Below are 55,909 nucleotides of genomic sequence, written 5' to 3'. Positions count from 1 at the left end.
GCGCTGGCGCTCACCGCCGGACAGATGCTGCGGATTGCGCTCTAGCAGGTGCGCGATGCCCAGCAACTCAGTGGCGTGGGCCATCTCCACACGCCGCTGCAAACGCGGGATGCGCTTGAGGCCAAACGCCAGATTGGCCCGCACCGACAGATGAGGGAACAGGCTCGCCTCCTGGAAGACATAACCCAAGGCGCGTTTATGCGGCGCCACGAACTGCCCGCTACGGCTGTCTTGCCAGACCTCATCGTTGATCTGCACAAATCCGTCTTCGGCGCGCTCCAGGCCAGCGATACAGCGCAGGCAGGTGGTTTTGCCGGAGCCCGACGGGCCGTACAGGGCGGTGACGCCACGGCCGGGCAGTTGCAGCTCCACGTCCAGTGCGAAGCCGGAGTATTTCAAGTGCAGACGTACTTCAATCATCGCGCTCAACTCCAGCCCATGTTGGTTTTACGGCTGGAGTAGAGCGCCAGCAGCACGAGGAATGCGAACACCACCATCGCGCCGGCCAGCCAATGGGCCTGGGCATATTCCATGGCTTCGACGTGGTCGTAGATCTGCACCGAAACCACCCGGGTCTTGTCCGGAATATTGCCGCCGATCATCAGCACCACGCCGAACTCGCCGACGGTGTGGGCGAAGCCGAGAATCGACGCCGTAATGAAGCCCGGGCGTGCCAGCGGCAGGATGACTGTGAAAAAAGTGTCCCAAGGACCGGCGCGCAAGGTCGCGGCCACTTCCAGCGGGCGCGTGCCGATGGCTGAGAACGCGTTCTGCAACGGTTGCACGACGAAGGGCATGGAGTAGATCACCGACCCTATCACCAGCCCGGCAAAGCTGAAAGTCAGGGTGCCCAGGCCGAGCCACTGGGTGAACTGGCCGAAGTAGCCATGGGGCCCCATGGACAACAGCAGGTAAAAGCCGATGACCGTCGGCGGCAACACCAATGGCAACGCAACCACGGCCCCCACCGGGCCGCGCCACCAGGAACGGGTGCGCGACAGCCACAAGGCAATCGGCGTACCGATCACCAACAGGATCACAGTGGTCAGCGACGCCAGTTTGACCGTCAACCAGATCGCGGAAAAATCGGCGCTCGTCAGCGGCATTTACAGCTCGTAACCGTAGGACTTGATCACCGCAGCGGCCTTCGGCCCTTTCAGGTAGTCAACCAGTGCCTTGGCGGCAGCACTGTCCTTGCCTTTATTGAGGATTACGGCGTCTTGTTTGATCGGGTCATGCAAGGACGACGGTACGATCCACGCCGAGCCGCTGGACACCTTGCCGTCCTTATAGATCTGCGACAACGCCACAAAGCCCAACTCGGCGTTACCTGTGGAGACGAATTGATAGGCCTGGGTGATGTTCTGGCCTTCGACGAGCTTGTCCTTGACCTTGTCGGTCAAGCCTTCCCTGGCCAGCACCTGGGTGGCTGCCAGGCCGTAGGGCGCGGCTTTCGGGTTGGCGATGGACAGGTGCCTGAAGGCGTTCTGCTTGAGCACGTCACCGTTGGCATCCACATAGCCTTCCTTGGCCGACCACAAGGCCAAGGTCCCAACCGCGTAGGTAAAGCGCGAACCCTTGACGGTATCGCCTTCGGCCTCGAGTTTTTGCGGGGTGGTGTCGTCGGCACTGAGGAACACTTCGAACGGCGCGCCGTTCTTGATCTGGGTATAGAGCTGCCCGGTCGCCCCGTAGGCCGCGATCAGCGTGTGACCGGTGTCTTTTTCGAAGTCGGCGGCAATGGCCTGGATCGGCGCGGTAAAGTTCGCGGCCACGGCGACTTGGACCTCATCGGCATGCGCCGAACCCAAGGCAAAGGCGGCAAGCAGGGGGCCCAGGCGTGAGGCGCGGATCAACATTAAACAACTCCCTGAGGATGTACGGCTGGGTAGCGCTATGTAGGAGAATATATAGCGATTGCCTGCTGCCGGTACAGTGCCGCGTTGTTCCAAGCGCTAACGTTGCAGTTTGGCCAAGGTCTGCTCTGCCAGATGGCGGGTCAGGTCATAAGTTGAGTGTTCATTACACAGGCGCAAGGCCTGGCCTGCCCACAGGTTGCTGAAGCCGGCTTCGTCCTTGGCCTTGAGCGGCATCAACGCGCCACCGGCCCGTGGAAACGCCGGCGCAGCGGGGTTGATCGCGCCCAACTCACGCATCACCCGATTGACAATGCCCCGCGCCGGACGGCCGGTGAACAGATTGGTCAGGGCTGTTTCGCTGGCCTGGGCATGTCGCAACGCATGGTGATGGGCAGCGCTGACGCTGGCTTCTGGGGTGAACAGATACGCCGTGCCGACCTGCACCGCCGAGGCGCCCAAGGCAAAGGCCGCGACTATCCCGCGCGAGTCGGCGATACCACCGGCAGCGATCACCGGCACGCTGACGGCGTCGACGATTTGCGGCAGCAGCGCCATCAAGCCGATCTGGCTATTGAGGTCGTCGCCGAGAAACATCCCGCGATGCCCACCGGCTTCAATGCCCATTGCAATCACGGCGTCACAACCATTTGCTTCCAGCCAGACCGCTTCCTCCACCGTTGTAGCCGATGACAACACCTTGGCCCCGCTGGCTTTTACCCGGGCCAGCAAGGATTGTTCCGGCAGACCGAAGTGAAAACTGACGACTTCAGGGCGGAAGGTTTCAATCACTTCACATGCCGCTTCGTTGAAGGGCGCACGATTGGATACCGGAGTCGGCGCATCAAAATCGGCGCCCAGTTCGCGGTAGTAGGGTTCCAGCAATGCTTTCCAGCGTTGGTCGCGCGCCTCGTCCGCCTCGGGCGCCTGGTGGCAGAAAAAGTTGACATTGAGCGGGCGGGGGCCGGCCTGGCGAATGACGGTCAATGCTTCGCGCAGTTGCTCGATGCTCAGCGCCGCCGCAGGCATGGACCCCAGCGCACCGGCCTGACAGGCGGCGATCACCATGGCGGTAGTGGTCGCTCCCGCCATCGGGGCCTGGATGATGGGCAGGTCGATGCCCAGCAGATCGATAATGCGCGTGTCTGGCCAGGTGCTCATGGGGTGCGTCTCCAGCTTCAGTAAGGCGTTGCGCTGTTTTAGCAGGCCCCCTGGCGCCCGGCCAGTCTGTTTTATTCACTGGACGGGGGCGGTGCGTTGTGCAGCGGGTTAACGGGCGAAGCTTGCGGTCAAATCAGCCGGCGGTGCGAAAGGTCAGGTTGATGCGTTGCGGCCCCATGATCGGGTGAACGCCTTCTCGGACCGGCATCACCCCGTGGTAGCGCAGGCGATCCACGCCGCCCCAGACCACCACATCACCGTGGAACAGCGAAATCTTTTGCGCCTTGTCACTGCGCTGGTGACCACCGAACAGAAAAATCGCCGGCAGACCGAGGGACACCGAGACCACCGGTGCATCGTAGCGCCGCTCGTTCTTGTCTTGGTGCAGGGACATTTTTGCGCCGGGCACGTAGCGGTTGATCAGGCAGGCATCCGGTGAGAAATCGGGGAAGCCCGCCGCGTTTGCCGCCGATATCGCCAGTTCGCGCAACGCGTCGGGCATTGGCGGCCAAGGCTGCTGGCTACGCGGATCGAGTGGGCTGTAGCGATAGCCGGCCTTGTCGGTCGTCCAGCCCAACTCGCCGCAACTGCTCAGCGCGGCCGACATGGTAAAGCCGCCGGGCGTGACCATCTGCCGAAACGGCGATTGGGCCAGGATACGCCGCAACTCTGGCAGTAAACGCTCAACCCAGGGCAGGGCGTAGCCTCCCAGAACATAAGACTCTTCGCCAATCTTCTCGCGCCTTGCGGGCTGTTGCAGGGCGTCGTCGGCAAACAGGTCAGCAGGAGGGCCCAGCATGGCTTACAGCGCCTTGCTCACGTTGATGTCGGTAATTTCGTCGCTCGCATCGTGGATTTTCGCCAGGGCTTGCTTGGCTTCCTCAACGCTATTGCTGGTCAACTGGGCAAATTCGAAGCGACGTTCGCCGTTGAGCTTGTATTTGATGACGTATTTGGTCGTGGTGGTCACAGCTTTTTTCCTTGCGGTGTTCGGGGTCAGCTCAGCTTGGTGCCGGTGCGACGAACGATGCGAATCTTGTGGGACAGCGCTGGCTTGCGGGTAACGCTGATGGCGCGGCGCGTGACCACGTCAAGGGTGATGTTCCAGAAACCAGTGCTGGGGGCGGTGATTTTTGCCGGGAATGTGTCGAATGCGCCGCCGTGGTAGGTATGGCGGCCGCCGTTCTTGAAGCTGCGAAAATTCGCGTCGCTCATCAGGCGGATATTACAGGTCTGCGAGCATTCGATGACGACAATGTCTCCCTCGTTGAGGTGCTCACGCTGATGGATAAATTTCATGGGGTGTCTCCAGAAGGGCTTTTTCTGAAAAATCAGAACGATACGTAGGATAAGATGGAGTTTATCAGCCCCAGCGCGTTTATTATCGGGTCGTCGTCGACGACTTCGACAATTTAAAACAGTTATTTACCGAGTTTTCATAGATAAATCCTACATCTGCGGGAGAAATCTCCTGCGCCCGCTGTCGTAGGGTCTTTATCGGAGGTTTTAGTATGAAGTGGAGTGTGTTGGTGCTGGCCTTGGCGATAGGTGGGTGTGCTTCGGTTGCAGATATCAAGCAGACCCCACCTACGTTGGTGGTCATTTCCGGGAAAAAGCCGCAGGAATATGCTGCGTGTGTAGTGCGCAAATTGGAGGCGACACGTCGTCCACCGCAGATCGAACCCCATAAAGATGGTTTTCAAGTGATCGTGCCGCAGAAGTTCTCGGCCGATCCATCGGCGATCTTCGAAATCGAGGACCGCTCCAGCGGTAGCAGCATCAAGCTTTATGAAAGCATGTCCAATGTGCCGATCCGGCCGGGCGATGTGAAGAAAGCCGGGGAAGATTGCATTTCCGGTTAAGCCAAGGCGTATCCCACGCACTGAACCCGATAAAAGCCCCACCCTGTAGGCACGAGCACCTTCGCTCCTACAGGGTGGGGCTTTTTTTTGGCTGTTTCAGGGTGTTGTGACGCCGGATCAATTCCCATACCATCTGTATGGTTATGCAGTTTATGCCTAAGCTTATAACTATAAAGATGGAGCTGTGATGATGTCTCTGGAACGAGCACTGGTGGGAAGCGCGTTATGGCTGCTGTTGGGTAATGCCTACGCGCTCGACGGCAACACAATTTATACCGAGGGCGGTTCGCAGCCCGGCGCGATGCCCTGTGTGGCGTGTCATGGCGCCGATGGGCTGGGGCTTGCGGCGGCAGGTTTCCCCAGGTTGGCGGGATTGCCCGCACAATACGTGCGCAGGCAATTGTCGGACTTTGCCAGCGGGGCGCGAAGTAATCCGGTGATGCAGCCGTTGGCAAAGGCGCTCACTGACGCCGAAATCGCCGCGCTAAGCGAGGCTGTGGCCGCGATGCCAGCCCCTTTGACCGCCAGGATGCCCCGCAGCGAAATGCCTGCCAACCCGATACAGAAACTGGCCCTGCAAGGGGCATGGGAGCGGCAGATTCCCGCGTGCGTCAGTTGTCATGGCCCTTCCGGTGTCGGTGTGGGGGACGCATTCCCGCCGTTGGCCGGCCAGCCGGCGGCGTACCTGGCCGCGCAATTGAGCGCCTGGCAGAACGGTACACGGCGCGACGATCCCAATGACCTGATGGGGCACATCGCCAAATCCCTGACCCCGAATGAGGTGCAGGGCGTGGCCCAGTATTTCGCCTCATTACCGCTGGAGGCCAAGCCATGAAGGCACTCATGTTGATGGGGATGTTGATGGCGGTGCCCGCCCATGCCACGCCGATCGCCATGGAAGACCAATCCCAATTGCAGGCCGCTGCGCACTCCAATGCCCCTGCCTTTCAACCCCCTCAGGAAAGCGAACTGCCGGACAATGCCTACGGCAAGCTGGTCAGGCAGGGGTATGGTTTGTTCGTCGACACCAAGCGCCTGGCGCCGCAATTTGTCGGTAACGGGCTCAACTGCAGCAATTGCCACCTCGACCAAGGCCGCATGGCCAACTCGGCGCCATTGTGGGGTGCGTATCCGATGTACCCGGCTTATCGCAAGAAGAATGACAAGGTCAATACCTTTGCCGAACGCTTGCAGGGCTGCTTCCAGTTCAGCATGAACGGCGGTACTCCGCCGGCGGCGGACAGTCCCGAAATCACCGCGCTGTCGGTGTATGCCTACTGGCTCTCCAGCAAAGCGCCCTTGGGGGTTGAATTACCCGGGCGCGGCTATCCCGAGGTGGCGCAACCGGCTAAAGGCTACGACCTGGCCCAGGGCGCGCAGGTGTACAACGGGCAATGCGCGGTGTGCCATGGCGCTGAAGGGCAGGGGCAGAAGGTGGGCGAGGGTTATGTCATGCCGCCGTTATGGGGTAAGGATTCCTACAATTGGGGCGCCGGCATGCACCGGATCAACACGGCAGCGTCCTTCATCAAGCACAACATGCCGCTGGGCAAGATCGGCAGCTTGAGCGATCAGCAGGCATGGGATGTCGCGGCGTACATCAACAGCCACGAGCGGCCCCAGGATCCGAGGCTGGTCGAGGGATCGATAGAGAAGACCCGCATCAAGTTTCACGCCAATGATGGGGTCAATCTCTATGGCCAGACGGTAGACGGCGTGTTGATCGGGCAAGGCATCCGGTAAACTGTCGGTCACCGCCTAAAAAAATGCCGCTCAAACCCTGGGTCTGAGCGGCATGCCCTGCCTGGAACGCCCATTATGAAGCGAGAACACGTCAAAGCCCGCCATGCTGAAGGTCAGATCACGGCGACCCACGTCATCCAGAACCCCGCCGACCTGGGCGAGTGGATCGTCTTTTTCAAGAAGAGTGACGGCCGCAGTTACTTCCTGGTGGACGATCAGGATGAGGTCGAGTCATTTCCGCGCCTGGATGACTTGATCGAAATATTGCGCAGCCTGGGGATCAAGTTCGCCGAAGTTCATCTGTAGCGTTACGGCTTACTTGCACACCACCACTACGCTGCGGCTTTTGAAATTGCCCACGTCCTTGCCCAGGGTCTGTTCGCTTTCCTTGAGTGATGGGGTGCCGTCTGTGCCGACGATACGGTAGCCAGTCCCTGCGCACGAGGCGTCAGCTTTCTCATAGCAACTGGCCCATGAGTTGGCTTCGCCCGAGCAGTCGATGGTCAAGCCTTGTTCACCATTTTTCAGATAAGTGTCCGACGTGGTGGTGCAGCCGGCCAGCGCCAATACCGCGGTGAGTGCCAGGATTTTGTTCATAGAGAATCGTCTTCGAAGGTGTTGAAGGGAGCGCTGACACTAGTGTGGGGCGTTGGCGGAAGATTATAGCGAACTGCCATCTAGGTACAGCCAAACACAAAAAAGCCCCGCTTGGCGGGGCTTTTGATGCAAGGCAGCGCGGCTTATTTGCCTTTTGGCCGCTTGCTTGACGCATGACCTGCTTCATCGACGAACACTTCGGCAACCGCAATCGCCATGCTTTCGGTCTCGAAAACGCCTGCGACGCTGTCGCCATGAAAGTTGATCAGGTGCCAGCCGTCCGCACGTTGGGTGATCAGGTAGCCGTTTACGCCTTTTGGTTCTGACATCTAATTAGCAATCTCGTGAGCTGATTCAAGGGTGCAATGATAGCCGCAAATACACGGGGTTTGCCCAAGTAATTCAAGCCCGGTGCCCGGTGCCGAAAAGCGTGCTACAAAGGGTGCAGCCTCTGGAAACATCAACACCCAGGCGCCGGTCCGTCTGCCTGTTGAAAGATCAGCGGAACTTACGCCGACATATTTTCTCTATGATGACATCGCGGCGCCAGCAGGACCCATTGTAAGGTGACTGCGGCCTGATTAGACTGCGCCGAATTCCGTACGCACAGCCCTCTGTAAGGACTCATATGATCAAGAAATGCTTGTTCCCAGCAGCCGGTTACGGCACTCGCTTCCTGCCAGCGACCAAAGCCATGCCCAAAGAGATGCTGCCGGTGGTGAACAAGCCACTGATTCAGTACGGCGTCGAAGAGGCACTGGATGCCGGCTTGAATGAAATCTCCATCGTGACCGGCCGTGGCAAGCGCGCGCTGGAAGACCACTTCGACATCAGCTATGAGCTGGAAAACCAGATCAAGGGCACCGACAAGGAAAAATACCTGGTCGGTATCCGCAAGCTGCTCGACGAATGCTCGTTCTCCTACACCCGTCAGACCCAGATGAAAGGCCTCGGCCACGCCATCCTCACCGGTCGCCCGCTGATCGGTGATGAACCGTTCGCCGTGGTACTGGCCGATGACCTGTGCGTGAACCTGGAAGGCGACGGCGTGCTGACCCAGATGGTCAAGCTCTACCAGAAATACCGCTGCACCATCGTCGCGGTGATGGAAGTGGACCCATCGCAAACCAACAAGTACGGCGTCATCGCCGGTGACGACATTGGTGATGGCCTGATCCGCGTACGTGACATGGTCGAGAAGCCAGCCCCTGAAGATGCCCCATCGAACCTGGCCATTATCGGTCGCTACATCCTGACGCCGGACATCTTCAAGTTGATTGAAGAAACCGAGCCGGGCAAAGGCGGCGAGATTCAAATCACCGACGCCCTGATGAAGCAAGCCAAAGACGGTTGCGTCATCGCCTACAAATTCAAAGGCCAGCGTTTCGACTGCGGTGGTGCTGAAGGCTACATCGAAGCGACCAACTTCTGCTTCGAGCACTTCTACAAGACTGGCAAGGCTTACTGATTTTCGCGTTGCTCATCTGTTTCAAGTGAAAGCCACCTTCGGGTGGCTTTTTCGTTTTTCAGCCCCATGTAAGTCGGTATGCTGATGGCCTGCCGAGGAGAATGAAATGGCCTACGATTTTGATCTGTATGTAATTGGCGCCGGTTCCGGCGGTGTTCGCGCGGCGCGCTTTGCCGCCGGCTTTGGCGCCAAGGTGGCCGTGGCAGAAAGCCGCTACCTGGGCGGTACCTGTGTGAATGTGGGCTGCGTGCCGAAAAAGCTGTTGGTGTATGGCGCGCACTTTGCCGAAGACTTCGAACAGGCCAGCGGTTTTGGCTGGTCGTTGGGTGAAGCGAACTTTGACTGGGCGACCCTGATCGCCAACAAAGATCGCGAGATCAACCGTCTCAACGGCATCTACCGCAATTTACTCGTCAACAGCGGCGTGACCCTGCACGAAGGGCATGCGCGCCTGGTTGATCCCCATCAGGTGGAAATCAACGGCGAGCGCTTCAGCGCCAAGCATATCCTGATCGCCACCGGCGGCTGGCCGCAGATCCCTGAGATTCCAGGGCGTGAGCACGCCATCGGCTCGAACGAAGCATTCTTCCTGAAAGAGCTGCCAAAGCGCGTACTGGTGGTGGGTGGTGGTTATATCGCCGTTGAGTTCGCAGGCATTTTCCATGGTCTGGGCGCACGGACCTCGTTGCTGTACCGCGGCGACCTGTTCCTGCGCGGGTTCGATGGCGCGGTGCGCAAGCATTTGCAGGAAGAGTTGACCAAGCGCGGCCTCGACCTGCAATTCAATGCCGATATTGAGCGCATCGACAAGCAAGCCGATGGCAGTCTCAAGGCCACCTTGAAAGACGGTCGCGTGCTTGAAGCCGATTGCGTGTTCTACGCCACCGGCCGCCGGCCGATGCTGGACAACCTGGGCCTGGAGAACACCGGTGTCACACTCGATGAGCGTGGCTTTGTCAGTGTGGACGATCTGTATCAAACCGCCGAGCCGTCGATCCTGGCCATCGGTGATGTGATCGGCCGCGTGCAGTTGACCCCGGTCGCCCTGGCCGAAGGCATGGCGGTGGCGCGTCGCCTGTTCAAGCCCGAGCAATACCGCGCGGTGGATTACGCAATGATCCCGACGGCCGTGTTCAGCCTGCCGAACATCGGTACGGTGGGCCTCACGGAAGAAGAGGCGAAGAAGAACGGCCACAAGGTGCAGATCTTCGAAAGCCGTTTCCGGCCCATGAAGCTGACCTTGACGGACTGCCAGGAAAAGACCCTGATGAAGCTGGTGGTCGACGCCGACACCGACAAAGTGCTGGGCTGCCACATGGTCGGGCCCGATGCCGGCGAAATCGTCCAGGGCCTGGCGATCGCGCTTAAGGCCGGCGCGACCAAACAGCATTTCGACGAGACCATTGGCGTGCATCCGACGGCTGCGGAAGAGTTCGTCACCATGCGCACGCCTGTGGCAGGCTGATCAGGTCTCGGGCGTTGCCTCTGGCGTCGTTGCAACGACGGCGGCCAGGCGCAACGCTTCAATGCTGGCCTGGGCCTTGATCAGGTCCAGTTCCAGCGCCTTGTTGGCCTGTTGATGTACAGTCAGCGCGTCCTTTCGTGACTGACTTTCCAGCAGCGCAACCCGCAAGCGCTCCTGAAGCAGCGTGCGCTCGCTGTCGACCTGGCTGATCCTCTCGTTCAATTCGAGCCGCAACGCCTGGTCTTTGCGCACCTGCTCCTGCAGTGCGCTCAGCTCCTTGGCAGTCACCCGATGCTCGATCAACAAGCGCTCGTTGTCTCGATGCAACTGGGTGATTTCATCCTGACGCACCAGGGCACTCTGCTGGGCCTGGCGCAGTTCGGCCTGTACCTGCTGCAACTGGCCTTCATGGCGACGCTGCTCCTGCTCACGCTGCTCCTTGACGGCATTGCGGTAGTGCTCAAGCGCATCGCGGGCGTGGAGGTGCTTGTCTTCCAGGGAGCGAATCTGCTCGTCCTTGTCGTTGATCCTCAGTTCGTAATCGCTGCATGCCTGGCTTAGCCCGGCGTTACGCGTTTGCTCGGCTTGCAGGCTGGTGCTGGCGGTGTGCAGGGCGGCGCTTTCCTCGGCGAGGGCGGCGGCCTGGATATCAAACTGCTGTTGCAACTGGTGATGGGACTCCTGCAGCGCTTCAAGCTGAGTGAGCAGGGCGCTTTTCTGCTGTTCGAACTGCGCCAGGGCGAGGTCGATGGGTTCCTGAGCCTTCTCCTTCAGGCGCTGTGCGAGGCGTGCCACCAATTCACCCAGCTCATCGTCGATAGGCGCTTCGGTGATGATTTGCCGGGTTTCGCTTTCGTCCAGTTCCTTCAAGTAACGATGAATCGTGGTTTTCGAGCCGGTATTGCCCATCTCGATGCGTACAGCATCGATGCTGGGGTTTTCACCGCGGGCGAGGATTGCCAGGCGTGCCGTTTGAACTACTGCTTTGTTTATGCCACCGCGTGCCATGGGGTCTCCGTCGATTTCGTACTGTGGTACATGATATGTATATACATACTGTAACACGACTGAAAAACTCTTTGAATTCATTATTTAACAGATGGGATATTGGCGTATTATCCCGTGTCATTAGCGTTTCCAGCGTCGATCCAGGCGTTCGCAGTACGAATAGGCCCTGCCATGAGTGATCTCGACCGTTACCTCAATGCTGCTACCCGCGATAACACCCGCCGTAGCTACCGCGCGGCCATCGAGCATTTCGAAGTCAGTTGGGGTGGGTTCCTGCCGGCCACCAGCGACAGCGTGGCGCGCTATCTGGTGGCGCATGCGGGCGTGCTGGCCGTGAACACCTTGAAGTTGCGGCTCTCGGCCTTGGCGCAATGGCATACCAGCCAGGGGTTTGCCGACCCGACCAAAGCGCCGGTGGTGCGCAAGGTGCTCAAGGGCATCCGCGCCGTGCACCCGGCGCAGGAGCGGCAAGCGCAGCCATTGCAGCTCACGCATCTGGAGCAGGTGGTTGCATCGCTTGAAAATGAGGCCAGGCAATCCGCTGAAAACCAGGATCAGCCCGGATTACTGCGCGCCAAGCGCGACACGGCGCTGATCCTGTTGGGGTTCTGGCGCGGCTTTCGCAGCGATGAGTTGTGTCGCTTGAGCATCGAGCATGTCCAGGCAGTGCCTGGGGCCGGCATCAGCCTCTACTTGCCGCGCAGCAAAAGTGACCGCGATAACCTCGGCAAGACCTACCACACCCCCGCGCTGTTGCGCTTGTGCCCGGTGCAGGCCTATAGCGAATGGCTCAGTGCCTCGGCATTGGTACGTGGCCCGGTGTTTCGCGGGATCGATCGCTGGGGCAATCTGGGGGAGGAGGGGCTGCACCCCAACAGCGTGATCCCCTTATTGCGTCAAGCCATGGAGCGCGCAGGCATCCCCGCCGAGCAGTACACCAGTCACTCCCTGCGACGCGGCTTCGCTACCTGGGCCCATCGCAGCGGCTGGGATTTGAAGTCATTGATGAGTTACGTCGGCTGGAGCGACATGAAATCGGCCATGCGCTATGTTGAAGCGACGCCATTTCTCGGTATGACCCTGGCGACTCAACCGCTGCTGTGAGATTTCTTCTATTAATACAGCCGCCTGATAGGGAAAACCAATCGTCAGCATCAGGTTTGCCAATGAGCCATCGTCGGTCGGAGTGGGTAGGATTCACCTCATCAACTTCTTAACCCCTGACGGAGAGTCAACGATGCCTATCATCAACAGCCAAGTAAAACCGTTTAAAGCCACCGCTTTCAAAAACGGCAGCTTCGTCGATGTGACCGACGCTGACCTGAAAGGCAAGTGGTCCGTAGTGTTCTTCTACCCAGCCGACTTCACCTTCGTTTGCCCGACTGAACTGGAAGACCTGGCTGACAACTACGCCGAATTCCAGAAACTGGGCGTCGAAATCTACAGCGTGTCTACCGACACCCACTTTGCCCACGCTGCCTGGCACAACACCTCGCCAGCCATCGGCAAGATCCAGTACACCATGATCGGCGACCCAACCCTGACCATCTCCCGCAACTTCGACGTGCTGATCGAAGAAGCTGGCCTGGCAGACCGCGGTACCTTCGTGATCAACCCGGAAGGCCAGATCAAGATCGTTGAACTGAACGACGGCGGTGTTGGCCGTGACGCTTCCGAGCTGCTGCGCAAGATCAAGGCTGCTCAGTATGTCGCTGCCCACCCAGGCGAAGTGTGCCCAGCCAAGTGGAAAGAAGGCGAGGCCACCCTGGCTCCGTCCCTGGACCTGGTCGGCAAGATCTAAGTCTGTGAAGTCCCAAGGGCGGGTATCCGCACCTACCCAGTAAGCTGCAACCGCCCTCAAAAAACGCCCGGGCGAGATTCGTTCGGGCGTTTTTTTATACCTAGAATTAAAGGAAATCGCCCGTATGTTGGACGCCAATCTTAAAGCTCAGTTGAAATCTTACCTGGAGCGGGTCACCCAGCCGATCGAGATCGTCGCCTCCCTCGACGACGGTGCGAAATCCCAGGAAATGCTCGCTCTTTTGCAGGACGTAGCCAGCCTCACTACGCTGATTACCCTGAACACCGATGGCAACGATGCGCGCAAGCCGTCGTTTTCCATCAACCGCCCGGGTGCCGATATCAGCCTGCGTTTCGCCGGCATCCCCATGGGCCATGAATTTACTTCACTGGTGTTGGCCCTGCTGCAAGTCGGTGGCCACCCGTCGAAGGCCAGTGTCGAAGTGATCGAACAGATCCGCGCGCTGAAAGGCGAGTTCAGCTTCGAGACGTACTTCTCGCTGTCGTGCCAGAACTGCCCGGACGTGGTGCAGGCGCTGAACCTGATGGCCGTGCTTAACCCCAACATCCGCCATGTGGCCATCGACGGCGCGCTGTTCCAGGCTGAAGTGGATGAGCGTCAGATCATGGCAGTGCCCAGTGTCTACCTCAACGGTGTGAACTTCGGCCAGGGCCGCATGGGCCTGGAAGAAATTCTCGCCAAGCTCGACACCAGCGGCATCGAAAAAGCGGCTGAGAAAATCAGTGCCAAGGATGCTTTTGATGTACTGGTCGTCGGCGGTGGCCCGGCGGGCTCGTCGGCCGCGATCTACGCTGCACGCAAAGGCATCCGTACCGGCGTGGCCGCCGAGCGTTTTGGTGGCCAGGTGCTGGACACCATGTCCATCGAGAACTTTATCTCGGTCCAGGAAACCGAAGGCCCGAAGCTGGCCAGTGCCCTGGAAGCCCACGTGCGTCAGTACGACGTCGACATCATGAACCTGCAGCGTGCCAGCAGCCTGGTACCCGCGAAGAATGCCGGTGAGTTGCACGAAATTCGCTTCGAAAGCGGCGCGACGCTCAAGTCCAAGACTGTGATCCTGGCCACCGGTGCGCGCTGGCGTGAAATGGGTGTGCCGGGCGAGCAGGAATACAAGGCCAAAGGCGTCTGCTTCTGCCCGCACTGCGATGGCCCGTTGTTCAAGGGCAAGCGCGTGGCAGTGATCGGTGGCGGTAACTCCGGCGTCGAAGCGGCCATCGACCTGGCCGGCATTGTCAGCCACGTCACGCTGCTGGAGTTCGACAACAAGCTGCGCGCCGATGCGGTATTGCAACGCAAGCTGCACAGCCTGCCGAACGTAGATGTGATCACCAGCGCGCTGACCAGTGAAGTCAAGGGCGATGGCCAGAAAGTCACTGGTCTTGCCTACAAGGACCGCGACAGCGGCGAGTTCAAGACCATCGACCTGGAAGGCATTTTCGTGCAGATCGGTTTGCTGCCTAACACCGACTGGCTCAAAGGCACCGTGGAACTGACGCCACGCGGCGAGATCATCGTCGATGCGCGTGGCGAGACCTCATTGCCGGGTGTATTCGCCGCCGGTGATGTGACGACTGTGCCGTACAAGCAGATCGTCATCGCCGTGGGCGAGGGCGCCAAGGCTTCCCTGAGCGCGTTCGATCACCTGATCCGTACGTCTGCCCCAGCGTAAAGTCGGGCCTGAAAATGAAAAACCCCATGAGTGATCATGGGGTTTTTTGTTTTACAGCGGTGCTGGTTGAATGATTTCAACCCAGTACGCGTCCGGGTCCTTGATGAAGGCCAGGCTTTTCATGCGGCCATCGCTCAGGCGCTTCTGGAAATCGCAGCCCAGGGCCTCGAAGCGTTCGCAGGCCGCGACAATATCCGGCACCGAAATGCAGATATGGCCAAAGCCACGCGGGTCGGTGTTGCCGTTGTGGTAGGCGAAGTCGGCGTCGTTTTCGGTGCCGTGGTTGTGGGTCAGTTCCAGAATGCCTGGGATCGACTTCATCCACTGGGTGCGCTCGGCAGCGTCAGCCGGGATCTGTGCCTTGTCCACCAGGGCCAGGAAATACAGGCTGAATTCGGCCTCTGGGAAATCGCGTTTTTCAACCAGGGAAAACCCCAGGACGCGGGTGTAGAAATCCAGCGACTTGGTGATGTCCTTGACCCGCAACATGGTGTGGTTGAACACGAAGTTGGTGGTGGCGGTATCGGGTTGGGCGGTGACGCCGGGAAAGGTGTTCAGTTCGTGCAGGCTCATGGGCCCTCCAGAAAAAATGGGGCAAAGCGGTCCCTTGGCTTGCGGCAAGCGTCCGTGCAGCCGAGCCATGATACGCAAGGCCTGCCGATCGCGCCAAATGAAAAAGCTCACGCGGCCCTTGCGAGGGGCGGGGCTCGGGCCGCAAACTTTGGTGCTGGAACCTTGGATGCTTTTGGCAATGATCGAGTTTCGTAAACCGTTATTGGCTACGTTGTGCTTAGTGTTGGGCAGCCCGTTCGTACTGGCGGCCGAGCCGGAAATTCATTGGCCCAGCGGCTGGCAGGTCGAGGAAGTTGAACCCGACGGCAACGCAGCCGGGAGGACCCAGGCCGTGTCGCGACAGCGCGCGATCAAAAATGATGAAAATGGCAAGACCTTGATGGTGATGGAGTTGACCGGTACGCCGATCGAGGCTGGGCATAATGTCAATCTTCAAGGCGTTTTGCTGGAAATGCGTAAATCTATCCAGAAAGATTTTGCCCAGGGCGGTTATCAAAGCGTGTGCACCAAAATGCACCCCGCTACATTGAGTCGTCTTGAGGCGCTGGAAACTACCTGTGTGATTACCGAGAACGGTCGACATGTGCTGTCGCAAACACTAGTGGGGGCAGTGGATGCCGATAAAGCCTACGTATTTTCATATGCGGGCCAGGCGCAAGCGTACGAGGCCAGCAAAGATGAGGTCAGTTCGGTGCGTGATAGCCTCAAACTTTGAATGGTTCTAGGCGAACGAATGTGAACTTAAGTTAGTTTCGTTTGTGAACCTATAAACGAAAAGCCCCGCGTAAGCGGGGCTTTCTGTTAGTGCATGTTAATCAACCGCGAAGCCAAGAGTCTACAGTGGCTGCGCCGTGCTCTTCTTTCCAGGCTTTAAGGCCGCGGTGGTTGCCGCCTTTGGTCTCGATCAGCTCGCCGGTATGCGGGTTCTGGTAAACCTTGACCACACGTGCGCGGCGCTGTTTCGGCGCACGAACGGCTGCTGCAGCCGATTTGCCCGGGTTTGGATCAAGGATGGCGATCACATCGCGCAGGCTCTTGTCATAACTGCTCATCAGCTTTTTAAGTTTTTCTTCGAATTCGATTTCTTTCTTCAGCCCGGCGTCGTTCTTCAGCGATTCCAGCTGGGCGAGCTGCTCTTGAAGGGCTTTTTCTGCTGCGCGAAATTCGGCGAGTCTGGACAAAATCTGTACTCCAATAGTGTAGTTAGCTGATAGCTACTGCGAAGAAAGCCTTAAGCCAAGAGGATTAAGCTAACTCAACGAAAACACCTGCATGAGTGTATCGCCGGCACGAAAAATTGTAGTGGTTAATCCACTTCGAGTAAATCACGTCTTTGTCTAAATAAGATTGTTTCATCTAAAGTCGATGGCTGTTCAATGGCGGGTCAACGCCTTAATGAATTCATCGCAGGGTACCGGACGGCCGAACAGGTAACCTTGCAAAAGGTCCACGCCTTTTGCAATGAGGTAATCACACTGTTGCGCGGTTTCCACACCCTCAGCCACGATACCCAAGTCGAGCTTGGCGGACAGTTCTATGATGCTGTCGAGAATATGCCGGGAGAGCGCATCCGCTCCGATCATGGCGACGAAGCTTTGATCGATCTTCAAGTAATCCACATTGAAGTTGCGCAAGTAACCCAGGCTGGAATGCCCGGTGCCGAAGTCGTCGATTGCGATCATCACACCCAACTGGTGCAGAGCGTCGAACAAGCGGCGCGTGATGTCGGTGGGTTCGATCAGCTCACGCTCGGTCAATTCCAGGACCAGGGTGACCTGGCCGGGCGGGAAGGCTGCGAGGAATTCCCGGCAATCGTCCACCAGGTCCAGGTCCAGGCAATGGCGTGCGGTGATGTTCACGCCGATATGGAAACCCGGGCTGAAGTGCGCGGCATGCGGCGCCAATTGCGCGGCGGTCTGGCGGAGCAGGGCGCGGGTCATGGGCACGATCAGTCCGCAGTGCTCGGCCAGGGGGATGAACAGGTCTGGCCGCACCAGGCCCTCTTTAGGGTGTTTCCAGCGCATCAATACTTCGCAGCCGGCCCATTGGCGAGTGTCGCCGCGCACCACCGGCTGGAAATAGGGAATGAACTCGTTGGCGCCCAGGGCCCGTTGCAACTCGTGGGTAGGCGACGAAGAGCGCTTTTGCAGCCAATGGGCCAGGACGCCGGCCAGCACCCCAAAAAACACCACCAGACTGAACACCGCCGGGTAACGCGCCTGCATATAACGCCACACCTCGCCCTCGGGCATGCCCACGTCAACGCTGTACGGATAGCGGTTGGAGGCCAAAAAGTGCCGGGCCACGGCAAACGTCGGTGGCGCGCTGGTATGCACCTTGCCCCCGGCGTCCAGCCAATGGGGGCCTACCTTCAGCACCAGGAAGGCATAGCGGCTGATCAGGCGCAAGGCATTGGTGAGGTGATAACCGTCAATCGAGGCAAACGCGGCTCGATCGCCATCGACCAGCCGGTAAACCAGCAGCGCGGTATCCGGCGTGACAGGGTTGCCGTTCATCAACCACAAATTGCCGTCAACGTAGTCATCCGGGTTGACCGGCGACTCATAACCGCTGCCAAACAACGAACTGCAATAAATGTTTCGCTGCCAGGACAGGGTGGTGGCACGCACGAACGGCCGACGAGTGACCTGCTCACGCAGTGCCAGCTTCGCGGCCTTATCACACGGCAAGCCGGCCAGTGGTAACAGCGCTTGGGTAGCGGCGGCGGTGTTGTCGAGCATCAAGTCGAACTGGCGCACGGCTTCCTGCGCCGTTTGAGCGGTGCTTTGCTCAAGCGTGCGCTCGGCCTGCCAATAAAGAATCACCACCCCAAGGAGAACGGGAAGCAGGCCGCAGACTGCGCTGAACGAATAGCGGGCGACTCGGCTTCGTGGGCCTTGGGAGGTCAGGGGCATAGAGGGGCAGCCATGCAGAAAAGGGGAGACTATGCCGATGATAGATGGCATTGCCACACGGTGCTCGGCAAAACGTAACGCCTTATCTGCGCAATAAACTCCTTGCGCACAGCAGGGCAATGGAGATTTGATAAGAGTACGGACAAACACTGTTACGCTGTGTAGAATCGATTTACGCATACAAGAATATGGACTTGCGCTCACGCAAGCCTCGCCGTCAGAGACTGATGACACCATGAAGCAACTCGGTTCGCCCCTCATCTTTGGTGACTTCCTCGCCCGCAGCGTGCGAGGCCTTTCCTGTGCGCCACCCGCTGACCTCATCCTTGCCCGCAAATAACCACATAGCTAGTAAAAAACTAGCTGTTACCCCAAGCATGATGAGGCACCGAACATGACCGACCAATACGAAAACCCGATGGGCCTGATGGGCTTTGAGTTCATTGAATTCGCCTCGCCGACCCCGGGCACCCTGGAGCCGATCTTCGAGATCATGGGCTTCACCAAGGTTGCAACCCACCGTTCCAAGAATGTGCACCTGTTCCGTCAGGGCGAGATCAACCTGATCCTCAATAATGAGCCCAACAGCCTTGCCTCGTACTTCGCCGCCGAGCATGGGCCGTCGGTGTGCGGCATGGCGTTTCGCGTGAAGAACTCGCAGGAAGCCTACAAGCGCGCCCTGGAACTCGGGGCCCAGCCGATTCATATCGACACCGGCCCGATGGAATTGAACCTGCCGGCGATCAAGGGCATCGGCGGCGCGCCGCTGTACCTGATCGACCGTTTTGGCGAAGGCAGCTCAATCTATGACATCGACTTCGTCTACCTCGAAGGCGTCGACCGTAACCCGCAGGGCGCCGGCCTGAAGGTCATCGACCACCTGACCCACAACGTCTACCGCGGCCGCATGGCTTACTGGGCCAACTTCTACGAGAAGCTGTTCAACTTCCGTGAAGCGCGATACTTCGATATCAAGGGCGAATACACCGGCCTGACCTCCAAGGCCATGAGCGCGCCGGATGGCATGATCCGCATCCCGTTAAACGAAGAGTCCTCCAAGGGCGCCGGCCAGATCGAAGAGTTCCTGATGCAGTTCAACGGCGAGGGCATCCAGCACGTGGCGTTCCTCACCGACGACCTGGTCAAGACCTGGGACGCGCTGAAGAAGATCGGCATGCGCTTCATGACCGCGCCGCCGGACACCTACTACGAGATGCTCGAAGGCCGCCTGCCGAACCACGGCGAACCGGTGGACCAACTGCAGGCGCGCGGCATTTTGCTCGATGGCTCCTCGATCGAGGGCGACAAGCGCCTGCTGCTGCAGATCTTCTCGGAAACCCTGATGGGCCCGGTGTTCTTCGAATTCATTCAGCGTAAAGGCGACGATGGCTTCGGCGAGGGCAACTTCAAGGCGTTGTTCGAGTCCATCGAGCGTGATCAGGTACGTCGCGGTGTGTTGACCGCTGACTAAGCAATAATCCCTGACACAACAGCGATCAAATGTGGGAGGGGGCTTGCCCCCGATGGCGGTGGCTCAGTCACATATGCGCTGACTGACACTGCCTTATCGGGGGCAAGCCCCCTCCCACATTTTTGACCGATTCAGGCTTTGCGCTGACGCACCAAGTGCTTGAATCCTTCATACACCAGCACCATCACCGCCAGCCAGATCGGGATATAGGTCAGCCATTGCCCGCCCTTGATGCCTTCACCCAGCAGTAGCGCGACTGCCAGCAACAACACCGGCTCCACATAACTGAGCAGGCCGAACAGGCTGAAGGCCAGCAAACGGCTGGCGATGATATAGCTCACCAGCGCCGACGCACTGATCACGCCCAGCATGGGAATCAACGCGTAGAGCTTGGGCTGTGCATCCAGTACCGCAAAGCCCTGTTCGCCGCTTTGCACGAACCACCAGGCCACCGGCAGCATCAATGCCATGTCCAGCCACAGGCCGCCCAGATGGTCGGTGGTCAGGTATTTACGCACCACGAAATACACGGGGTAACCGATGATCACTATCAGGGTCGCCCAGGAAAAACCGCCGGCCTGGTACAGCTCGTTGAGCACACCCAATGCGGCAAATACCACGGCGATCTGCTGCAAGCGCGATAACTGTTCGCCGTAGACCAGGCGCCCGGTCAACACCATGGTCAGCGGCAACAGGAAATAACCCACCGACACATCCAGGCTGCGGCCATTGAGCGGCGCCCACATGAACAGCCATAACTGCACGCCGAGCAACGCGGACGACACCAGCACGCCGCCGATCAAGCGCGGCCTGGCCGCGAGCAGACGCAGCAACTCCCACACCCGCCGCCATTCGCCGCTGACTACCATGAATACGGTCATGCAGGGCACGGTCAGCAACATGCGCCAGCCGAAAATTTCCAGGCCACTCAACGGTGTGAGCAGGGACGTGAAGTAATACATCACGGCGAACAACACCGAGGCCAATACCGATAACGCAACACCTTTAGACACGCTGTCCTCGCGAAAGCCGATTCAGATCCAATTCCAGCAGAGGATTATGGTGCCTTTAGCGTCAAAGCGCTGCGCTGTTTTGGGGCGGGCTTGCGTAAATTTTCGTGTAATGCGCGGTTTGAACGCGTTTTCGTGGTCAGCGAGAACGCGTCATCGCGACTAACGCGTCACTCGGCCCGACACGAAATGCCCGACGTCATTGAAGCCCGGCGTGGACGAATGCCCCGGCGTTACCAATGAGTCGACGAACGCCTCATCCTGCGCCGTGATCTCTACCGCCAATGCCCCGGTGTACGCATCCCATTGCGCCTCGGTGCGCGGGCCGACAATCGCCGAACTCACTGCCGCGTTGTTCAGCACCCAGGCGATCGCGAACTCAACCATTCCCACGCCACGGCCCTGGGTGTATTGCTGGACCTGCTGGGCGATACGCAGCGATTCCACGCGCCATTCGGTTTCCAGGATGCGTTTGTCCTGGCGTTCCGCGCGGCTGCCCGGTTCAGGCGCCAGGTCGGGGGCGTACTTGCCGCTGAGCACGCCACGCGCCAACGGGCTGTAGGGCACCACGCCCAGTCCATAGGCAGCTGCGGCGGTAATCTGCTCGACCTCGGCCTGGCGATTGACGATGTTGTACAACGGCTGGCTGATGATGGGCCTGTCAACGCCCAGGCGTTCGGCCACGCGGATGACCTCGGCGATACGCCAGCCGCGGTAGTTGGATAACCCCCAGTAGCGCACTTTGCCCTGGCGAATCAAGTCACCGATCGCCGATACCGTGACTTCCAGCGGCGTGTCGTGATCCTCGCGGTGCAGGTAGTAGATGTCCAGGTAATCGGTGTCCAAGCGCGCCAGGCTCGCCTCCAGTGCATTGAACAGGCGTTTGCGGCTCAGCCCATTGCGGTTGGGCATACCATCCGCCGGGCCGAAACCGACCTTCGACGCCACCACCCAGTCCTGGCGGTTGCGCGCGATGGCCTCGCCGACGATCTCCTCGGAGCGCCCGCCGGTATAGACGTCGGCGGTGTCGATAAAGTTGATGCCTTGGTCCCAGGCCTTGTCGATGATGCGCAACGAGTCTTCGGTGCTGGTCTGTTCGCCAAACATCATGGTGCCCAGTGTCAGTGCGCTGACCTTCAACCCGGACTGGCCCAACGTGCGGTAAATCATGCAAAGCTCCTCATGGCAGGCAAACGTGGGTAATGCAATACCAGACACCAACGCTCTGGAACAAGCCCTGTGTGTGTTTCTTCATGCGCTCAGCCATGTCTCGCAGCGCGCCTGTAAAAAACGCTGCAGCACTTTCATACGTTCCGATACCTGCAGGCGATGGGCGCTTTACACCTTCAAGGTGCGTGTCATGCGCAACGCCAACACACTGCCGGCCACGATGACCGCCGCCAGCAAGTACAACGCCACATCCGTGGACCCCGTCGCATCCTTTACGAACCCGACGATGTAGGGGCTGAGAAACCCGGCCATCTGGCCCATGGAGTTGATCAACGCCAGCCCACCCGCCGCCGCGCCCGCGCTGAGCATGGCGGTGGGCACCGGCCAGAACATCGGCAGCCCGGTGAGGGCGCCCATGGTGGCGATGGTCAGGCCGAGAATGGCGATAGTCGGGGTGGTAGCGAAATTCACCGCGATCACCAGGCCAATCGCGCCCATCAGCATCGGCACCACCAAGTGCCAGCGACGCTCCTTGCGCAAGTCTGCGGAGCGGCCCACCAGCAACATGAATACTGCGGCCAGCAGGTACGGGATCGCACTGAGCCAGCCGATCACCAGGTTATCGCTGAACCCCAGGTTCTTGATGATCGACGGCAGCCAGAAGTTGATCGCGTAGACGCCGCTCTGGATGCAGAAGTAGATCAGGCCGAATGCCCAGATCGCCGGGTTCTTGAACACCTCGGCCAGGGAGTCGGTGGTGGTCTTCGGTTTGTTCGCAAGATCGGTGGCCTGGTCGGCTTCCAGTACCGCGCGTTCGTGGGGCTTGAGCCACTTGGCGTGGGCGAAGCTGTCACTGAGCAGGAAGTAGGCGAGGGCGCCGAGGATCACGGTGGGAATGCCTTGCAACAGGAACATCCACTGCCAACCGGCGAGGCCGCCTTGACCTGCCGCAAAGTGGTTGAGAATCCAGCCGGAGAACGGGCTGCCGAGCAGGCCCGAGACCGGAATCGCGGACATGAACAGCGCCATGATCCGGCCCCGGCGAAACGTCGGAAACCACTGCGAGAGGTACAGCACCACACCGGGAAAGAACCCCGCCTCGGCGGCGCCGGTGAACAGGCGCAAGGTGTAGAAATGCGTCGGCGTGGTCACGAACAATAGGCACGTGGACAAGGTGCCCCACACGATCATCATCAGCGCTATCCAGCGCCTTGGCCCGAACCGGGTCAGCGCCAGGTTGCTCGGCACGCCACACAGCACGTAGCCGATAAAGAAGATCCCGGCACCCAGGCCGTACACGGTTTCACTGAATTTCAACGCGTCGAGCATCTGCAACTTGGCAAAGCCAACGTTCACCCGGTCAAGGTAGTTGAACAGGTAGCAGATAAAGATGAAGGGGATCAGGCGCAGGGTAACGCGCTTGTAGATGGCGTTTTTATCGTCATCGGTGGCCAGTGCTGCGGCGGCGCTCTGTGACATGGCGAGTCTCTCTTTATTATGTTTTTTAGCGATGCGAGGGTAACGTTGATCGCCCAAACAGTCTCGGCGACGCGATGGGCAACTGTCTTTGTGCTTGCGCACAGCCAGGCCCGCTTTGCGCTGTGCCGGTGACCAATTCGCTTTGGAAGGAAAATAGCCCCATGTTCGAGCTGGATCATGAGCTGGCACAGGATATCGTCGATCGCACCATGGCGATCCTGCCCTACAACGTCAACGTTATGGACAACCAGGGCCTGATCCTCGGCAGCGGCGAACCGGAACGCATCAACACCCGACATGAAGGCGCCCAACTGGTGCTGGCGAACGGGCGCGTGGTGGAAATCGATGGGCAGACCGCCAAGCACCTCAAGGGTGTGCTGCCTGGCATCAACTTGCCGCTGATGCATGATCAGCGCTTGATCGGTGTGCTGGGTATCACCGGTGAACCGCAAGGCCTGCGCACCTACGCCGAACTGGTGCGCATGACCGCCGAGATGCTGGTCAGTCAGCGCCACCAGCAGGCCGAGCAGCAGTGGCGGCGCCAGCGCTGTGACGACCTGCTGGCATTGCTGCTGGCCGATACCGGTGACTCGCCGCGCCTGGTCGACGAAGCGCAACAACTGGGCCTCAAGCCGCAACTGGCGCGTACGCCTTACCTGTTCGAACTGGGCGCGGGGCAGTCGGCCGAAGCCTTGAGTGCCTGGCTGACGTCGCGTTATCCGGACAGTTGGTGCGTCAGTTCAGCGCCGTTGTCGCTGTTGTGGTGTCGACCCGCGTCAGTGCAGATCGATAACCCGCGCCTGCTGGAAAAGCTCGACGGCCTGGGCTGGACTGTCTTGCGGGTCGCCGTAGGCGGGCAGGCGCAAGGTTTGGCCGGGTTGCGCCGGTGTTATCGCCGTGTCAGCGATTTGCTGGCCTACGGTCGCGATATCCTGCCGCATTCGCGGCTGTTGATCCTCAACCGCTATCGTCTGCCGGTGATGCTCTGGCGCCATCGTAACGACGATGCCCTGGATGAATTGCTCAACCCGCTGCGCAAAGTCCTCGCCAAGGACAACAACGGCCAACTGCTGGCCACGCTGCGCGCATGGTGCGACCACGACGGGCAAAGCCAGGCCTGTGCCGATGCCCTGGGGATTCACCGCAACAGCCTGCGCTACCGCATGGAACGGATTGCCGAACTGAGCGGCGTCGATCCGCTGACTCTGGATGGCATGTTGGCGCTGTACCTGGGCGTGCAACTGTTGCCCCAGGCTTTGTAAAAATGAACAACAAACCTCAGCTGCACTTGTGCATTGGACCGGCGTCATTGGCGGTGCCAACTGGCAGCATGGGCGTTATAAAAACCGGAGAACGCCCATGAAAATCATCATCGCCCCCGACTCGTTCAAGGACAGCCTGAGTGCCGAAGGGGTCGCCCAGGCGATTGCGCAAGGGTTGGCTCAGGTCTGGCCTGACGCACAGCTGGTGCAATGCCCGATGGCGGACGGCGGTGAGGGAACGGTCGAAGCAGTGCTCGCCGCGTGTAACGGCCAAATGCGCAGCCAGGCCGTGCGCGGGCCAATGGGCGATACGGTGCAGGCGCATTGGGGCTGGTTGGCCGACAGCCAAACCGCGATCATCGAAATGGCTGAGGCCAGTGGCCTGCAGTTGGTCGCACCGGGCCAGCGTGACGCCTGCTCCAGCAGCACGTATGGCACCGGCGAGCTGATCCGCGCCGCGCTCGACCTGGGCGCCCGGCGCATTATCCTGGCGATCGGCGGCAGTGCCACCAACGATGGCGGCGCAGGCGCGATGCAAGCGCTCGGCGTGCAACTGTTCGACGCCCGGAACCAGCCCTTGGCACCCGGTGGCTTGGCGTTGAGCGGCCTGGCGCGTATTAACCTGGAAAACCTCGACCCACGTCTGGCGCGGGTCTGCTTCGAAATCGCGGCGGACGTGAACAACCCGCTGTGCGGTCCCCACGGCGCCTCGGCGATTTTTGGCCCGCAAAAAGGCGCCAACCCCGAACAGGTGCAGCAGTTGGATGCCGCCCTTGGTCATTTTGCCGACCACTGCGCCAGGGTGCTGGCCCAGGACGTGCGTGACGAACCCGGCAGCGGCGCGGCAGGCGGCTTGGGGTTCGCCGCCAAGGCATTCCTCGGCGCGCAGTTCCGCGCCGGCGTTGAAGTGGTGGCCGAGCTGGTTGGCCTCGACGCCGTGGTGCGTGGCGCCGACCTGGTCATCACCGGCGAAGGCCGCTTCGACGCCCAGACCCTGCGCGGGAAAACCCCGTTTGGCGTGGCGCGTATTGCCCGGCAACATAATGTCCCGGTGATCGTGATTGCCGGAACCCTGGGCGATGGCTACGAGCAGATGTACGCCCACGGCGTGGATGCCGCCTTTGCGTTGCCCTCGGGGCCGATGAGTCTTGCCCAGGCATGCAGCGAGGCGCCGCGCTTGTTGCGTGAGCGGGCCTCGGATATTGCGCGGGTGTGGCGCTTGGCACGGCCTGTCGCTTAAATGCCTTTTGTAGGAGCGAGGCGGGCGGCTAGCCCTTGCTCGCGAAAAACCTCCAGGCAACGCGTTCATTCTGAATAAACGCGGAGGCCCAGGGTTCTTCGCGAGCAAGCTCGCTCCTACAGGTCAGCGTGTTTGCCGTAGGCTGCTACAACGTCGCGTAGATGCCTATGCCCTACACTAGACGGCCACTTGTCTTTCAAAGGATGAAATACGATGCACACCCCCGAGCCCCATATCGTGATCCAGCGTTTCACCGAGGCCCATCTTGAGGGTGTCGCTGCGCTCTATAACGAACCGGCGGTATGCCGTCAGGTGCTGCAAATGCCTTTTCAGTCAGTGGAAGCGTGGCGCAAGCGCCTGGTAATGGATAACGAACGCCGTTTGCAACTGGTGGCGATGCACGGCGGCGAAGTGATTGGTCAATTGGGGTTGGAACAGTACCTGCGCGTGCGCCAGGCGCATGTGGGGTCGCTCGGCATGGGGGTGGCGACGGCCTGGCAGGGTAAGGGCGTGGGTTCGAAGTTGCTGACGGCCGCGCTGGATGTGGCTGACAACTGGATGAACCTGCATCGCGTAGAACTCACGGTGTACGCCGACAACGAGGCGGCGCACAACCTGTACCGCAAATTCGGCTTCGAGGTCGAAGGCTGTTTGCGCGATTACGCCCTGCGTGACGGTGTGTTCGTCGACACCTTGAGCATGGCGCGCCTGCGCACGCCGGTTTAGTCCTCCAGCGCAAACGCCACCGCAGCCCGCGCATGCAGCTCGGTGGTGTCCAACAGCGGCAGGTCGCAGTGCTCGGGCTTGATCAGCAGGCTGATTTCCGTACAGCCAAGAATCACCGCCTGGGCGCCGCGCGCGGCCAGGGATTCGATCACCCGCTGGTAGACGGCGCGTGATTCGGCGCTGATCATCCCCACACACAACTCTTCATAGATGATCCGATGCACCGCTTTGCGTTCGTCCGCATCCGGCACCAGCACGGTCAGGCCCTGTGCGGCCAGGCGGGACTTGAGGAAGTCCTGTTCCATGGTGAATGCAGTGCCGAGCAATCCCACGGTCAAGGTGCCCGCCTGTACGGCGGCAGCGCCCGCCGCATCGGCGATATGCAGGAAGGGAATCGACACCGCCGCCTCAATACGCGGCGCCACCCGGTGCATGGTGTTGGTACACAGCACCACACACTCGGCGCCCCCGGCCTGCAAACGGCGCGCGGCGTCTTCCAGGATCAGCGCGGTATCGTCCCAGCGCCCGGCGTGCTGGGCCTGTTCCACCGGGCCGAAGTCCACGCTGTACATCAACACTTGCGCCGAACGCAGCGGGCCGAGCCGGTCGCGTACTTGCTGGTTGATGATGCGGTAATACTCGGCGCTGGACTCCCAGCTCATGCCGCCGATAAGGCCGATGGTGCGCATGCGATGCTCCGGGCAGGGAATGTGGAATCCACCATACTCACCGAAGGCGCATTAGTCATGTGCAGTTGCCGGCCAATCCACCAGTGCAGTTCATGCAATGTTGATGACCGGTCACTGCTCACGATGGCGATAGACCTTTTCCTACGCTCCAGAGCTGCCTTTACTAGATGAATAGTCAGACTGTCCTCACACCCTGATGGGGTTGGTTTTCTGTAAGGTCGTTCTTAATGAAAGTTCATTCAAGAGGAGTTCATCATGGCACCGCCACACTGCGAGGACGACCCCGGCCCCAGCCACAGAGATCACCCACCGCCGCCCCTCATCATCCCCGAGATACAGTTTCCTTTCGCTGGTCCGCCGCCACGCTCCGACAGCGAGCAGTTGCGCGCGCATGCCCTCGCCTGGGCGCAGCGATACGGCTTGATCGGCCGCCGTGGTGCGCATCGATTGAGTACCACGGCGCTGCTCGACCTGGGGCTGGCATTATGCGGCAGGGCGCCCACGGACCGGGCCGAGATCCTGGTGTGCTGGTACCTGTGGGCGCTCACGCTGGATGACCGTATCGACGATGGGCCCTGGGCGGAAAACGGAGCATTGGAAAGTTTCATCGCCTCAGTGCAGGCGGTGGCCGAGAGCGGCGGCGCTGCTCCCTCAGGCCAAGGCAGCCGGTTCGAAGACCCGATGCTCGCCGTTCTGGTCGATGATCTTTGGCCGCGGACCCGGAGCTGGGGCGGCGACCGTTGGCGGGCCCGGCTGGTGCGACATCTGATCCAGCATTTGCGTGCGCAGGCAACGCTGGTGCACGTGCGGGAAACCGACACAGCGCTCACATTGGCCGCCTATCTGCCGTTGCGCCGGGATTCGTTCGGCGCACTGTTCTTCTTTGATCTCATCGATGGGGCCGAAACCCTCGATCCGTATGCGTCCCCAGAGGATGTTCAAGCGTGGAGCACGATGCGAGAGCACGCTGCCGATATCATCGCCTGGACCAACGATATCCACTCGATTGCCAAGGACGTGGTGTGTGGTGAGCGCTTCAACCTGGTGTCAGTACTCGCGGCCTGCCCTGGCATGGATTGGCGCGCCGCGATCGAATCCGCCCATCAGATGATAAACACGGCAGTGGCGCAGTTCACGGCGGTTGCTGCCGAGCCGGCGCGCCACCCCCCGAGCGCGGCGACCGACCCGGACCGGCTGCGTCAGGTTGTGCGGGCGGCAGGCGACTGGCACCGCAGCGTCTCTCGTTATCTGCTGCATGCCGCCGACTCTGCGGCCCGGAACAATCAGCAAGTGGACCTGAAACTTATCCCTCCGACGCTCAAATCCCGGCAGTTCGAGATCGACCCATACCCGTTGTATGAGCAATTGCGTACCACGCTGCCGATCGCTTACGACGAGCCCACCGATGTGTGGTTGGTCAGCCGGCATGTGGACGTCAAAGCCGCCCTGACTCATCCGGGTGCAAGCAACAATAACTACAGTTGGCAGATCGGACCGCTGCTGGGCCACACCATCGTCACGATGGACGGATGTGAACACGCCCAGCACCGCGCGTTGCTCAGCCCTGCGTTTCGTGGCAAGGCCCTCGCGGCGCTCGAAGCTTCCATCATCGCGGTGACCACAGAGTTGCTGGCGCACATGCACGGTCGCCCCCAGGTTGACCTGATCGCCGATTTCACCGCGGCGCTGCCGGTACGGGTGATGGCGCATGCACTGGGGCTGCCGGCGCAAACCTGCGCAGAGGTGGAGCGGCTGAAGCGGTGGTGCGCCATCGGCTTCGCGTATATGGGCAACTATCGACAGGACCCGGCGCTGCTGACCGGTGGATTATCCAACCGAGACAGTTTCTACGACTTTATTCAGCCCCACATTGACGCTCGACGCGCCGAACCCACTGACGACTTGATCTCGCAGCTCCTGGCGGCACGGATTGACGGCCAGCCATTGTCGGAGACGTTCGTGCGCGCTTACTGCGCGATCCTGATGACGGCGGGTAGCGAAACCAGCCACGGCGCGCTGGCGAACCTGATTGTGAATCTGCTGAGCGAACCGGGCGTCAAAGACGCGGTGATCGCTGATCCAGAGCTGATGGATAACGCCCTCGCCGAAACCCTGCGGCGCAACCCGCCGTTGCAGCTCGTGCTCCGCGAAGCCCGTGAACCGCTGCAACTGCCTTCGGGCACGATTCCGGCTGGCGCAACAATGGCCTGCCTGATTGGTTCGGCCAACCGCGATCCGGACCACTTCAGCGACCCGGACACGTTTGATCTGTCGCGCAGCGAACAGGCTACCAGCCATTTCGCCTTCGGCGCAGGCCGCCACTTCTGCCTGGGGTCAATGCTGGCGCGGTTGGAAATCACGCTCGGCGCTCGCCTGCTGCTGCAGACCTTTCCAAACGTGCGCTGGGCTCCGGGTTTCAAGCCCATTGAGCGCGGTTTCCTCAATCGCTGCCCTGATCGACTGGAGGTCGTACTGTGACCCTTACCGTCAACCTCGACGAACCCGGCTATACCAGCAGCTTTCTCGCTGACCAGCACGCTGGCCAACTGGCACGGCTGCGCACCCTGGAACGTGTCTTTGACCCGTTGAGCCAAGGGGTTTTTGATCAGTTGGTGCTTGCCGACAAGCCTGCCATCCTTGATCTAGGCGCCGGGGCCGGATCGCTCGCCGGCTGGCTGAGCCAGCGATATCCCCAAGCGAGCGTCACCGCCACGGATATCGACACCCGGTTCCTTACCGATATCCCCGGTATCCGGGTGCTTACCCACAATGCCGCGACCGATGATTTTCCTGTTGCCTCCTTTGACGTGGTACATGCCAGGGCGCTGCTGTGTCACCTCGGCGAGCGTGAGGACCTATTGACGCGAGCCATCACCTGGCTGCGCCCGGGAGGCTGGTTGGTGATCGAGGACGTGAGCCTGCAGCCGAGCCTGAGCGCCGCGAACCCGTTGTTCCGAAAAGTGGCCCAGGCCGGGATTACCCTGCTGGAGCAGACCGTTGGCTCCGACATGCTTTGGGCCGCTACGCTCCCGGATCGGTTGCGTGATCGAGGGCTTGCCAATTTAGGGCATCGCACCCTTGAAGGCCGTATCGGCGATAACAGCCCCGCCGACACCTTTTGGGCCGCAACCACGGCACAGGCCGGGCCAGCGTTGCTCAAACGTGGGCTACTCGAACAGGAAGACCTGGACGGCATGGCCCGGCTACGGGCCGATCCCGCGTTCACTGCCGCAGCGTTGACCCTGGTCAGCGCGTGGGGACAGGTTATCTAACAGGAGCAAGGCGCCGAGCCGGTCAGCGAAGGAACTATGAATGAACAATGATGTGGTGTTAGTAGACGCACACGATGTACCGATCGGCGTGTGTGGCAAACGCGATGCGCACCTGGGAGCGGGGCAGCTTCACCGTGCGTTTTCGGTACATTTGATCGACCGGCGCGGGCGTCATCTGCTTCAGCGTCGTGCCCCAGGGAAAATGCTCTGGTCAGGTTTCTGGTCGAATGCGTGCTGCAGCCATCCGGCGCCTGGCGAGACTGTCCTGGATGCCGCGTCTCGGCGCTTGCGCGAAGAGCTGGGCGTCCGGGCTTCCTGTGGGGCGCTATACAGCTTTGAGTACCATGCCCGCTTTGGGTCGATCGGCGCCGAGCACGAACTGTGTCATGTGCTGGTGGCTCGATCGGACGCTGTGGTTTCACCCGTTCCTGACGAAATCAGCGAAATCAGCTGGCTGACCCGTGCCGAAATATCAGCCCGGCTTGCTGAGCCGCACGCGTCATTTACGCCCTGGTTTCGAATGCAGTGGCGTCGCCTTCTACTGGAGCATCCTTCGTTCGATACACCGTTACCGCAGGCATGACCTGCTTGCCGCCGATTGCCGAACCAGGCGCAATCACCTTTAACCCGTACGCCTGGCACGCGCATCTGCGATGATCAGGCTTCGCAACCTGGCTCACCCAAGGAAATCCGCAATGGACGATGTACAGCAACTGGGCGAGATGCTTCGCCATTACGCCGAGAGCGAAGCGCAGAAAAAACAGCAATTCGAGCTGCAGTCGGCGCGTTGGGCGCAGAAGCTTGGCGAGTTGTTCGAGCAGATCGAACAGTGGCTGGAACCGGTCAAACGCGCCGGTTTGCTGGAGGTGCGTCGGGAAGCCTATGTCGCTAGCAGTCCGAGCGTGCCAGTGGAGGCATCGACCTTCAAGACCGAGAAGTTGAATGTGCTCATCACGGGTAAAAGCGTGGAGTTCGTGCCGGACGTGATGGGCGCGGACGGGTTTATTTCTATTGCGGTAATGGGCCTGACCGCCGCCCGCCACGGCAGCGTGTCGCTGGTGCTGCCGGCGGATAAAAATGATTGGCTCTGGAAGAAGACCAATGGCCTGAAAGACCCGGATACCTTCGGCTTCGACGCCAACTTCCTGGCAGCGCAGTTGCAGAGCCTGATCCCCCGTGAGCGCGGCTGAGCAATACTGATCATGAGGGGCGAGATGGCCGACGACTGCCTGACTGATGCTCCGCGAACTAAATGTGGGAGGGGGCTTGCCCCCGATGGCGGCCTGACAGCCGACCAGGATGCTGGATCAGAGCGAGTACATATTCAGATCAAGAGCAGGATCAAGAGCGGCTCGCTTCGCATCGTGGTTACTTAGGCTGCTACGAAGTTGTGTAGATACCTATGGCCATCGGGGGCAAGCCTTAATGCCAGTCAGTTAAGGCTTTTTGTAGGAGCGAGCTTGCTCGCGAAGAACTCACAGGCACCGCGTTTATTCAGGAAGCGCGCGTTATCGTTGACGTTTTTCGCGAGCAAGCTCGCTCCTACAGACGGTGGTGTACGCTTAACTGACTGGCATTAGGGCAAGCCCCTCCCACATTAGGTCGCGGGGCGCCATTTAAGAGGCTTCAGCTCCCGAGCCGTCACCGACAACCTGTGGCTTCGCCCCCCATGGCTCATGGCTAAAATAAGCAGCTCGTTTTGCCAAGATTGGCTATACCTAGAGCTCAATCTATCGATGGGGAGCTCCAACGATGAAACTCAGGCTAATGGTCAGCGCACTGTGCATCGCCTCGATCGGCATGGCGGGCTGCGCCAGCAAGGTCACGCAACCGGACGAATATTCGGGCTTTCTGTCGGACTACAGCCGACTCAAGGAAGCCAAGTCGCCCTCCGGAGCCGAAGTGATGCGCTGGGTCGATCCCACACTGGACCTGAACCGCTACAGCGCGGTGTACATCGAACCCACGCAGTTCTATCCCAAGCCTCAAGCCACCCCCCGGATTCCAGACAGCACCCTGCGCGGCATCAACGACTATTACAACCAGGCCCTCAAGCGTGAACTGGCCCGTTCAATGCCGTTGGCAAATGGCCCAGGCCCCGGGGTAATCGTCGTGCGCGCAGCGATTACGGCCGTCAGCAGTAAAACCGCAGGGCTCAAGCCTTACGAGTTCATTCCGGTTGCGTTTGTAGCGGCGGCGGTGAGTACCGGCACGGGGATTCGCGACCAGGAAACCACCTTGGGCACCGAGGCGCAGTTCCTTGATGGCGCCAGCGGAAAAGTGATCGCCCAGGTGGTGCGCAAAGGCACAGGGGAGCCCTTGGCAAACGACACTCAGGTGATGAAGGCCGGTGATGTGAAAAGTGTCATCGATGGATGGGCATCCGACCTGCATCAGTCTTTTCTGAAGCTCAAACAGCAATGACGCATAAACGCGCGACGGGACGCCACTGTGAGTCAACTCCCGCCGCGCGTGGTGTTAATTGAGCGGCGTCAACGGCGGCAACGTCCATTGACTGATTTCAGGCTTGGGCAGGTAAATACGCAGCACCGCGAAGAACGGCCCGGTGGGGGCGGGCAGCCAGTTGCTCTGTTCGGCCTTCGGTGGCTCATGATGCTGCAGCGCCAGGGTCAGGCCGCCGTCGGCGTCCCGCTTCAGCTCAGGCAGCATGCGTGAGTTGATCAGGTAACGTTTCTTGTGGTTGGGCACCAGCAATTTTGTTTTGGCGTCGTACATGGTCAGCGACCAGAACGCATCGGCGGGCGGCAGCTGGTCCTTGGCAAAGTGCACGGTATAGCTGCGGCGTGCGCCGTTGGCCGGCTTGCCTTCGCTGTCATCGAAGTAGGTGAAGTAAACAGCTTCGTCGGTAGAGTTGCCGAAGATGCCCAGGTTGGCGCCGGCGTAACGGTACAGGTAATTGTTTTTCAGGCGGTCACGGCTGCCGAACAATTCGCCGCTGGAGACTTGGTGAGTGTCGACCTTGTCTTTCTTGAAGGCGGCGAACTCGGCCTTGCCGTCGGCAATCCCATCCTCCAGCGCTTTACGCTGTTCGGCGGTCAGCTGGTTCAGCTTGAAGGGCGCGCCGGGGGCGATGCCGATGGTGGCAAAACGCGCCAGCAGGTCTTTCTCACTGTCCTGCGGCGCCGCAAAGGCCAGCATGAAGTTCAAGTAGCGGAACAACTGCGGACTGTCGCTCATGTTCGCCATCGGCTTGGGCCACTCGATCTTCGGCACTTTGGCCGGGGCCGCTTGTTTCACGTAGCTGCTCAGCGGCTGCACTTTGTAGCCGCTCTGGATTTGCTTGACCTTGCTCAAGTCTTTTTCATCGAACAGCTGGGTGCGATACAGCGCGTAGGCGATATTGCTTTCGCTGTAGACCACGCGGTCGATGTCGACTGGCTGCTGACCCTTCCAGTCCGGGCCCGCGATCATATAGTGACCGCCGTTGTTGCCGGTGCTGCGCGTGCCCAGGTAGGCGAGGTTGTGGGTATAGAGGTCGATCAACTGCACCGAGTAGTAACGGTTGTCTTCGACCTTGGGCAGGGTCAGCACCAAGGGTTCCTTGCGCAGATCCATCCAGACGAAGGAGTAGGGCGTGTCCGAGTTCGGGGTCACGAACGCGGTGTCCTTGGGGGTGAAAACCTGCGCGGTATTGCCGATGTGATTGAACGCGGCCTTGTAGTTGACCCCGCCTTTATCAACGGCCTGGGTGTAGAGCGTCTTGTACATCTGCACCACAGGATAGCCGTACAAATAGGCTTCCTTGGCAATGGCCCGTGCTTCGGTCGGCGTCGCCGTGAAGTCGGCCCAGGCGCTGGTGCTCAGGAGTATCGAGAGGCTCGCCAACACCAGGCGCGCGGGTTGTCCAATCATGTTGTTGCGTCCTTCCAGAGTTCGTTTGACTGACGGGGAAATGAAGGCGATGAGTTTCCTGTTTTATTTCCCGGACGTCACGTTAAAACCTGCAAAAGGACAAGGGATCATGTGGGCAACATCGATTTGACTTTATCGCGCAGTTGATCGATCGAGAATGGCTTGCCAATCACCTGCATACCGGCTGGCACGTCGATGTTTTCGGCATAGCCGCTGGCGAACAGGATGGGCAGGGTGGGGCGCAGTTCGCGCACCTGGGTCGCCAGTTGCTTACCGTCCATATCCGGCAGGCCGACGTCAGTCATCATCAGGTCGATGACCGTGTCTTTGCCTTCGACAATCTTCAGCGCCTCTTCGGCATCGGCGGCCTCAAGTACCGTGAACTCCAACTCCTCAAGCACATCGACGATCAGCATGCGCACGATAGCGTCATCTTCGACAACAAGGATGGTGGAGCTAGACATAATAAGGCGTTCCCAAAAAAGACGAGGTTTTTACCAGCGGTCGTTCTGACCGACCTGTTACTTGAGTAAGCGCAGGTTATCGACAAGTTCCGTCGGGCGGTAAAAACGATAGAAAAGACCAGGCAGAATAGCTTGTTCTATCGTAGGAATCTTTACCAAATCACTCCAGAAAAATGGTCTTGATCGTCACTTTGGGGCAAACTTCCGGTTTTTCCGCACTTGGCCAAGGCATGCCCATGACTCCCGCGTCGTCAGTTGATGAAAAGAGCTTCCGTAAACTCCTGAGCCGCAACGTGGCCCTGCCATTGGGCGTGGGTGTGCTCAGTGCGGTGTTTTTCGTTTTCCTGATCACTTACTTGCTGTCGGTGATCCAGTGGGTGGAGCACACCGACCGGGTCATCAACAACCTCAATGAGTCGTCCAAACTGACGGTCGACCTGGAAACCGGCATGCGCGGCTTCCTGATTACCGGTGACGAGCATTTCCTCGACCCTTACGAGGTGGCCAAGCCGCGAATCATTGCCGACCTGCGCAATTTGCAGGAATTGGTGGCCGACAACCCGCAGCAGGTCGACCGCCTCAAGCGTCTTGAAGCGTTGCAGGCAGAGTGGAACAACTACGCGCAGTCGATGATTGAATTGCAGCGCGACAGCGGCGACTTCCGCGGTGCGGTGAAGGCAGGCCGGGGAAAGCGCCTGACCGATGAGATCCGCAAGGAGTACGACGACGCGGTGGCGATGGAGCAGCAGTTCCGTATCACCCGCAATGAAGAGGTCACCCGCACCACGGTGCTCAGCGTCACCCTGTACCTGGTGTTCGTACTCGGGCTCAGTGGGTTTCTGGCGTATATCGGCAGAAGAAATCTGCTCGAACTTTCAAACAGTTACAGCGCAAGCCTCGCGTCACAAAAGAAGATTGCCAAGCGCCTGGAGCAGCAAGCCTGGCTGCGCAACGGCCAAACTGAACTGGCCGAACAGGTGCTCGGCCAGCTGACCCTGAACCTGTTGGGCCGCAATATCCTGCAGTTCTTTGCCCAATACATGGGCTCGGCCGTTGGAGCGTTGTATGTGCGCGAAGAACACGGCGGGCTCAAACGCGTGGCCACCTACGGCTTCTCCCGCGAACAGGCGCAGCTGGAACAAGCGATCTACAGCGACGAAGGCATTGTGGGGCAGGCCGCCCAGCTCGATCGCCTGATCCGCCTGGACGACGTGCCGGTGGACTACTTCAAGGTCAGTTCGGGGCTGGGCGAGGGCGCGGCCCGCAGCGTACTGGTAGTGCCGACCAGCGATGACGACCGCGTCAACGGCGTGATCGAGCTGGGCTTCCTGCGCCCGCTGGAAGAACGCGATGTCGAATTGCTGGAGCTGATCGCGGGCAATATCGGTACGTCCATCGAAGCCGCGCGTTATCGCCAGCGTTTGCAGGAAGTACTCGCTGAAACCCAGCAGCTCAACGAAGAGCTGCAAGTGCAGCAGGAAGAGCTCAAAACCGCCAACGAGGAGCTGGAAGAACAGTCACGCATCCTCAAGGAGTCCCAGGCGCACCTGGAAACCCAGCAAGCGGAGCTTGAGCAGACCAACGAACAGCTGGCCGAACAGACCCAGACCCTGGCCGACCAGCGCGATGCCATGGACCGCAAGAACATCGAACTCAACCGGGTGCAGCTGGAACTCGAAGACCGCGCCGATGAGCTGCAACGCTCCAGCAAGTACAAGTCCGAGTTCCTCGCCAACATGTCCCACGAGCTGCGCACGCCGCTGAACAGTTCGTTGATCCTGGCCAAGTTGCTGGCCGAGAACCCCCAGGAAAACCTCAGTGCCGAACAGGTCAAGTTTGCCGAGTCGATCTATTCGGCCGGCAATGACCTGCTCAACCTGATCAACGACATCCTGGATATTTCCAAGGTAGAAGCCGGCAAGTTGGAAGTGCGCCCGGAAAACTCCAGCGTCGAACGCCTGGTGGATGGCCTGCGCGGCATGTTCGAGCCGCTGGCCAAGGATCGCAATCTGGGCTTTCAGATCGACCTGCAGGAAGGCGCACCGGCCTTGCTGTTCACCGATCGCCAACGCCTGGAGCAGATCCTCAAGAACCTGCTGTCCAACGCCATCAAGTTCACCGAGCAGGGCGATGTCAGCCTGACGGTGTCCCGTGCACCGGGGGAGGGCATTGCCTTTACCGTGCGCGACTCGGGCATCGGTATCGCCCAGGATCAGCAGGAAAGCATCTTCGAAGCCTTCCGCCAGGCCGATGGCACCACCAATCGCCGTTACGGCGGTACCGGCCTGGGCCTGTCCATTTCCCGTGACCTGGCTAACTTGCTGGGCGGCTACATCAGCGTGGCCAGCGAGCCGGGCAAGGGCAGCATTTTCACGCTGGTATTGCCGGAACAGTATGTTGAGCGCGCCGAAGACGCCGCGCCGATCGAGGCCCCGCGCCAGGCCGTAGCGGTACCGGCTCCCGCGCCCGTAAAGGTTGCGACGTTGCCGGTAGCCGATGCCGAGCCGATCCCGCGCTTTGCCGACGACCGTGACAAAGGGCCATTCACCACCCGCTGCATCCTGGTGGTGGAAGATGAGCCGAACTTTGCGCGCATCCTCTTCGACCTGGCCCATGAGCTTGGCTACAACTGCCTGGTCGCCCACGGTGCTGACGAAGGCTACAGCCTGGCCGAGGAATTCATCCCCGACGCGATCCTGCTCGACATGCGCCTGCCGGACCACTCCGGGCTGACGGTGCTGCAGCGTCTCAAGGCGCACGCCAATACCCGGCACATTCCGGTGCATGTGATTTCCGTGGAAGACCGCGTCGAAGCCGCCATGCACATGGGCGCCATCGGTTACGCGGTGAAGCCCACCACCCGTGAAGAGCTCAAGGACGTGTTCGCGCGCCTGGAAGCCAAGCTGACGCAAAAGGTCAAGCGCGTGCTGCTGGTCGAGGATGACGACCTGCAGCGCGACAGCATTGCCCGCTTGATCGGCGACGATGACATTGAAATCACCGATGTCGGCTACGCCCAAGCTGCACTGGACCTGCTGCGCACCAATGTCTACGACTGCATGATCATCGACCTCAAGCTGCCGGACATGCTCGGCAACGAGCTGCTCAAGCGCATGGCCACCGAGGATATCTGCTCGTTCCCGCCGGTGATCGTCTACACCGGGCGCAACCTGACCCGCGACGAAGAGGCCGAACTGCGCAAGTATTCGCGCTCGATCATCATCAAGGGCGCCCGTTCTCCGGAGCGCCTGCTCGATGAAGTCACACTCTTTCTGCACAAAGTCGAATCCCAGTTGTCCCATGACCGCCAGAAGATGCTCAAGACCGCGCGCAGCCGCGACAAGGTGTTCGAAGGGCGCAAGATCCTGCTGGTGGACGACGACGTGCGCAATATCTTTGCCCTGACCAGCGCCCTGGAGCACAAAGGCGCCGTGGTGGTGATCGGGCGCAACGGCCGCGAAGCCATCGACAAGCTCAATGAGGTCGAGGATATCGATCTGGTACTGATGGACGTGATGATGCCGGAGATGGACGGTTACGAAGCCACCGCCCTGATCCGCCAGGACCCGCGCTGGAAGAAGCTGCCGATCATCGCCGTGACGGCCAAGGCCATGAAGGACGACCAGGAGCGTTGCCTGGCGGCAGGTTCCAACGACTACCTGGCCAAACCGATTGATCTGGACCGGCTGTTCTCGTTGATTCGCGTATGGCTACCAAAGATGGAACGCATTTAAGTGGAGCGAAGTTTTTTGGACAAAAGCAGCGACATTGAGCTGCGCCTGTTGATCGAGGCGATTTACCTCAAGTACAGCTACGACTTTCGCGACTACTCCGGTGCGTCGGTCAAACGGCGGGTGGCCCACGCCTTGCGCCAGTTCGACTGTGCGACCATTTCCGCGCTGCAGGAGCGGGTGCTGCACGACCCGGCCGCGTTCATGCAGTTGCTGCAGTTCCTGACGATCCCCGTGAGCGAGATGTTTCGCGACCCCTCGCACTTTCTCGCGATTCGCCGGGAAGTGGTGCCGCTGCTCAAGACCTACCCGTCGATCAAGATCTGGATCGCCGGCTGCAGCACGGGCGAGGAGGTGTACTCCATGGCGATCCTGCTGCGCGAAGAAGGCTTGCTCGAGCGCACCATCATCTACGCCACCGACATCAACCCGGCATCGCTGGACAAAGCCAAGCAAGGCATCTTCTCCCTGGAGAACGTGCGCGCCTACACGGCTAATTATCAGCAGGCCGGCGGCCAACGCTCATTTGCCGACTACTACACCGCAGCTTACGATAACGCGATCTTCGACAAGACGCTGCGCGAGAACGTCACGTTCGCCGACCATAGCCTGGCGACCGACAGCGTATTCTCAGAAACTCAATTAATTTCATGCCGCAACGTGTTGATTTATTTCAATAAAAAGTTGCAAGACAGAGCGTTTGGGTTGTTTCATGAGTCGCTGTGCCATCGCGGCTTCCTGGTACTGGGCAGCAAGGAAACCCTGGATTTTTCCGCCTACAGCAAGCAATTCGAACCCTTGGTCAAACAGGAACGGATCTACCGCAAATTATGAGCGACGCTGCAATCACCAAGATTATTGGGCTTGAAGCCATCGTCGTCGGCGCCTCCGCCGGCGGCGTGGAGGCGTTGCTGAGTATTTTTGGCGGGTTGCCGACTACGTTCTGCCTGCCGATCATTGCTGTGCTGCACCTGCCGGATGAGCGGCGCAGCCAGTTGGCGGAGGTCTTTGCGCGGCGCTTGCGCATTCCGGTCAAGGAGGCGCGGGACAAAGAGTCGATCGAGGCGGGCACCTTGTATTTCGCCGGCCCCGGCTATCATTTGTCGGTGGAACACGACCGCAGCCTGTCCCTGAGCCAGGAGGACCGCGTGCACCATTCCCGGCCAGCCATCGATTTTCTCTTCGCCTCGGCCGCCGATGCCTACGGGCGAGGCCTGCTGGCGATCCTGCTGACCGGCGCCAACCAGGACGGCGCGCGCGGCCTGGCCCACGTCAAGCAATCGGGCGGTATCACTGTTGTACAAGACCCCGCTGAAGCCCGGATTGCCGTGATGCCCCTGGCGGCCCTGGCGTTGCACACACCCGACCATATTCTTTCCTTGAGCCAGATTGGCTCATTGCTGGCTTCCCTGGAACCTTCCCCATGTTAAGTACTGTCCAGGCCAAACTGCTGATCGTCGACGATCTGCCGGAAAACCTGCTGGCCCTCGAAGCGCTGATCAAGCGCGAAGACCGCCAGGTATTCAAGGCATTGAGTGCCGACGAGGCGTTGTCCCTGTTGCTGGAACATGAATTCGCCATGGCGATCCTCGACGTGCAGATGCCTGGCATGAACGGTTTCGAACTGGCCGAACTGATGCGCGGCACCGAAAAGACCAAGAACATCCCGATCGTGTTCGTCAGCGCCGCCGGCCGCGAACTCAATTACGCCTTCAAGGGTTATGAAAGCGGTGCGGTGGACTTCCTGCACAAGCCGCTGGATATCCACGCGGTGAAGAGCAAGGTCAATGTATTCGTTGACCTGTATCGGCAGAGCAAGGCGATGAAGCTGCAGGTCGAAGCCCTGGAGCGCAGCCGCCGCGAGCAGGAGCTGCTGCTGACGCGCCTGCAGGCCACCCAGGCCGAGCTGGAGCAGGCCGTGCGCATGCGCGATGACTTCATGTCGATCGTCGCCCACGAAGTGCGCACGCCGCTCAACGGGCTGATCCTGGAAACCCAATTGCGCAAGATGCACCTGGCCCGCGACAACGCTGCGGCGTTCACCCTGGACAAGATGCACGCGATGGTCGACCGCGATGAGCGCCAGATCAAAAGCCTGATCCGCCTGATCGAGGACATGCTCGACGTGTCGCGTATCCGCACCGGCAAACTGTCCATACGCCCGGCGCGCTTTGACCTGGCGCAACTGGTGCGCAACCTGGTGCATAACTTCGAGCCCCAAGTTGCTGCTGCCGAATCGTCGATGCAGCTGGTCGCCGACGAGCCGGTGGAAGGTCATTGGGATGAGTTCCGCATCGAGCAGGTGGTCACCAACCTGTTGACCAACGCCCTGCGCTACGGCGCCAAGAGCCCGGTCGAAGTGCGGGTTTACACCGAACACGGCGAAGCGCGCGTGGAAGTGCGTGACCACGGCATTGGTATCAGTGAAGAGAACCAGAAGCGCATTTTTCAGCAGTTCGAGCGGGTTTCGGTCAACCATGCGGCGGCCGGCCTGGGCCTGGGGCTGTTCATTTCCGAACAGATTGTCGCGGCCCACGGCGGGACCATCGAGGTCGAAAGCCAGATAGGCGAGGGCGCGCTGTTCCGGGTGTGCCTGCCGCTTCAGGCGACGGCATGAAATCAATCGTCACCTGGACGCAACCTCTACGTGACCCCATGGTCGTAACACCAGCAACTGACCGAACAAAGGCTTCCCATGAGTGAAGATGCGCAAGATGTCGTACTGATCGTCGAAGACGACGAATCCATTATGTTTGTGCTGGGTGAATACCTGGCGGGCCTGGGTTATCGGGTGTTGAAGGCGGTCAATGGAAAAGAGGCGTTTGAAATCCTCGCGACCAAACCGCACCTGGACCTGATGGTCACGGACTACCGCCTGCCCGGCGGCATTTCCGGCGTGCAGATCGCCGAACCGGCGCTCAAGGTGCGCCCGGAGTTGAAAGTGATCTTTATCAGCGGTTATCCGCAGGAAATTCTCGACTGCGACAGCCCGATCACGCGCAACGCGCCGATCCTGGCCAAGCCGTTTGACCTGGATACGCTGCACGAGCATATCCAGCGCCTGTTGGCCTGACGCCCTCCAGGGCTGCCGTGCAGCCCTAGTCCCTGATCATCTCGCGCACCTTCTCGGTCAGCAGGTCGAACGTGAACGGCTTGGTAATCAGCTGCATGCCGGGGTCAAGAAACCCGCCACGCACCGCCGCATGTTCGGCATAACCGGTAATGAACAGCACTTTGAGGTCAGGGCGGATTTGTCGACCGATTTCCGCCAATTGCCGGCCGTTCATGCCAGGCAGGCCAACGTCGCTGATCAACAGGTCGATACGCTGATCGGATTCGATAATCGGTACCGCCGTGCTGGCGTCACCGGCTTCGACAAAGGCGTATCCCAACTCTTTGAGCACCGCGCTCACCAGCACCCGTACCGCCGGGTCATCTTCGACGATCAGGACGGTCTCTCCGTCATTGGCGAACGGCAACAAGGCCGGATTCACCGCCGCATCCTCAACCATTTCCCCGACAAAGCGCGGCAGGAACAAACTGACGGTGGTGCCCTTGTCCACTTCGCTGTGCAGCGTGACGTGCCCCCGGGATTGACGGGCAAACCCATAGATCATCGACAGCCCCAGGCCCGTGCCCTGGCCGATCGGCTTGGTGGTGAAGAAGGGGTCGAACACTCGGCCCATGACACTCTCTGGAATGCCGCAGCCGGTGTCACTGACGCTCAACTCGACGTAGTCACCCGGGCTCAAAGTGCCATAGGCGGCGGTGAACACGCTATCGAGGTGACGGTTGGTGGTTTCCACGGTGAGGCTGCCGCCGCTGGGCATCGCGTCACGCGCGTTGATCACCAGGTTGAGCAGGGCGCTTTCCAATTGATTCGGGTCGGCTTCGGCCGTCCATAACGTATCGCTCAGGCGCATTTGCAGGCAGATACTTTCATTGATACTGCGTTCCAGCAGCTCACCCATGGAGGTCACCAGTTTGTTGATTTCCACCGGTTTCGGGTCCAGCGACTGCCGGCGCGAAAACGCCAGCAGGCGATGGGTGAGGCCAGCGGCGCGGTTGGCCGAGGTGACACCCAGGTCGATCAGGCTGTCCAGATCGTCCAGCTTGCCCCGTGCCACACGCCGGCGCAGCAGTTCCAGGCTGCCGATAATGCCGGTCAGCATGTTGTTGAAGTCATGGGCGATGCCACCGGTCAATTGGCCGACGGCTTCCATTTTCTGCGACTGGCGCAGGGCTTCTTCATTGCTGCGCAATTGCGCGGTACGTTCTTCCACTTGCTGTTCGAGGGTTTCCAGGGTGCGTTGCAGGCGCAGTTCACTGGCGCTCAGGTCGACCAAGCGGTCCCGGGCTTCGTATTGCCGGCGCCGCCCACGCAGGGCGGTACTGACCAGGCTGATCAGGGTCACCGGGTGGAAGGGGCGCTCAAGGAAAGTGACATTGCCCAGTAGCCCGCTCAGGTGCGACGAGCCATTTTGCTCGCTGCCGCCGTGATGGGTCATCAGCACAATGGGCAGGTCCGACCAGGCCGGCTGCTGGTGCAGGTACTCCAGCAGCGGCTCCATGTCCACGCCGCGCAAGGCTTCGGCGGCAATGATCAGCACGCCAGCGCCCTCGTGCAGTGCTTCGCACAAGTCGGCCAGGCTGCCGGCAACCAAGCCATGGTAGCCGGCCTCTTTGAGCATCATCAGCGCCAACGAGCTGTCGCGGCCCACAGGCGCAAGAATAATGGCCCGTTCAAAGACTGAGGAAAGGGGCGTCACACTTACTCTTCCTTGAGCAGAGGCGAGCCGGCGCCCATGTAGATCGGAATGCCGCGCAGCACGCCCTGGAAATTATCCAGGGGTTCGCCAACGGTCATGCCGCGACCGCTGATGCGGTACTCGCGAATCGTCGACTCATGGCTACCGGTGCGTTTCTTGATCACCGAAATGGCCCGACGAACCTTGCCCAGTGCCTCGAAGTAACGCAGCAGGATCACCGTGTCGGCCAGGTAGGTGATATCGACGGGGGTCTGCATATCGCCGACCAGGCCATGCTGGGCCACGGTCATGAACGTTGCGGCACCGCGCCGGTTCAGGTACAGCAGCAGTTCGTGCATGTGCAGGATCAGCGCGTTCTCTTCCGGCATGGCCGCCTGGTAGCCGTTGATGCTGTCGATGACCACGGTTTTGATGCCGCCTTCGTCCACGCAACGCCGTACTCGGTGAGAGAATTCCCCAGGGGACAGCTCTGCCGCGTCGACCTGTTCGATCAACAGGTTGCCGGTGGCCTGCATCGCAGCCAGATCGATACCCATGTTCTTCATGCGCTCGAACAGCAAACCCATCTCTTCGTCAAAGATAAACAGCGCGGCCTTTTCGCCACGCTCTACGGCGGCGGCGGCGAAGACCATTGAAATCAGCGATTTGCCGGTGCCGGCCGGGCCCAGGATCAGGCTGCTGGAACCTGTTTCGACGCCGCCGCCCATCAGCGCATCGAGTTCGGGGATGCCGCTGCTCTTGGTCTGGCGTGTATACCCACCGCGATGTTCGGCGGCCACCAGGCGAGGGAACACATGTACACCGTCGCCCATGATGGTGAAATCATGAAAACCGCCACGGTATTTCTGGCCGCGATATTTCACTACCCGCACCCGACGGCGTTCGGCGCCGTAGCTGGGTGTCAGTTCTTCCAGGCGAATCACGCCATGGGCCACACTGTGGACGGTTTTGTCGAGGGATTCGGTGGTCAGGTCATCGAGCAGCAGCACCGTGGCGTCATACCGCACGAAGTAGTGCTTGATCGCCAGGATCTGCCGGCGATAGCGCAGGGAGCTCTGCGCCAACAGGCGGATCTCCGACAGGCTGTCGACCACTACGCGGGTCGGCTTGACCCGTTCCACTACCTCGAAAATCTGCCGCGTGGCTTCGCCCAGCTCAAGGTCCGAGGAGTACAGCAGGCTCTGCTGATGCTCGGCGTTGAGCAGGCTTTCCGGCGGGGTCAATTCGAAGATATGGATGTTGTCGTCCAGGTCCCAACCATGGGACTTGGCGCCTTGGCGCAGCTCATGTTCGGTTTCGGACAAGGTGATATACAGCGATTTTTCACCGTCTTTCGCTCCCGCCTGCAGAAAGTGCAGCGCGACGGTGGTTTTACCCGTGCCCGGCTCGCCTTCCAGCAGGAACAAGTGGCTGCGCGATAGCCCCCCGGAAAGAATGTCATCAAGACCTTCGATACCAGTGGCTGCCTTTTCACTTAAAAGCGAATTAGATGTAGACAAGAAGTGCCCTCAGGTCACGTACAAGTTGGGTGCGCACCGCTGTGGCGCGCCATATTCACTTGACCGTGTCGACCTGTGGCGGTTCAACGTTTTGGATTATTTGTGCGCGGCGTCGGCATCTTCTACGCATTTTTTTGAGCGCGGTCACAGACCTTGCTGCAGCGCAGGGTCATCCGGGTTCTGTTGCTCCAGCTGTGCCAGCAGCACTTGAACGTTCTGCAGTTGGCCGCTCTCTTTCCAATAGTTGACCAGCAACACCCGCGCTTTTCGATTGGCCGGGTGGCGCTGCACGATGTCTTCCAATTGGCGCTGGGCGGCCTCAAGTTCGTCCTGGTCGTGCAGCGTGGTGGCCAGGTCGTAGCGGTAGTCCTGATTGTCCGGCTCAAGCTCCACCGCCTTGGACAGGCCGAGCAAGGCATACGGGCGCGCGCCATGGTGCAGCAGCCACATACCCAGGGCGTGTTGCAGGTAGGCCGATTCCGGGTGCGCCGCCAATTGCTGCGCGAGCAACTGGCGCGATTCCTCGGTTTTGCCCTGTTTATCCAGCAGCTCGATCTGCGCCACCACCGCTTGCAGGTTGTCCGGTTGCAGGCGCATGGCCTGCTGCAGGGCGTTTTGCGCCTCCGGCAGCAGGGCGCTGTGGATATACAGGCGCGCCAGTTGGATCCAGCCTTCGGCGGTTTCGGGCTGGGCCTTGAGGGTGTTGGCGAATTCGTCGAGCACTTGCTGCAGCGGGCCGAAGTACAGGCCCAGGGTGTCCGGCGACAGGCCGAGCAGGGCGTTGGCGGCCGCAAAGCGCACCTGCTGCTCGGGGTCATCCAGCACCGGGCCGAGCAGCAAGGTGCGCTGGCCGGAAGGCACCAGGCCGACAATGCTGTGAATCGCCGCTTCACGCACCCGTGGCGATTCATTGGCCAAGTCTTTATCTGCCAGCTTCAACGCCTGGGGGCTGGGGTAGTTGGGCAATTCGGCATGCAGCGCGGCGCGCCGCTCAGGTGAAAGGTCCGGCCGCCCCAACTGTTGATACAACACCCGCGCCGCGCCCGGCTCACCGTTGCGCGCCTGCTTCAAGGCTTTGGCGTAACCATGGGCAATCGCCGGGGGCACGGCCACCGGCGTTGCGCGGGCGAAAAACCAGGTGATCAACAAAATCGACAACAGGGCGCACAGGCCGACGATGGCGTAACGGCGTGACTTTGACATGCAGGCGTCCGAAGGCAGGGTACGGGTACAGAGCCGCAAGCTTCGGCCAGTGCAGGGCGAGTGTCAAACCCGATTGGCCAAACCGGTCAGCCATGTTGGAGGCTTTGACCATTGCTCGTAGCGCCGCTGCAGAGCGACTATTTGAGGGCGATTGACCGCCTGGAAAGTGTCCTTAAAACAACAACACACAAGGAACTGAAGCGATGCGTGATTACCTGGCCGCCACCACCGAGTTCGATTACCAGCACACCGTCGACGCCGCCCTGGCCGGCAACCTGCAGGCGCTCAACGCCTGTGTGGAATGCTGTGACCGTCACGCAGTGCCTGGGCGTATTGCGCTGTTCTGGGAGGGCAAGGACGGGCGCAGCGCCACGGTCACCTTCAGCGAGCTGCAGGACCAGGCCTCACGCTTCGCCAATTTCCTGCTGGCCCAGGGCGTCAAGCGCGGCGACAAGGTCGCCGGCCTGTTGCCGCGCACAGCCGAACTGCTGGTGGTGGTGTTCGCCACCTGGCGTATCGGCGCGGTCTATCAACCGTTGTTTACGGCGTTCGGGCCCAAGGCGATTGAGCATCGCCTGAACAGTTCCGGCGCCGCGCTGGTCGTCACCGATGCCGTGAACCGGCCCAAGCTCACCGACGTGGACGGCTGCCCCACCATCGTGACGGTCAGCGGGGCCAAGGGCGAAGGCCTGGTACGCGGCGATTTCAGCTTCTGGGCCGAACTGCCCAACCACTCGAACGTCTGCGAGCCCGTGCTGCTGGGGGGCGACGAGCCCTTCCTGCTGATGTTCACCTCGGGCACCACCGGCCCGTCCAAAGCCCTGTCGGTGCCGCTCAAGGCGATTGTCGCGTTCCAGAGCTACACCCGCGACGCGGTGGACCTGCGCCCAGAAGACGCGTTCTGGAACGTGGCCGATCCGGGCTGGGCCTATGGCATTTATTTCGGCGTGACCGGGCCGCTGTCCCTGGGGCATCCGATCACCTTCTACGATGGTCCCTTCAGCGTGGAAAGCACCTGCCGGATCATCAACAAATACGGCATCACCAACCTCACCGGTTCGCCCACTGCGTATCGACTGTTGATTGCCGGCGGCGAGCCGTTCGCCCGTTCGATCAAGGGCAAGCTGCGCATCGTCAGCAGCGCCGGCGAGCCCCTGAACCCCGAGGTTATCCGCTGGTTCGCCGACAACCTTGGCGTGACCATCCACGATCACTACGGGCAGACCGAACTGGGCATGGTGCTGTGCAATCACCACGGCCTGGCGCATCCGGTACACATCGGCTCGGCCGGGTTCGCCTCGCCTGGGCATCGCATCGTCGTACTGGACGACAATCACCAGGAACTGCCCGCCGGTCAGCCCGGCATTCTCGCCATCGACCGCGAGCAATCGCCGATGTGCTGGTTCGCCGGGTATGAAGGCGTCAACACCAAAGCCTTTGTCGGCAAGTACTACCTCAGCGGCGACACCGTGGAGCTCAACCCGGACGGCAGCATCAGTTTTGTCGGGCGCAGTGATGACGTGATTACCACCTCCGGCTATCGCGTGGGGCCGTTCGACGTAGAGAGCGCTCTGGTCGAACACCCGGCCGTGGTCGAGGCCGCCGTGGTCGGCAAGCCCTGCCCGGAGCGCACCGAGCTGGTGAAAGCCTTCGTGGTGATCAACGAGCAGTACCGCGCTACTCCGGAACTCGCCGAAGAATTGCGCCTGCATGTGCGCCAGCGCCTGGCGGCCCATGCGTACCCGCGAGAAATCGAATTCGTCAGCGACTTGCCCAAGACCCCCAGCGGCAAGCTGCAACGTTTTATTTTGCGTAATCAGGAAATCGCCAAGGCCCAGGCGGCCGTGGCGTGACCCTTTAAAAGGAAAACCATGATGCAGATTGAAAACAAGGTATTTGTGGTCAGCGGCGGCGCTTCGGGCCTCGGTGCGGCCACTGCCGACATGCTGGTCGCAGCGGGTGCCAAAGTCATGCTGGTAGACCTCAACGCCGACGCTGTCGCAGCCAAGGCCCGGCAGCTTGGCGACAACGCCCGCAGCGCCGTGGCGGATATCAGCCAGGAAGCCGCTGCCGAAGCGGCTGTGCAGGCCGCCGTTGCCGCTTTTGGCGGGTTGCATGGCCTGGTCAACTGCGCCGGTGTGGTGCGCGGTGAGAAAATCCTCGGTAAAAACGGCCCGCACGCCCTGGCCAGCTTCGCCCAGGTGATCAACGTCAACCTGATCGGCAGCTTCAACCTGCTGCGCCTGGCTGCGGCGGCTATCGCCGAAACATCTGCGGATGCCGATGGCGAACGCGGTGTGATCATCAATACCGCTTCGGTGGCGGCGTTCGACGGGCAGATCGGCCAGGCCGCGTATGCCGCCTCCAAGGGCGCGATTGCCAGCCTCACCTTGCCGGCCGCACGGGAATTGGCGCGTTTCGGTATTCGGGTGATGACCATCGCGCCCGGCATTTTCGAAACCCCGATGATGGCCGGCATGACCCCGGAAGTCCGCGATTCCCTTGCCGCCGGCGTGCCGTTCCCGCCGCGCCTGGGCAAACCCGCCGAATATGCAGCCCTGGTGCGGCATATCATTGAAAACAGCATGCTCAATGGCGAGGTGATCCGTCTTGACGGTGCCTTGCGTATGGCTGCCAAGTAAGGAGGTCTCTTCATGAACGATCCTATCGTTATCGTCAGCGCCGTGCGCACGCCCATGGGCGGGTTCCAGGGCGACCTCAAGGGCCTGACCGCACCGCAATTGGGCGCCGCCGCGATTCGTGCGGCCGTGGAGCGCGCGGGTATCGCCAGCGACGCCGTCGATGAGGTGTTGTTTGGCTGCGTGCTGCCCGCTGGCCTCGGCCAGGCGCCGGCACGCCAGGCAGCGCTGGGTGCCGGGCTGGACAAAGCCACCCGCTGCACCACGCTCAACAAGATGTGCGGTTCCGGCATGCAGGCGACAATTCTGGCCCACGACGCGTTGCGCGCCGGCAGCGTCGACGTGGTGATTGCCGGCGGCATGGAGAGCATGTCCAACGCGCCGTACCTGCTCGACCGCGCCCGCAGCGGTTATCGCATGGGCCACGGCAAGGTGCTCGACCACATGTTCCTCGACGGCCTGGAAGACGCCTACGACAAGGGGCGCCTGATGGGCACCTTTGCTGAAGATTGCGCCGAGCACCACGGTTTTACCCGGCAAGCCCAGGACGCCTTTGCGATTGCCTCGCTGACGCGTGCGCAGGAAGCCATCACCCACGGCAGTTTTGCCGCCGAAATAGTCCCGGTACAGGTCACTGTCGGCAAAGAGCAAAAAACCATCCTGCATGACGAACAGCCGCCCAAGGCCAAGCTGGACAAGATCGCCAGCCTGAAACCGGCCTTTCGCGAAGGCGGCACGGTGACTGCAGCCAACTCCAGCTCGATCTCCGATGGCGCGGCGGCGCTGCTGTTGATGCGTGAGTCCGATGCACGGCAACGCGGCCTCAAGCCGTTGGCGGTGATTCATGGGCATGCGGCGTTCGCCGATGAGCCGGGGCTGTTTCCGGTGGCACCTGTCGGCGCGATCCGTAAGTTGATGAGCAAAACCGGCTGGAACCTGGACGATGTCGACCTGTTCGAGATCAACGAAGCGTTCGCGGTGGTCAGCCTGGTGACCATGAGCAAACTGGAGATTCCCCACAGCAAGGTCAACGTGCACGGCGGCGCCTGCGCCCTGGGCCACCCGATCGGCGCCTCGGGCGCGCGCATCCTGGTGACTTTGCTCTCGGCCCTGCGCCAGAAAGGCCTCAAGCGCGGGGTCGCCGCCATCTGCATCGGCGGTGGTGAAGCCACGGCCATGGCCGTTGAATGCCTGTATTAAGGACTGACCATGCTGCCTAATGACGAACAACTGCAAATCAGCGACGCGGCCCGGCAGTTTGCCCAGGAGCGTCTGAAACCGTTCGCCGCCGAATGGGACCGCGAGCATCGCTTTCCCAAGGAAGCCGTCGGTGAAATGGCTGAACTGGGCTTTTTCGGCATGCTGGTACCGGAACAATGGGGCGGCTGCGACACGGGTTACCTGGCCTACGCCATGGCCCTGGAAGAAATCGCCGCCGGCGACGGGGCCTGCTCGACCATCATGAGCGTGCACAACTCGGTGGGTTGCGTGCCGATCCTCAAATTTGGCAATGACCAGCAGAAAGACCAGTTCCTCAAGCCCCTGGCCAGCGGGGCCATGCTCGGCGCCTTTGCGCTGACCGAACCCCAGGCCGGTTCCGACGCCAGCAGCCTTAAAACCCGCGCACGCCTTGACGGTGATCATTACGTGCTCAACGGCTGCAAACAATTTATCACCTCCGGGCAAAACGCCGGCGTGGTGATTGTGTTTGCGGTCACTGACCCGGCGGCGGGCAAGCGCGGCATCAGTGCGTTTATCGTTCCCACCGACTCGCCGGGCTATACCGTGGCGCGGGTCGAGGACAAGCTGGGGCAGCACGCATCGGATACCTGCCAGATCCTGTTTGAAGACGTGAAGGTGCCGGTCGCCAACCGTCTGGGCGAGGAGGGCGAGGGCTACAGGATCGCCCTGGCCAACCTCGAAGGCGGGCGCGTGGGCATTGCCGCACAATCGGTGGGCATGGCCCGCGCCGCCTTTGAAGCGGCCCGCGACTACGCCCGCGAGCGTGAAACCTTCGGCAAGGCGCTGATCGAACACCAGGCCGTGGCCTTTCGCCTAGCCGACATGGCTACGCAAATTGCCGTCGCCCGGCAAATGGTCCATTACGCGGCAGCCCTGCGTGACAGCGGCAAACCGGCCTTGGTCGAGGCCTCTATGGCCAAGCTGTTCGCCTCGGAAATGGCCGAGAAAGTCTGTTCGGCCGCCTTGCAAACCCTGGGCGGTTACGGTTACCTGAGCGACTTCCCGCTGGAGCGGATCTACCGCGATGTGCGGGTCTGCCAGATTTACGAAGGCACCAGCGATATCCAGCGCATGGTCATCTCACGCAATCTTTAAGGAGCCGATACATGAGTTACGAAACTATTTTGCTCGAAGTCCAAGGCCGCGTCGGGCTGATTACCCTCAACCGCCCGCAGGCGCTGAACGCCTTGAACGCCCAACTGGTCAGCGAGTTGAACCAGGCGCTGGATGGCCTGGAAGCCAATCCGGAAATCGGCTGCATCGTGCTGACCGGCTCGAAGAAAGCCTTCGCCGCCGGCGCCGACATCAAGGAAATGGCTGAGCTGACCTACCCGCAGATCTACCTGGACGACCTGTTCAGCGACAGCGACCGCGTGGCCAACCGCCGCAAGCCGATCATTGCCGCCGTGAACGGCTTCGCCCTCGGTGGTGGCTGCGAGCTGGCGCTGATGTGCGACTTCATCCTGGCGGGCGACAGCGCCAAGTTTGGTCAGCCCGAGATCAACCTGGGCGTGCTGCCGGGCATGGGCGGTACTCAGCGGCTTACCCGTGCGGTGGGCAAGGCCAAGGCCATGGAAATGTGCCTGACCGGGCGCTTTATCGATGCTGTAGAAGCCGAACGTTGCGGCATCGTTGCGCGCATCGTGCCTGCTGACGAGCTGCTGGACGAAGCGTTGAAAGTGGCCACGCTGATCGCCGGCAAATCGGTGCCGATCAGCATGATGGTCAAGGAAAGCGTGAACCGCGCGTTTGAAGTGAGCCTGTCCGAAGGCGTGCGTTTTGAGCGCCGCGTGTTTCATGCGGCTTTTGCGACCCAGGATCAGAAGGAAGGGATGGCGGCGTTTGTGGCCAAGCGCGCACCGGACTTCAAAGACAAGTAGCTGTGGAGAGTCAAGATCGTTCCCACGCTCCGCGTGGGAACGCAGCCCGTGACGCTCTGCGTCACCCGTGGCCATCGTTAGCGGGACGCGGAGCGTCCCAGGTGGCATTCCCACGCAGAGCGTGGGAACGATCAATCCACCGCCATCGGGAGCAAGCCCCCTCCCACAGTTACTATGGTGTATCAGTTAGAGCTGATAGTTCTTCAACTCCCTGGCAATCACCATCCGCTGAATCTCGCTGGTGCCTTCGTAAATCTGCGTGATCCGCGCATCCCGGTAGTAACGTTCCACCGGATAGTCTTCCAGATACCCATACCCGCCATGAATCTGCATCGCCTTCGAGCAGACCTTTTCGGCCATTTCCGAGGCGAACAGCTTGGCCTGGGACGCTTCCGACAGGCATGGCTTACCGGCGCTACGCAGGCGTGCGGCGTGCAGGATCAGCAGGCGTGCGGCGTTCAGTTGGGTTTGCATGTCGGCCAGCAGGTTCGCCACGCTCTGGTGTTCGATGATCGCCTTGTCGAACTGCACCCGGTCACGGGCATAGGCCAGCGCCGCTTCAAAGGCGGCACGTGCGATGCCCAAGGCCTGGGCAGCGATGCCGATGCGCCCGCCCTCCAGGTTGGACAGGGCGATGGCCAGGCCTTTGCCGCGCTCGCCCAGCAGGTTGGCTTCGGGCACTGTGCATTGGTTGAAGGTGACGGCGCAGGTGTCCGACGCGCGAATGCCCATCTTGTGTTCGGTGCGGTCGACCACGAAGCCCGGCGTATCCGTGGGGACCAGGAACGCCGAAAGGCCTTTCTTGCCCAGCTCCGGGTCGGTCACGGCAAACACAATGGCCAACTTCGCGCGCTTGCCATTGCTGACAAACTGCTTGGCACCGTTGATCACCCACTGGCCGTCGCGCAGTTCGGCGCGGGTGCGCAGGTTATGGGCTTCAGAACCGGCCTGGGGCTCGGTCAGGCAGAAGCAACCGATGGCCTGGCCGCTGGCGAGCGCGGCCAGCCAGGTGTGTTTCTGCGCCTCTGTGCCGTAGTTGAGGAGTGGGCCGCAACCCACTGAATTATGGATACTCATCAGTGCGCCCGTGGCGCCATCCCCGGCGGAAATTTCCTCCACGGCCAGGGCATAGGCGACGTAATCCACGTAGGTGCCGCCCCATTCTTCCGGCACCACCATGCCGAGCAGGCCCAGCTCGCCCATCTTGGCCACCAGCGCGTCGTCGATCCAGCCGGCCTTTTCCCAGGCCTGGGCGTAGGGTGCGATTTCACCTCGGGCAAAATCACGCGCCATGTCGCGGATCATCACTTGTTCTTCAGTGTATTCAAGATCTTGCATGGCTTATTTCTCAATCTGCGTGAAGTCGCGAAAGAAGCTGTCGACGTGATCGGCGCCCAGCCCTTGCAGGGTGGGCGGGTTCCACTGCGGGTTCTTGTCTTTATCGATGATCAGGGCGCGAACCCCTTCGATCAGATCGCCGCGTGCGAACCACTGGCGGTCCAGATGCAGCTCCAGGGCAAAGCACTGTTCCAGCGGCAGGTGGCGCCCACGGCGCAGCATCTGCAGGGTGACGGCCATGGCCAGGGGCGAGCGGGTCTGCATCAGGGCGGCGGTGGTCAGCGCCCAGTGGTGGCTGTCGGCGACGGTAACTTGCTGTAGCTGCTCGACCATGCTCGGCACGTCCGGCAAGGCGAAGAAATGGTCGATGGCCGGACGCAAGGCCGCCAGCGGCGCATCCGGCAATTGTTGTACAGCGAGCCTGGCGAGCACGCCTTGCAGGTCCTTGAGGGGCGAATCGCGCCATTGCAGGCTGTCGAGCGCGAGCCCAAGCTCCGTCAGTTTGGCGCTGTCGAGGTACCAATCGGCCAGGCCGCAGTACAGCGCGTCCGCCGCACGGATCTGCACCCCGGTGACGCCGAGGTAAATCCCCAGCTCGCCTGGGATACGCGGCAGGAAGTAGCTGCCACCCACATCCGGAAAATAGCCGATGGCCACTTCCGGCATCGCCAGGCGGCTGCGCTCGGTCACGACACGCAGGTCGGCGCCCTGTACCAGGCCCATGCCACCGCCGAGCACGAAGCCGTCCATCAAGGCCAGCACGGGTTTGGGGTAATGGTGGATGGCCAGGTCGAGCGCGTATTCCTCGACGAAGAAGTCTTCATGCAGAGTGTCGCCACGCTTGAAACTGTCGTACAGGGAACGGATATCGCCGCCGGCACAGAAGGCCTTGTCGCCGGCACCGCGCAGCACCACGGCGTAGACAAGCGGATCATCAGCCCAGGCCTGCAGCTGCGTCGTCAACAGACGCACCATGTCCAGGGTGATGGCATTCAAGCCGGCGGGGCGGTTGAGGGTGAGGTAACCGATATGGTTACGCACCTCACTCAGTACTGCTTCCTGCTGAATATCGGTGTGGCGTGCTTCGGAGGACACCTGAGCAGTCATCACTAACTCCCTGCTTTTATTGTTCTTTATCAAGATGTTCGCGGGCGAACTATCGCGTGATCCTACCAGCGCAAATTTGCCGCCTACAACCCGGAATCCTGCAGGTCGTTGTTGCATTTATGCACAACGCGTCAAACTACGCGACTGGCCAGGACTTCGCCGATACTGCGCCGTCGCGCATGGCCTTCGGCGGCATGAATCAATTGCTCCAGCTCCGTGGGCTCGACGTCGAAGAACTGCTCCATGTCGGCCAATGCCAACTTGAGGTCGGCGGCGGTGATGGCCGGGTCGGTCACCGGAGCGCTGCCGAGCATGACAGGTACCGGCTCGGCTTGTCCCTTGGGATAACGCGTGCGGGTGGCATTGTTGTAGGCCAGCGCACACGCCAGCAGGGCAGCGGCGCCGAGCATGACCGGTGCCAGCTCGTGCCAGCCGAGGGCGATGGAGGCAGGGTCGGCCAGTACCAGCGTCATGGCCAGGCCGCCGGCCGGGGGATGCAGGCAGCGCAGCCAGCAGATCAGCACGACCGTCATGCCCGCCGCCAGGCAAGCGCTGCCCAGGGTGCGTCCCAACACTCGCGCCACGAGCAACGCCACCACGCCAGCACACAGATAGCTGCCCATGATCGACCAGGGTTGCGCCAGCGCCCCCGACGACACGGCAAACAGCAGCACCGCCGACGCCCCCAGCGGGCCGAGCAGGTGCAGGGCGACTTCCATGCCGAACACCTGGGCACACACCCAGACACTGAGCAGCGTGCCCAAGGCCATGCCGATAGCGGCGCGACTCCATTCGGAAGGACGGGTATTGATGGCAGCAGGTAACCAGCGAGCGAGCATTGAAGAGGGGTCCTGAAACTGAAGGCGAAAAAAAAGGCCTGCCTGGTTTCCCGGAAAAGCCCTTGAAAGTTCCAACATTGGGGGAAGGAACCCGAACAGTGTGCCAACTGAGTTGCAGCGGCGCCAATGCATATTAATGAGGGTTGAATGCAAAAATTATGTACTTAAGGGGCTTCGTCAAAAAAAATCCGATCGGTGTTATGGGCGGCGGGCGTGCAGATCTTGCCCAGTACAAGGCTGTCGACTTCTTCATTGAACAGGCGTTTTTGCAGGTTCGCCTGCAGGCCTGGTTCGTCGGCCAGCGGCCCCTTCAACGCTACCAGCGCGTCACGTAAACCCCTCAACCGATCCAGTCTCGGCGCGGCTACAGATAACCTATCCTCTCGCACGGCATTGCCCTCCTTGTTGTTATGCAGGTCCCTGACCAGGGCTGTTACAGGCAGCCCTTGATACGGGTGGTAGATAGTTAATGCCCTTGCAAACGAGTCTACAGTCGGGCTCCAGGCACCGGAAGGCAAAGTTCAGCGGCCGTTACGCAAAGCACTGTAGGGGGTTTCTCGGTGATTATGATGAAAAACGCCCAGGGGGTTTATAAGCGGGCGTTTTTCTTACCTGACGGCTGCAAACACACTCAGAGAGGTGCTTTTTTCTCCAGGTGCAACAACACGTAGGGGGTCATATCGAACGCCCCGGTGAGCGTCGGCGTGAGCGCGCGCAAGCGTGGGTCAGTCAGGCTGTTAAAGTCGGCCTGGCTCATCACCAGCCAGGCGGGCGCCTGAACAGGCTGGAGCTCGATGGGCAACTGGGTAAACAGCGGAACCTTGTCGCAATTGAAGTTGACCATGAACTTGATGGCTTTTGCGTCTT

At 60.6% G+C, this 55,909-nt stretch carries 56 protein-coding genes (2 of these 56 only partly in view); 29 read left to right on the top strand and 27 right to left on the bottom strand.

The annotated features are described in order from the left end of the window. The 7 genes from modC to C4J86_RS13755 form a co-directional block, all read right to left on the bottom strand. Window positions 1–420: the 5' portion of a molybdenum ABC transporter ATP-binding protein gene (gene modC / locus C4J86_RS13780; RefSeq protein WP_124370802.1), read on the bottom strand. 660 nt of this gene lie to the left of the window's left edge; the window shows 420 of its 1,080 coding nt (coding positions 1–420); the start codon lies at window positions 418–420; its stop codon lies beyond the left edge, outside the window. 5 nt (window positions 421–425) lie between these two features. Then, window positions 426–1,106, bottom strand: coding sequence for a molybdate ABC transporter permease subunit (gene modB, locus C4J86_RS13775; RefSeq protein WP_124370801.1), 681 nt, complete (start codon window positions 1,104–1,106; stop codon window positions 426–428). Further along, window positions 1,107–1,859 carry a molybdate ABC transporter substrate-binding protein gene (modA, locus tag C4J86_RS13770; protein WP_124370800.1) on the bottom strand — a complete coding sequence of 251 codons (753 nt, stop codon included), beginning with the start codon at window positions 1,857–1,859 and terminating at the stop codon, window positions 1,107–1,109. It lies immediately after the preceding gene. Between the two features lie 96 nt (window positions 1,860–1,955). Continuing rightward, entirely contained in the window at window positions 1,956–3,017 is a 1,062-nt protein-coding gene (locus C4J86_RS13765; protein WP_124370799.1) for a nitronate monooxygenase family protein, read from the bottom strand. Between the two features lie 133 nt (window positions 3,018–3,150). Further along, the gene (gene alkB / locus C4J86_RS13760; RefSeq protein ID WP_124370798.1) at window positions 3,151–3,816 is read right to left on the bottom strand and encodes a DNA oxidative demethylase AlkB; all 666 of its coding nucleotides are present in this window, start codon (window positions 3,814–3,816) and stop codon (window positions 3,151–3,153) included. 3 nt (window positions 3,817–3,819) lie between these two features. Continuing rightward, window positions 3,820–3,987, bottom strand: a complete 168-nt coding sequence (locus C4J86_RS26865; RefSeq protein ID WP_164484542.1) for a hypothetical protein — start codon at window positions 3,985–3,987, stop codon at window positions 3,820–3,822. Window positions 3,988–4,013: 26 nt separating this feature from the next. After that, complete coding sequence (locus C4J86_RS13755) at window positions 4,014–4,316, bottom strand: DUF1883 domain-containing protein (protein ID WP_124362975.1); 303 nt, start codon at window positions 4,314–4,316, stop codon at window positions 4,014–4,016. 212 nt (window positions 4,317–4,528) lie between these two features. On the opposite strand from C4J86_RS13755, the gene C4J86_RS13750 reads away from it, so the two are divergent. The 4 genes from C4J86_RS13750 (at window position 4,529) to C4J86_RS13735 (ending at window position 6,928) form a co-directional block, all read left to right on the top strand. After that, window positions 4,529–4,879 (top strand): hypothetical protein, encoded by a 351-nt coding sequence (locus C4J86_RS13750; protein ID WP_034119649.1) that lies wholly within the window; start codon window positions 4,529–4,531, stop codon window positions 4,877–4,879. A 187-nt stretch (window positions 4,880–5,066) separates the two neighbouring features. Then, entirely contained in the window at window positions 5,067–5,714 is a 648-nt protein-coding gene (locus C4J86_RS13745; RefSeq protein ID WP_124370797.1) for a c-type cytochrome, read from the top strand. Next, window positions 5,711–6,622 carry a c-type cytochrome gene (locus C4J86_RS13740; RefSeq protein WP_124370796.1) on the top strand — a complete coding sequence of 304 codons (912 nt, stop codon included), beginning with the start codon at window positions 5,711–5,713 and terminating at the stop codon, window positions 6,620–6,622. The genes C4J86_RS13745 and C4J86_RS13740 overlap by 4 nt, the downstream gene beginning before the upstream one ends. Before the next feature lie 75 nt (window positions 6,623–6,697). Beyond that, window positions 6,698–6,928 (top strand): hypothetical protein, encoded by a 231-nt coding sequence (locus C4J86_RS13735; protein WP_124362971.1) that lies wholly within the window; start codon window positions 6,698–6,700, stop codon window positions 6,926–6,928. Between the two features lie 9 nt (window positions 6,929–6,937). Here C4J86_RS13735 and C4J86_RS13730 read toward each other — a convergent pair whose 3' ends face one another. Both C4J86_RS13730 and C4J86_RS13725 read right to left on the bottom strand, forming a co-directional pair. Continuing rightward, window positions 6,938–7,219, bottom strand: coding sequence for a hypothetical protein (locus C4J86_RS13730; protein WP_124362970.1), 282 nt, complete (start codon window positions 7,217–7,219; stop codon window positions 6,938–6,940). A gap of 143 nt (window positions 7,220–7,362) precedes the next feature. Next, the gene (locus C4J86_RS13725; protein WP_003173828.1) at window positions 7,363–7,548 is read right to left on the bottom strand and encodes a hypothetical protein; all 186 of its coding nucleotides are present in this window, start codon (window positions 7,546–7,548) and stop codon (window positions 7,363–7,365) included. Window positions 7,549–7,847: 299 nt separating this feature from the next. Here C4J86_RS13725 and galU point away from each other — a divergent pair, with 299 nt between their 5' ends. Then, the gene (galU, locus tag C4J86_RS13720; RefSeq protein ID WP_043049885.1) at window positions 7,848–8,687 is read left to right on the top strand and encodes a UTP--glucose-1-phosphate uridylyltransferase GalU; all 840 of its coding nucleotides are present in this window, start codon (window positions 7,848–7,850) and stop codon (window positions 8,685–8,687) included. A 106-nt stretch (window positions 8,688–8,793) separates the two neighbouring features. Further along, window positions 8,794–10,152 carry a glutathione-disulfide reductase gene (gene gorA, locus C4J86_RS13715; RefSeq protein ID WP_124367137.1) on the top strand — a complete coding sequence of 453 codons (1,359 nt, stop codon included), beginning with the start codon at window positions 8,794–8,796 and terminating at the stop codon, window positions 10,150–10,152. On the opposite strand, the gene C4J86_RS13710 is transcribed toward gorA, so the two are convergent. After that, the gene (locus C4J86_RS13710) at window positions 10,153–11,160 is read right to left on the bottom strand and encodes a DNA-binding protein (RefSeq protein WP_124370795.1); all 1,008 of its coding nucleotides are present in this window, start codon (window positions 11,158–11,160) and stop codon (window positions 10,153–10,155) included. It lies immediately after the preceding gene. Between the two features lie 171 nt (window positions 11,161–11,331). Here C4J86_RS13710 and C4J86_RS13705 point away from each other — a divergent pair, with 171 nt between their 5' ends. The 3 genes from C4J86_RS13705 to ahpF all read left to right on the top strand — a co-directional run bounded on the left by C4J86_RS13705 (window position 11,332) and on the right by ahpF (window position 14,651). Beyond that, on the top strand, window positions 11,332–12,264 hold the full coding sequence (locus tag C4J86_RS13705) for a site-specific integrase (protein WP_124370794.1): 933 nt from the start codon (window positions 11,332–11,334) through the stop codon (window positions 12,262–12,264). 133 nt (window positions 12,265–12,397) lie between these two features. Further along, the gene (gene ahpC / locus C4J86_RS13700; RefSeq protein WP_003191303.1) at window positions 12,398–12,961 is read left to right on the top strand and encodes an alkyl hydroperoxide reductase subunit C; all 564 of its coding nucleotides are present in this window, start codon (window positions 12,398–12,400) and stop codon (window positions 12,959–12,961) included. Window positions 12,962–13,085: 124 nt separating this feature from the next. Then, complete coding sequence (gene ahpF, locus C4J86_RS13695; protein ID WP_124370793.1) at window positions 13,086–14,651, top strand: alkyl hydroperoxide reductase subunit F; 1,566 nt, start codon at window positions 13,086–13,088, stop codon at window positions 14,649–14,651. A 51-nt stretch (window positions 14,652–14,702) separates the two neighbouring features. On the opposite strand, the gene gloA is transcribed toward ahpF, so the two are convergent. Continuing rightward, a complete protein-coding gene (gene gloA, locus C4J86_RS13690) occupies window positions 14,703–15,224 on the bottom strand; it encodes a lactoylglutathione lyase (protein WP_124362964.1) in 522 nt (173 codons plus the stop codon). 178 nt (window positions 15,225–15,402) lie between these two features. Between gloA and C4J86_RS13685 the strand changes: the two genes are divergently transcribed. Beyond that, a complete protein-coding gene (locus C4J86_RS13685; protein ID WP_124372430.1) occupies window positions 15,403–15,939 on the top strand; it encodes a DUF4946 domain-containing protein in 537 nt (178 codons plus the stop codon). 100 nt (window positions 15,940–16,039) lie between these two features. Here C4J86_RS13685 and C4J86_RS13680 read toward each other — a convergent pair whose 3' ends face one another. Beyond that, window positions 16,040–16,405: a histone-like nucleoid-structuring protein, MvaT/MvaU family gene (locus tag C4J86_RS13680; protein WP_124370792.1), complete on the bottom strand. Its 366-nt coding sequence runs from the start codon at window positions 16,403–16,405 to the stop codon at window positions 16,040–16,042. Between the two features lie 192 nt (window positions 16,406–16,597). Further along, entirely contained in the window at window positions 16,598–18,139 is a 1,542-nt protein-coding gene (locus C4J86_RS13675; RefSeq protein ID WP_124370791.1) for an EAL domain-containing protein, read from the bottom strand. 394 nt (window positions 18,140–18,533) lie between these two features. Here C4J86_RS13675 and hppD point away from each other — a divergent pair, with 394 nt between their 5' ends. Further along, entirely contained in the window at window positions 18,534–19,610 is a 1,077-nt protein-coding gene (gene hppD, locus C4J86_RS13670; RefSeq protein WP_124370790.1) for a 4-hydroxyphenylpyruvate dioxygenase, read from the top strand. A gap of 131 nt (window positions 19,611–19,741) precedes the next feature. Here hppD and rarD read toward each other — a convergent pair whose 3' ends face one another. From rarD to C4J86_RS13655, 3 genes are all read right to left on the bottom strand, one after another. Further along, a complete protein-coding gene (rarD, locus tag C4J86_RS13665; RefSeq protein WP_124370789.1) occupies window positions 19,742–20,623 on the bottom strand; it encodes an EamA family transporter RarD in 882 nt (293 codons plus the stop codon). A 159-nt stretch (window positions 20,624–20,782) separates the two neighbouring features. Next, on the bottom strand, window positions 20,783–21,790 hold the full coding sequence (locus C4J86_RS13660) for an aldo/keto reductase (RefSeq protein ID WP_124370788.1): 1,008 nt from the start codon (window positions 21,788–21,790) through the stop codon (window positions 20,783–20,785). Between the two features lie 168 nt (window positions 21,791–21,958). Continuing rightward, entirely contained in the window at window positions 21,959–23,269 is a 1,311-nt protein-coding gene (locus C4J86_RS13655) for an MFS transporter (RefSeq protein ID WP_124370787.1), read from the bottom strand. A gap of 161 nt (window positions 23,270–23,430) precedes the next feature. Here C4J86_RS13655 and C4J86_RS13650 point away from each other — a divergent pair, with 161 nt between their 5' ends. From C4J86_RS13650 to C4J86_RS13640, 3 genes are all read left to right on the top strand, one after another. Then, window positions 23,431–24,531, top strand: a complete 1,101-nt coding sequence (locus C4J86_RS13650; RefSeq protein ID WP_124370786.1) for a sugar diacid recognition domain-containing protein — start codon at window positions 23,431–23,433, stop codon at window positions 24,529–24,531. A gap of 97 nt (window positions 24,532–24,628) precedes the next feature. After that, window positions 24,629–25,771, top strand: coding sequence for a glycerate kinase (locus C4J86_RS13645; RefSeq protein ID WP_124370785.1), 1,143 nt, complete (start codon window positions 24,629–24,631; stop codon window positions 25,769–25,771). 213 nt (window positions 25,772–25,984) lie between these two features. After that, complete coding sequence (locus C4J86_RS13640; protein WP_124370784.1) at window positions 25,985–26,497, top strand: GNAT family N-acetyltransferase; 513 nt, start codon at window positions 25,985–25,987, stop codon at window positions 26,495–26,497. Here C4J86_RS13640 and C4J86_RS13635 read toward each other — a convergent pair. After that, a complete protein-coding gene (locus C4J86_RS13635) occupies window positions 26,494–27,186 on the bottom strand; it encodes an aspartate/glutamate racemase family protein (RefSeq protein ID WP_124367123.1) in 693 nt (230 codons plus the stop codon). The genes C4J86_RS13640 and C4J86_RS13635 overlap by 4 nt on opposite strands. Window positions 27,187–27,441: 255 nt before the next feature. Here C4J86_RS13635 and C4J86_RS13630 point away from each other — a divergent pair, with 255 nt between their 5' ends. The 5 genes from C4J86_RS13630 (at window position 27,442) to C4J86_RS13610 (ending at window position 32,882) form a co-directional block, all read left to right on the top strand. Next, window positions 27,442–29,664 (top strand): cytochrome P450, encoded by a 2,223-nt coding sequence (locus tag C4J86_RS13630; protein ID WP_124370783.1) that lies wholly within the window; start codon window positions 27,442–27,444, stop codon window positions 29,662–29,664. Then, entirely contained in the window at window positions 29,661–30,458 is a 798-nt protein-coding gene (locus C4J86_RS13625) for a trans-aconitate 2-methyltransferase (RefSeq protein ID WP_124370782.1), read from the top strand. Before C4J86_RS13630 ends, C4J86_RS13625 begins: the two co-directional genes overlap by 4 nt. A 40-nt stretch (window positions 30,459–30,498) precedes the next feature. After that, complete coding sequence (gene idi / locus C4J86_RS13620; protein ID WP_124370781.1) at window positions 30,499–31,041, top strand: isopentenyl-diphosphate Delta-isomerase; 543 nt, start codon at window positions 30,499–30,501, stop codon at window positions 31,039–31,041. 112 nt (window positions 31,042–31,153) lie between these two features. After that, window positions 31,154–31,648 carry a hypothetical protein gene (locus C4J86_RS13615; RefSeq protein WP_124370780.1) on the top strand — a complete coding sequence of 165 codons (495 nt, stop codon included), beginning with the start codon at window positions 31,154–31,156 and terminating at the stop codon, window positions 31,646–31,648. Window positions 31,649–32,210: 562 nt separating this feature from the next. Beyond that, window positions 32,211–32,882, top strand: a complete 672-nt coding sequence (locus C4J86_RS13610; protein ID WP_124370779.1) for a DUF3313 domain-containing protein — start codon at window positions 32,211–32,213, stop codon at window positions 32,880–32,882. A 54-nt stretch (window positions 32,883–32,936) separates the two neighbouring features. Here C4J86_RS13610 and C4J86_RS13605 read toward each other — a convergent pair whose 3' ends face one another. Continuing rightward, window positions 32,937–34,331: a DUF1254 domain-containing protein gene (locus C4J86_RS13605; protein ID WP_124370778.1), complete on the bottom strand. Its 1,395-nt coding sequence runs from the start codon at window positions 34,329–34,331 to the stop codon at window positions 32,937–32,939. 107 nt (window positions 34,332–34,438) lie between these two features. Beyond that, a complete protein-coding gene (locus C4J86_RS13600; RefSeq protein WP_124370777.1) occupies window positions 34,439–34,795 on the bottom strand; it encodes a response regulator in 357 nt (118 codons plus the stop codon). Window positions 34,796–35,031: 236 nt separating this feature from the next. Between C4J86_RS13600 and C4J86_RS13595 the strand changes: the two genes are divergently transcribed. The 5 genes from C4J86_RS13595 (at window position 35,032) to C4J86_RS13575 (ending at window position 41,599) form a co-directional block, all read left to right on the top strand. Beyond that, window positions 35,032–38,529, top strand: a complete 3,498-nt coding sequence (locus C4J86_RS13595) for a response regulator (RefSeq protein ID WP_124370776.1) — start codon at window positions 35,032–35,034, stop codon at window positions 38,527–38,529. After that, a complete protein-coding gene (locus tag C4J86_RS13590; protein WP_372237478.1) occupies window positions 38,530–39,360 on the top strand; it encodes a protein-glutamate O-methyltransferase CheR in 831 nt (276 codons plus the stop codon). Then, the gene (locus C4J86_RS13585; RefSeq protein WP_124370775.1) at window positions 39,357–39,956 is read left to right on the top strand and encodes a chemotaxis protein CheB; all 600 of its coding nucleotides are present in this window, start codon (window positions 39,357–39,359) and stop codon (window positions 39,954–39,956) included. The genes C4J86_RS13590 and C4J86_RS13585 overlap by 4 nt, the downstream gene beginning before the upstream one ends. After that, the gene (locus C4J86_RS13580; protein ID WP_124370774.1) at window positions 39,950–41,143 is read left to right on the top strand and encodes a hybrid sensor histidine kinase/response regulator; all 1,194 of its coding nucleotides are present in this window, start codon (window positions 39,950–39,952) and stop codon (window positions 41,141–41,143) included. The genes C4J86_RS13585 and C4J86_RS13580 overlap by 7 nt, the downstream gene beginning before the upstream one ends. A 78-nt stretch (window positions 41,144–41,221) precedes the next feature. Then, entirely contained in the window at window positions 41,222–41,599 is a 378-nt protein-coding gene (locus C4J86_RS13575; RefSeq protein ID WP_124367112.1) for a response regulator, read from the top strand. A 25-nt stretch (window positions 41,600–41,624) separates the two neighbouring features. Here C4J86_RS13575 and C4J86_RS13570 read toward each other — a convergent pair whose 3' ends face one another. The 3 genes from C4J86_RS13570 to C4J86_RS13560 form a co-directional block, all read right to left on the bottom strand. Beyond that, window positions 41,625–43,295, bottom strand: a complete 1,671-nt coding sequence (locus C4J86_RS13570; protein WP_124370773.1) for an ATP-binding protein — start codon at window positions 43,293–43,295, stop codon at window positions 41,625–41,627. Between the two features lie 2 nt (window positions 43,296–43,297). Further along, on the bottom strand, window positions 43,298–44,794 hold the full coding sequence (locus C4J86_RS13565; protein ID WP_124370772.1) for an ATPase domain-containing protein: 1,497 nt from the start codon (window positions 44,792–44,794) through the stop codon (window positions 43,298–43,300). 144 nt (window positions 44,795–44,938) lie between these two features. Further along, window positions 44,939–45,997, bottom strand: coding sequence for a tetratricopeptide repeat protein (locus C4J86_RS13560; protein WP_124370771.1), 1,059 nt, complete (start codon window positions 45,995–45,997; stop codon window positions 44,939–44,941). A gap of 203 nt (window positions 45,998–46,200) precedes the next feature. On the opposite strand from C4J86_RS13560, the gene C4J86_RS13555 reads away from it, so the two are divergent. From C4J86_RS13555 to C4J86_RS13535, 5 genes are read left to right on the top strand one after another with little or no spacing between them, the layout of a single operon-like run. Continuing rightward, window positions 46,201–47,850, top strand: coding sequence for an AMP-binding protein (locus C4J86_RS13555; protein ID WP_124370770.1), 1,650 nt, complete (start codon window positions 46,201–46,203; stop codon window positions 47,848–47,850). A 21-nt stretch (window positions 47,851–47,871) separates the two neighbouring features. Continuing rightward, window positions 47,872–48,639 (top strand): SDR family NAD(P)-dependent oxidoreductase, encoded by a 768-nt coding sequence (locus C4J86_RS13550; RefSeq protein WP_124372429.1) that lies wholly within the window; start codon window positions 47,872–47,874, stop codon window positions 48,637–48,639. Between the two features lie 12 nt (window positions 48,640–48,651). Continuing rightward, window positions 48,652–49,836 carry an acetyl-CoA C-acyltransferase gene (locus C4J86_RS13545; RefSeq protein ID WP_124370769.1) on the top strand — a complete coding sequence of 395 codons (1,185 nt, stop codon included), beginning with the start codon at window positions 48,652–48,654 and terminating at the stop codon, window positions 49,834–49,836. 9 nt (window positions 49,837–49,845) lie between these two features. Continuing rightward, entirely contained in the window at window positions 49,846–50,973 is a 1,128-nt protein-coding gene (locus C4J86_RS13540) for an acyl-CoA dehydrogenase (protein ID WP_124370768.1), read from the top strand. A gap of 11 nt (window positions 50,974–50,984) precedes the next feature. Continuing rightward, complete coding sequence (locus C4J86_RS13535) at window positions 50,985–51,758, top strand: enoyl-CoA hydratase (RefSeq protein ID WP_124370767.1); 774 nt, start codon at window positions 50,985–50,987, stop codon at window positions 51,756–51,758. A gap of 186 nt (window positions 51,759–51,944) precedes the next feature. Here C4J86_RS13535 and C4J86_RS13525 read toward each other — a convergent pair whose 3' ends face one another. The 5 genes from C4J86_RS13525 to C4J86_RS13505 form a co-directional block, all read right to left on the bottom strand. After that, the gene (locus C4J86_RS13525; RefSeq protein ID WP_124370765.1) at window positions 51,945–53,096 is read right to left on the bottom strand and encodes an acyl-CoA dehydrogenase family protein; all 1,152 of its coding nucleotides are present in this window, start codon (window positions 53,094–53,096) and stop codon (window positions 51,945–51,947) included. Between the two features lie 3 nt (window positions 53,097–53,099). Continuing rightward, window positions 53,100–54,203 carry an enoyl-CoA hydratase/isomerase family protein gene (locus tag C4J86_RS13520; protein WP_124370764.1) on the bottom strand — a complete coding sequence of 368 codons (1,104 nt, stop codon included), beginning with the start codon at window positions 54,201–54,203 and terminating at the stop codon, window positions 53,100–53,102. A 131-nt stretch (window positions 54,204–54,334) separates the two neighbouring features. Continuing rightward, window positions 54,335–55,042: an HPP family protein gene (locus C4J86_RS13515; protein ID WP_124362935.1), complete on the bottom strand. Its 708-nt coding sequence runs from the start codon at window positions 55,040–55,042 to the stop codon at window positions 54,335–54,337. A 164-nt stretch (window positions 55,043–55,206) separates the two neighbouring features. Then, window positions 55,207–55,386: a hypothetical protein gene (locus C4J86_RS13510; protein WP_124370763.1), complete on the bottom strand. Its 180-nt coding sequence runs from the start codon at window positions 55,384–55,386 to the stop codon at window positions 55,207–55,209. Between the two features lie 287 nt (window positions 55,387–55,673). Further along, window positions 55,674–55,909, bottom strand: the 3' end of a protein-coding gene (locus C4J86_RS13505; protein WP_124370762.1) for a glycosyltransferase family 39 protein. Its footprint extends 1,387 nt past the window's final position; 236 of the gene's 1,623 nt are visible here — the last part of the coding sequence; its start codon lies off the right edge, out of view; the stop codon is at window positions 55,674–55,676.

The organism is Pseudomonas sp. R2-7-07 (assembly GCF_003852355.1).
Classification (GTDB): domain Bacteria; phylum Pseudomonadota; class Gammaproteobacteria; order Pseudomonadales; family Pseudomonadaceae; genus Aquipseudomonas.
The sequence above is the reverse complement of the archived record's forward strand: the minus strand, read 5'-3'. Positions and strand labels throughout refer to the sequence as shown.

What these genes read in the sequence shown, in the direction of transcription:
- modB (WP_124370801.1), bottom strand. Translation starts at nt 1,106, where the DNA reads ATGCCGCTGACGAGCGCCGATTTTTCCGCGATCTGGTTGACGGTCAAA.
- modA (WP_124370800.1), bottom strand. Translation starts at nt 1,859, where the DNA reads ATGTTGATCCGCGCCTCACGCCTGGGCCCCCTGCTTGCCGCCTTTGCC.
- C4J86_RS13765 (WP_124370799.1), bottom strand. Translation starts at nt 3,017, where the DNA reads ATGAGCACCTGGCCAGACACGCGCATTATCGATCTGCTGGGCATCGAC.
- alkB (WP_124370798.1), bottom strand. Translation starts at nt 3,816, where the DNA reads ATGCTGGGCCCTCCTGCTGACCTGTTTGCCGACGACGCCCTGCAACAG.
- C4J86_RS13755 (WP_124362975.1), bottom strand. Translation starts at nt 4,316, where the DNA reads ATGAAATTTATCCATCAGCGTGAGCACCTCAACGAGGGAGACATTGTC.
- C4J86_RS13750 (WP_034119649.1), top strand. Translation starts at nt 4,529, where the DNA reads ATGAAGTGGAGTGTGTTGGTGCTGGCCTTGGCGATAGGTGGGTGTGCT.
- C4J86_RS13745 (WP_124370797.1), top strand. Translation starts at nt 5,067, where the DNA reads ATGATGTCTCTGGAACGAGCACTGGTGGGAAGCGCGTTATGGCTGCTG.
- C4J86_RS13740 (WP_124370796.1), top strand. Translation starts at nt 5,711, where the DNA reads ATGAAGGCACTCATGTTGATGGGGATGTTGATGGCGGTGCCCGCCCAT.
- C4J86_RS13735 (WP_124362971.1), top strand. Translation starts at nt 6,698, where the DNA reads ATGAAGCGAGAACACGTCAAAGCCCGCCATGCTGAAGGTCAGATCACG.
- C4J86_RS13730 (WP_124362970.1), bottom strand. Translation starts at nt 7,219, where the DNA reads ATGAACAAAATCCTGGCACTCACCGCGGTATTGGCGCTGGCCGGCTGC.
- C4J86_RS13725 (WP_003173828.1), bottom strand. Translation starts at nt 7,548, where the DNA reads ATGTCAGAACCAAAAGGCGTAAACGGCTACCTGATCACCCAACGTGCG.
- galU (WP_043049885.1), top strand. Translation starts at nt 7,848, where the DNA reads ATGATCAAGAAATGCTTGTTCCCAGCAGCCGGTTACGGCACTCGCTTC.
- gorA (WP_124367137.1), top strand. Translation starts at nt 8,794, where the DNA reads ATGGCCTACGATTTTGATCTGTATGTAATTGGCGCCGGTTCCGGCGGT.
- C4J86_RS13710 (WP_124370795.1), bottom strand. Translation starts at nt 11,160, where the DNA reads ATGGCACGCGGTGGCATAAACAAAGCAGTAGTTCAAACGGCACGCCTG.
- C4J86_RS13705 (WP_124370794.1), top strand. Translation starts at nt 11,332, where the DNA reads ATGAGTGATCTCGACCGTTACCTCAATGCTGCTACCCGCGATAACACC.
- ahpC (WP_003191303.1), top strand. Translation starts at nt 12,398, where the DNA reads ATGCCTATCATCAACAGCCAAGTAAAACCGTTTAAAGCCACCGCTTTC.
- ahpF (WP_124370793.1), top strand. Translation starts at nt 13,086, where the DNA reads ATGTTGGACGCCAATCTTAAAGCTCAGTTGAAATCTTACCTGGAGCGG.
- gloA (WP_124362964.1), bottom strand. Translation starts at nt 15,224, where the DNA reads ATGAGCCTGCACGAACTGAACACCTTTCCCGGCGTCACCGCCCAACCC.
- C4J86_RS13685 (WP_124372430.1), top strand. Translation starts at nt 15,403, where the DNA reads ATGATCGAGTTTCGTAAACCGTTATTGGCTACGTTGTGCTTAGTGTTG.
- C4J86_RS13675 (WP_124370791.1), bottom strand. Translation starts at nt 18,139, where the DNA reads ATGCCCCTGACCTCCCAAGGCCCACGAAGCCGAGTCGCCCGCTATTCG.
- hppD (WP_124370790.1), top strand. Translation starts at nt 18,534, where the DNA reads ATGACCGACCAATACGAAAACCCGATGGGCCTGATGGGCTTTGAGTTC.
- C4J86_RS13660 (WP_124370788.1), bottom strand. Translation starts at nt 21,790, where the DNA reads ATGATTTACCGCACGTTGGGCCAGTCCGGGTTGAAGGTCAGCGCACTG.
- C4J86_RS13655 (WP_124370787.1), bottom strand. Translation starts at nt 23,269, where the DNA reads ATGTCACAGAGCGCCGCCGCAGCACTGGCCACCGATGACGATAAAAAC.
- C4J86_RS13650 (WP_124370786.1), top strand. Translation starts at nt 23,431, where the DNA reads ATGTTCGAGCTGGATCATGAGCTGGCACAGGATATCGTCGATCGCACC.
- C4J86_RS13645 (WP_124370785.1), top strand. Translation starts at nt 24,629, where the DNA reads ATGAAAATCATCATCGCCCCCGACTCGTTCAAGGACAGCCTGAGTGCC.
- C4J86_RS13640 (WP_124370784.1), top strand. Translation starts at nt 25,985, where the DNA reads ATGCACACCCCCGAGCCCCATATCGTGATCCAGCGTTTCACCGAGGCC.
- C4J86_RS13635 (WP_124367123.1), bottom strand. Translation starts at nt 27,186, where the DNA reads ATGCGCACCATCGGCCTTATCGGCGGCATGAGCTGGGAGTCCAGCGCC.
- C4J86_RS13630 (WP_124370783.1), top strand. Translation starts at nt 27,442, where the DNA reads ATGGCACCGCCACACTGCGAGGACGACCCCGGCCCCAGCCACAGAGAT.
- idi (WP_124370781.1), top strand. Translation starts at nt 30,499, where the DNA reads ATGAACAATGATGTGGTGTTAGTAGACGCACACGATGTACCGATCGGC.
- C4J86_RS13615 (WP_124370780.1), top strand. Translation starts at nt 31,154, where the DNA reads ATGGACGATGTACAGCAACTGGGCGAGATGCTTCGCCATTACGCCGAG.
- C4J86_RS13610 (WP_124370779.1), top strand. Translation starts at nt 32,211, where the DNA reads ATGAAACTCAGGCTAATGGTCAGCGCACTGTGCATCGCCTCGATCGGC.
- C4J86_RS13605 (WP_124370778.1), bottom strand. Translation starts at nt 34,331, where the DNA reads ATGATTGGACAACCCGCGCGCCTGGTGTTGGCGAGCCTCTCGATACTC.
- C4J86_RS13600 (WP_124370777.1), bottom strand. Translation starts at nt 34,795, where the DNA reads ATGTCTAGCTCCACCATCCTTGTTGTCGAAGATGACGCTATCGTGCGC.
- C4J86_RS13595 (WP_124370776.1), top strand. Translation starts at nt 35,032, where the DNA reads ATGACTCCCGCGTCGTCAGTTGATGAAAAGAGCTTCCGTAAACTCCTG.
- C4J86_RS13585 (WP_124370775.1), top strand. Translation starts at nt 39,357, where the DNA reads ATGAGCGACGCTGCAATCACCAAGATTATTGGGCTTGAAGCCATCGTC.
- C4J86_RS13580 (WP_124370774.1), top strand. Translation starts at nt 39,950, where the DNA reads ATGTTAAGTACTGTCCAGGCCAAACTGCTGATCGTCGACGATCTGCCG.
- C4J86_RS13575 (WP_124367112.1), top strand. Translation starts at nt 41,222, where the DNA reads ATGAGTGAAGATGCGCAAGATGTCGTACTGATCGTCGAAGACGACGAA.
- C4J86_RS13560 (WP_124370771.1), bottom strand. Translation starts at nt 45,997, where the DNA reads ATGTCAAAGTCACGCCGTTACGCCATCGTCGGCCTGTGCGCCCTGTTG.
- C4J86_RS13555 (WP_124370770.1), top strand. Translation starts at nt 46,201, where the DNA reads ATGCGTGATTACCTGGCCGCCACCACCGAGTTCGATTACCAGCACACC.
- C4J86_RS13550 (WP_124372429.1), top strand. Translation starts at nt 47,872, where the DNA reads ATGCAGATTGAAAACAAGGTATTTGTGGTCAGCGGCGGCGCTTCGGGC.
- C4J86_RS13545 (WP_124370769.1), top strand. Translation starts at nt 48,652, where the DNA reads ATGAACGATCCTATCGTTATCGTCAGCGCCGTGCGCACGCCCATGGGC.
- C4J86_RS13540 (WP_124370768.1), top strand. Translation starts at nt 49,846, where the DNA reads ATGCTGCCTAATGACGAACAACTGCAAATCAGCGACGCGGCCCGGCAG.
- C4J86_RS13535 (WP_124370767.1), top strand. Translation starts at nt 50,985, where the DNA reads ATGAGTTACGAAACTATTTTGCTCGAAGTCCAAGGCCGCGTCGGGCTG.
- C4J86_RS13525 (WP_124370765.1), bottom strand. Translation starts at nt 53,096, where the DNA reads ATGCAAGATCTTGAATACACTGAAGAACAAGTGATGATCCGCGACATG.
- C4J86_RS13520 (WP_124370764.1), bottom strand. Translation starts at nt 54,203, where the DNA reads ATGACTGCTCAGGTGTCCTCCGAAGCACGCCACACCGATATTCAGCAG.
- C4J86_RS13515 (WP_124362935.1), bottom strand. Translation starts at nt 55,042, where the DNA reads ATGCTCGCTCGCTGGTTACCTGCTGCCATCAATACCCGTCCTTCCGAA.